Origin of the sequence: Pandoraea fibrosis, from assembly GCF_000807775.2 — a bacterium.
Classification (GTDB): domain Bacteria; phylum Pseudomonadota; class Gammaproteobacteria; order Burkholderiales; family Burkholderiaceae; genus Pandoraea; species Pandoraea fibrosis.
On record NZ_CP047385.1, the window covers coordinates 5,528,242 to 5,585,912 of the forward strand.

A 57,671-nucleotide genomic window follows, 5' to 3' on the forward strand; every position below is an offset into this window, starting at 1 on the left:
TTGGTCAGGGCGTCCGAGCCGGCGCCAACGTTGATGTAGACCTTCTTCTTCTCGGCGGAGACCTTGTTCATCGCCAGACCGGTACCCGAGTTGGTACCGCCGATGAGCATGTCGACACCGCCACGATCGAACCATTCGCGCGCCTTCGACGCGGCGACGTCCGCCTTGTTCTGGTGATCGGCGGTGACCAGTTCGACCGGCTTGCCGAGGACCTTGCCGCCGAAGTCGGCGATGGCCATCTTGATGGCTTCCGCCCCCCCTTGCCCGTCGATGTCGGTGTACAGGCCCGACATATCGGTAATGAAACCGATCTTCACCGAATTGCCATCGGCATGGGCCTGCGAGGCCATTGCCGCAAAACCGAACGCAGCCGCAACGGCCAACGCTTTCATCCGCATCGTCATCTTCGTCTCCTTCGTGGATTGGATCGCCTGGGTCCATCGCCCGGAACATCGACGCTCCGGGTAGCTCACCTCATACGCCTAACAACTCGTGCAGCACCGGCATCTTCGTCTCCAGCTCCTGAGCGCCAAAGCGCTCCACGATCTTGCCGTGCTCCATCACATAGAAGCGATCGGCCAGCGGAGCCGCAAAACGGAAATTCTGTTCCACCATCACGATGGTGTAGCCCCTCGCCTTGAGCGTGGTGATCATGCGCGCCAATGTCTGCACGATCACCGGTGCAAGACCTTCGGAGATCTCGTCGAGCAGCAACAGGTTGGCGCCCGTGCGCAGAATGCGCGCCACGGCCAGCATTTGCTGCTCGCCACCCGACAGACGCGTGCCCTGACTGTGGCGCCGCTCCTTCAGGTTGGGGAACATGTCGTAGATCTCGTCGAGCGACATGCCGCGCCCACCGTCGTCGCGACGATTGCCGCTCATGCCGATATATGGCGGCAGCAGCAGGTTTTCCTCACATGACAGGCTCGCGAAAATACCGCGCTCTTCGGGGCAATAGCCCACGCCGTGATGCGCGACCTTGTACGTCGGCAAGTGAATGGTTTCTTCGCCGCCGATGCGGATCGACCCCTGACGCTGTCCGGTCAGGCCCATGATGGCGCGCAGTGTCGTGGTGCGTCCGGCGCCATTGCGCCCGAGCAGCGTGACGACTTCGCCACGCCCCACCGTCAGGTCCACGCCGTGCAGGATGTGCGATTCGCCGTACCAGGCCTGAAGTCCTTCGACTTCGAGTGCCGGGATGTTCGCGTTGCCCTTGCCGTTACCGTTACCGTTGCCGCCCCCATTCCCGTACATAACCGTCCTCACCCGTGGGCTCCCTGCATTTCACCGTCCGCGGTGCCCATATAGGCTTCCATCACCTGCGGATTCTTCGAGACTTCGTGATATGGCCCCTCGGCGAGCACCTCGCCGCGCTGAAGCACAGTGATGGTGTCGGAGATGCCCGCGATCACGTTCATGTTGTGCTCGACCATCAGGATCGTGCGGCCTGCCGACACCTTCTTGATGAGGGCTGTCACGCGATCGACGTCTTCGTGGCCCATGCCTTGCGTGGGTTCGTCGAGCAGCATTAGTTCGGGCTCCATAGCAAGCGTGGTTGCGATTTCGAGCGCGCGCTTGCGGCCGTATGGCAGCTCCACGGTCAGCGTATGGGCGAATTCGGTGAGACCGACCTCGGCGAGCAATGCCATCGCGCGTTCGTCGAGCTTGCGCAACGTGCGGCTGCTGCTCCAGAAGTGGAACGCGGTGCCCAGGTTGCGCTGCAGACCGATGCGCACGTTCTCGAGCACGGTGAGGTGCGGGAACACGGCCGAGATCTGAAACGAACGGATGATGCCGCGTCGTGCAATTTGCGCAGGCGCTTCGCGGGTGATGTCGTCACCGTTGAAGGTAATCGTTCCCGCGCTGGGGACCAGGAACTTGGTGAGCAGGTTGAAGCAAGTGGTCTTGCCTGCGCCATTCGGTCCGATGAGTGCATGAATGGTGCCGCGCGCAACGCGCAGGTCGACCCCGTTCACGGCGGTGAAGCCACGAAACTCTTTCGTGAGTCCGCGGGTTTCGAGAATGTAATCGTTGTTCGCCATGTCTCCTGCCACATTCCTGGTTGGCGGTGCGAGGCAGGTATGCGCCACGGCACCATCGTCTGTGACAACCGCAAGGCAGGCAGATGACGCTCTGGTTTGCGTCGTCGGCGAGATGCCCCGCGTCCCGCACGTGGCGCCGAATTCTTGGTTCGGTCGCACATAGGGAATCGTTATTGTGTGTGGTTTGCTGCAACGCGATCATTGGGATTTGCACTTAGCTTCGCAGCCCCGGAAACACGCATGCTCACACGTGTTTCAGAACGTTCGGTCACATGCTTCATAGATGCCCGCAGCCCTTATGGCACAAGGCTTTTGCGGCACACGCAAATGCGCGGTCGATAGCTTTTTGCGATGAGCTTTCGTCGTTCGCGCAACCGACATTAGGTATTACTACGTAAGTTTTTGGCGACTTGTCCGGAATTCCGGAAGTCGCCATCGGCATTCCCGTTCGCTTTTTGACTTCGTCTTTTCGGTGCCGGGCCCAAATGCGGCAAGAAATCAGAAATTCTCCAAAGTCCTTTCCCCCATTCTCGTGCCACGATTTTTCAACCGCCATCGGCATGACAAGGTTGGCGTTCGGCTAACGATCCAGGGAGAGAAAAATGAGCCAGGAATTCGTTTACCAGTTCGATATCAATGGCTATATCGTTATTCCCGCAGCGATACCTCAACCTCATCTTCAACGCCTGCAAAAATACTGGTGCAAGAACCTTATCGGGCACCCACTACACGACGTAAATTTCGACTGGGGCGACGATTGGCGCGGCCTTATCGATATTGAATCCGTCTATTCGTTCCTGGATATCGTCTACAGATCGAAATTTCGACTGGACCATATGTTTTGTGCCGATGAGCGCTTCGTCAGCAGCGGCGGCCAACTGCACCATCAGGCAGACATGTTCGACGAAGGCATCTATTACTGGGTGCGAAATCGACGCATTCACAGCGGCCTTGTCGCGGTTCAATACGCAATCTCGGACATCGGGGCAACGACGAACCACTTCTGCTGCATTCCCGGGTCACATCGGGCCAACTTCCCGGTTCCGGACCGGTACCGAAACCTCTCGGAAAACCTGTTGCTACGCCACGTCTATCTCCAAGCCGGGGACGCCGTGGTCTTCTCTGAAGCACTCGTTCACGGAACCTTCAGAGTCGCAAACTCAGGCCCGAGGCGAAGCGTGTTCGCTAGGTACATGAACAATCACTCCTACTTTAGAAGACCTCCTGCACATCGCGATATCGCCTCCCTCCCCCCCACGCCAAACCATTCCGCATCATCTGAAGCACAAATCTTCTCAACCAGCGATTTGACGCCCAGGCAGCGGCAACTGGTCGTTGAACCTGCCTACGCGCGGGGCCACGCACCCGTAAGGAGCTAAACGAATATGGATCCAGTCAGCGTTAAAGCTGTCGTTCGGGGGCCTCAAGGAATCCTCTTCCTCAAAAATCCACGCAACGAACTTGAGTTGCCAGGAGGCAGACCCGACCATGGAGAAACGCTTGAATCCGCCTTGACTCGGGAAATGGAGGAAGAATGCGGCCTCAGCATCACCTCGGCGACTTACATGGGAAGTCAATCCTGCGAAATCGTACCTGGGAGGAGCGTTCTGCTCGTTTTCTTTTACTGCACGCTCCCTGAAGGTCGCCTCGTACTGAGCGACGAGCATACCGCCTACGAATGGGTCGATCTCGATGCCGAGCCGCCCCACAACATGCCGAGCGTCTATTGGGAATTCTGCACTCAGCTGAGAAGTGGCCACAATGCGTCGGAATACGCTGGCGCGGCACGGCCCGAATACCCCCTGCACACCGGAGAAGCAGACAGGCAACGGCTTATGGTCACTGCGCAGGTGTACAACGCCGCCACGACCGAGTTCCTACGAAAGTTCTTGCCGAAAACCGGCCGCATCCTTGAGGTCGGCTGCGGCCACGGACAAATCGCTCAATGGCTTGCCTCCAACGTCCCCGACGCCACTGTCATCGGTCTCGACAACGATGCTGACCAAATCTCCCTCGCCAGATCGGCCGCTACAGCACACGGAATCACCAATCTTTCCTTTCGAGTCGGCGATCTGAATGATCTGGCAAGTCTCTCTCAATTCGAAAAAAAATTCGAACTCATAACCTGCCGGTTTACCCTCCTGCATATCGGGCAACGCCGCCCCGTTATAGAAGCACTACTCGATCTCTTAACGCCGTCCGGCATTTTGGTCGTCGAAGAGCCATCCCTCGGAAGCTTATTCTGCATGCCCCCCGTGGCAGGTTTCGAGCAAGCCAATGCGGCAATCAGCGCATATGGTGAAAGCAGAGGCGTCGACTACGACTGCATCGAAGATATTTGGTCAATCGTCACGAAGATGAACGTCCAAATCAGGGATGCCAGATTCAGTCAACCCACCGTCTGGAAAAAGGAGCACAAGGCGCTCGTCAAACTGTCATTTCAGCAGTTTTCGCCACAGCTCATTGCGCATGGAATACTCGAAAAGAATCAGGCGAGCCGTATCGAGCAGTCACTTGATAACGAGTACATGGACGACCTTGTGATTTCCGGAGGATTGCGAACGTTGCAGGTTGCCCTGTCGGTCAAGGGGCGGCGGTGATGAGATTCAATGTCGAGTCGATTTCGCAAGGCATTTATCAGGATATTCCGTGTGAAGACGTCGTCGGATACCTTCAGCGTGAGCGCTCAATTCTTGCATGGGCCATTGACGGCGCATCCACGCTCACCGAATCGCCATTCGCGACTTTCGATGGCATCTCAGATGCGGGATGGTTTGCACGAAGACTGGCCGACTTGCTGCGACAGCTCGATACCGCCGCCTTCTGCAAATCGACACTGCGTGATGGCCTGAATATGCTTCGACAAGCGTATTGTGCCGCGTCGAAACGCATCCCGCCCCTGGAAGAATGGCCGGTGGCAGCAGCCACCATCGTCGAAATAGATTGCAGCGTTGGCACAACGTTGACGCTCTCCATCTATCGTTATGCGGACTGCTTTGACCTGATTCATCAGGGGGCGCTCCCCCCTTCAAACCGAGACAAACCATCGGCGCCACAATGTCCGTCCTATGACCCATGGAAGCCCTGCTCAGGTTTCCGAGGACAACCCCTCGAGCAATTACGACAACGAAGGCGCCAACAGCAGCGAAACGAATTGAGTACCGCACTCACGTTAAACCCGATAAGTGCCCTGAACGCCACGGAAGCACATCTGACAATCGGCACGCCTGCTCACATTCTCCTTGGCACCGATGGCCTCGCACGTGTATGGGAAACATACCATCTGATGCCCCGGGAGCAAGCCATACCATTGATCGCAAGAACCGGGTTATCCACACTGCTCAAGATCCTGAGAGATCACGAGGCAACGATCCCTGCCGGCCAGACGAGCGACAAAAGAAGAGACGACGCTAGCGGCATCTCCATCTCTCTTCTTTAGAAACCAGCGTCGCCGTCGTCGAGCAACCTACCCTCGCACCTTCATCACCGCCTGGCTTTGCGTGCCGCACGAATCATGTCGCTCGCGCGCTCGGCAATCATGATCGTCGGCGAGTTCGTGTTGCCCGAGGTGATCACCGGCATGACGGACGCATCGACCACTCGCAGGTTCTGCACACCACGCACGCGCAACTGCGCGTCGACAACAGCATCGGGATCGTCGGCGCGACCCATGCGGCAGGTGCCGACCGGATGGAAGATCGTCGTGCCAATCTCGCCCGCCGCCCGCATCAGGTCTTCATCGCTCTGAAACGCGGGGCCCGGCAGATATTCACGCGGCTCGTAACGCGCAAATGCGGGTGCGCCCACGATACGACGCGTCAACTTGATGGCATCCGCCGCCACGCGCAAGTCCGCTTGCGTCGACAGATAGTGCGGTGCGATGTTCGGCGCAACGCGTGCATCCGGCGATGTCAGATGCACATTGCCGCGCGACGTCGGTCGCAGATTGCACACCGACGCCGTGAACGCATTGAATTTGTGCAACGGCTCGCCGAAGCGATCGAGCGATAACGGCTGTACGTGATATTCGAGATCGGGACGCGTCATGTCGTCGCGACTGCGGGCGAACGCTCCCAATTGCGAGGGCGCCATGCTCATCGGCCCGCGCTGCGCGAACGCGTATTGCATGCCGATCTTGAGCTTGCCGAGCCAACTGTTGGCCGTGAGATTCAGTGTCGTGACGCCGCGCAGTTTGTACACCGTGCGCAATTGCAGATGGTCCTGAAGGTTCTCGCCAACCCCCGGCAGATCGGCGACGACATCGATACCGAAACCCCGCAGACGCTCGCCATTGCCGATGCCCGAAACCTCGAGCAAATGCGGCGAATTCACCGCGCCCGCCGCAAGAATCACCTCGGCGAGCGCAAGCGCCGTGAAGTCTTCGTTGCCGCCACGATAGGCCACGCCAGTGCAACGCGTGCCCTCGAACATCAGGCGGCTCACACTCGCGCCCGTGATCACCGTCAGATTCGGTCGCTGCGAAGCCGGGCGCAAGAAGCCTTTCGCCGCACTCCAGCGCACACCGCGTCGCTGGTTCACTTCGAAATAGCCAATGCCGAAGTTGTCACCTCGATTGAAGTCGTCGGTCTTGGGAATGCCGACCTGCTCGGCGGCGTCGGCGAACGAGTCGAGCACTCGCCACGACAGACGCTGTTTCTCGACGCGCCACTCGCCACCGCTTCCGTGAAACTCGGTGCTGCCCTTGTAGTGATCCTCGCTGCGCTTGAACAGCGGCAGCACGTTGTCCCACCGCCAGCCGTCGTCGCCCGTCGCGTCGGCCCACACGTCGTAGTCCTCGCGCTGACCGCGCATATAGATCATGCCGTTGATCGACGAACTCCCGCCCAGCACCCGGCCACGCGGATACGCAAGCGAGCGGCCGCCGAGCCCCGCCTCCGGCTGCGTGCGATACAACCAGTCCGTGCGCGGATTGCCGATGCAATAGAGATAGCCGACGGGGATGTGAATCCAGTGGTAGTCGTCCTTGCCGCCCGCTTCGAGCAACAGCACGTTGACGTCGGGGTCCTGCGTGAGCCGATTGGCCAGCACGCATCCGGCCGAGCCGGCCCCCACGATGATGTAATCGAAGCTTTCCTGCTTCGCTGCCTGCTTGCTCATTCCCGCATGTCTCCGTCGATGGCGCGGCACTCGCCATGGTGCGGTGCCGGCTCTGGTGCGGCACCCGACTGGGGTGGACTGTCGCCCACCGCTCCGGGTTCATTTTGTCCGCGACGCCGCAATATCAGCATCGCTCATGTTGATTCCCCCGACTCACGCCTGCCCGCTATTTGCCCGGCAGCACGTACCCCGGCAACACCAAGCGTACTGCGGGACACCGAGGCAAGCCAATGAGAAATTATCAAAAGCAATATAAGATCGCCTTATGTTGCCCGGCCACCCATCGGGCAGCGCCTGCTCACGGCCGTCTCATGGAACTTGCCCACCTTCGCGCTTTCGTCGCCATCGCCCACGAAGGCAACCTCACCCGCGCTGCGCAGCGACTGCACCTGACGCAACCGGCGGTCAGTCTGCAGGTCAGGGCGCTTCAGGAAGCGTTGCGCCTGACGCTCTTCACGCGCACCGCCCAGGGATTGGCGCTCACGCGTGACGCTCAGGCGCTCTTGCCGCTGGCCGAACGCATGCTCACGGCGCTTGCCGACCTTCAGCAGGCCGCCGGCGCGCTACGCGACACCGTGCGAGGACGACTGCGCATAGGCACGATACTCGATCCCGAGTTCACCCGGCTGGGGGCGTTTCTCAAGCGCCTCGTCGAGTCCTACCCGCAGATCGAGACGGCATTGCGCCACGGCATGTCCGGCTCCGTGCTGCAACAGTTGGGACGTGGCGAACTCGACGTCGGCTTCTATCTCGGCCGCCCCGATCCGGAACGCTTCCACGCCATAACTCTCACGCCGTTCTCGTATCAGGTGCTGGCGCCCGCCGGCTGGCGGGAGCGGGTGGCCAGACGCGGCTGGCGCGAACTCGCCGCGCTGCCCTGGATCTGGACACCGCCCGAGTCGGCCCACCATCGTCTACTCTCGGAATTGTTCGGCGCGCTGGGCGTGTCGCCCATCAAGGTCGCGGAAGTGGATCAGGAACCGTCGATGCTCGATCTGGTGAAGTCCGGTATCGGGCTGTCGCTCGTGCGCGACTCGATTGCCCTGCGCGAGGCCCGTGCCCACGGTCTGGTCATCGCCGACGGCGTGGCGGTGCCGACCGAACTCACGTTCGTCACGCTGGCCGCGCGGCGCGACGAGCCCGCCATCGCGGCGGCCCTGCAATTGGTCGCGGCCGTATGGGCCTGAGCCACGTGTGCGCTTGCGACTCCCCCGGATCACCATTCCGGCGCATAATCCATGCCTGCTCAGGCCGTCAGTTCACGACATTCGAAATGGCCGCTCTCCTCGCAATACATGCCTACGTCATGGCGCGCCCCCGCTGCCCTGCCATGCCGGAACTCGTCTAACGCTCTAGAATTTAATACTCTCTTCGAGGAGTCGATCATGTCTGTGAGAATGGAACGCGATACTTTCGGCGAAATTGCCGTGCCCGCCGATCGTCTGTGGGGTGCCCAAACGCAGCGCTCGCTGCAGAACTTCAAGATCTCCACCGAGAAGATGCCGCGCGAACTCGTGCGTGCGCTCGCTCGCGTGAAGCGCGCCGCAGCCGAGGTCAACAAGGACCTGGGCGTGCTCGACGCCAAGAAGGCCGACGCCATCATCAAGGCCGCCGACGAAGTCATCGAAGGCAAGCATGACGACGAATTCCCGCTGGCCGTGTGGCAGACCGGCTCGGGCACGCAGTCGAACATGAACATGAACGAAGTGCTCGCGAATCGCGCCAGCGAACTGCTCGGCGGTGTGCGTGGCGAAGAGCGCAGCGTGCATCCCAACGACGACGTGAACAAGGGCCAGTCGTCGAACGACGTGTTCCCGACAGCCATGAGCGTCGCCGCACTCGACGCCCTCGTCAACCACCTCAAGCCCAGCGTCGGCCAGTTGCGCGATACGCTTGCCGCCAAGGCTCACGCCTACGACGACATCGTCAAGATCGGCCGCACCCACCTTCAGGACGCCACGCCGCTCACGCTCGGTCAGGAGATCTCGGGCTGGGTCGCGCAGATCGACCACAGCCTGAAGCACGTGGCCGACGCCCTGCCCCACGTGGCGGAACTCGCGCTCGGCGGCACGGCCGTTGGCACAGGCCTGAATGCCCATCCGGAGTTCGCAAAGAAGGTGGCCGACACGCTCGCGCGCGACACCGGCCTGCCGTTCGTTACCGCGCCCAACAAGTTTGAAGCCCTCGCGGCCAACGACGCCATCGTCAACGCACACGGCACGCTCAAGACGCTCGCCGCCAGCCTGATGAAGATTGCCAACGACGTTCGCTGGCTGGCCAGCGGCCCGCGTTGCGGCATTGGCGAACTGACGATTCCGGAAAACGAACCGGGCAGCTCGATCATGCCGGGCAAGGTCAACCCGACTCAGTGCGAGGCGATGACGATGCTGTGCTGCCAGGTGCTGGGGAACGACGTGGCAATCAACGTCGGCGGCTCGATGGGCAACTTCGAGCTGAACGTGTTCAAGCCGATGCTCATCCACAACTTCCTGCAAAGCGTGCGCGTGCTCGCCGACGGGGCCGTGAGCTTCAACGACAACTGCGCCATCGGTATCGAACCGAACCGCGCCCGCATCGGCTCGCTGCTCGAAGAATCGCTCATGCTCGTGACGGCGCTCAACCCGCACATCGGCTACGACAAGGCCGCGCAGATCGCGAAAAAGGCGCACAAGGAAGGCACCACGCTCAAGGCAGCCGCCCTCGCGCTCGGCCACGTGACGAGCGAACAGTTCGACGCGTGGGTGCGCCCCGAGCAAATGGTCGGCAAACGCTGATCGCCCGCTAACGCATGCCTATTTCGCCGTTACCTCCGCTGCATTGCCTGATCGCTTTCGACGCCGCCGTGCGGCACGCGAGCTTCACCCGGGCCGCAGCGGAGCTGAACCTCACGCAAAGCGCCGTGAGCCGGCAGATCGCGCAGCTCGAAGAGTTCCTCGGGCGCGCGCTCTTCACGCGCGAACATCGCACGCTGCGGCTGACCGTGGCCGGGCAACGCTACGCCGAGCAGATCCAGCGGCTGCTCGGCGAGTGCGCCGAAGCCACCGCCGATCTGATGAAGCGGCGCGGCGATCTCGAACTCACCGTGGCCTGTTCGTCGGGCGTGGCCGTGTTGTGGATGACGCCGCAACTCATGCGCTTTCGCGCGGCCCATCCCGACGTGAAGATTCGCGTGATCGTGAAAGACGGCATCACATCGCTGTCCGCGTCGGAGTTCGATCTCGGCGTGTATTACGTGCGTAACGACCTGCCGCCGGACTTCGCCGGCCGGCGTCTCTTCGACGAGGATGTCTTCCCCGTCTGCTCCCCCGCGTATCTCAACGGACGCAAGCTCAAGCCCGCCGATCTCGTCAACGAGACGCTGCTGCTCATCGAAGACGGCCAGCGAAAGTGGATGTCGTGGCCCGACTGGTTCGAGTTGCAAGGCGTGAGCGCCCCGAAATTCCCGCGCATGGTGAGCGCCAATTACTATCCGCTGCTGGTGCAGATGGCCATCGAAGGGGGTGGCATGGTGATGGGATGGCGTCACATGATCGATCCCTGTCTCGACGCCGGCCTGCTCGTTCGCGCCTGCGACGCGACCGCGAGTCTGGGCGGCGGCTACTATCTCGTGTGGCCTGCCGAGCGCCACGAGCATGCCGCAGCGCGAATTTTCCGCAATTGGATTTATTCGGAAACCCGTTTCCCATCATAGGGGTTACGTGATATTTCGAAAGTTGCCATGCGCTGCACGCATGGCAACATGCGGAATTATCGTTTGGCCTGTCATTTTGTCTGCACTATTTTGTGTTCCATCCGCACACGTGAATCGAGGCCGCCGGCGTGCTTTGCCCGGCTTCGGCGAACGTGATCCGACAAAAGCAGGCGTATTACCGGCATGACGTGAATGCAAAGCACGCGACGGACGCCACCCATCCTCCGGGAGACCCAGATGCAGGCGACCTACGCAGTGCCTCAAGACAAAATGGCTCGTCAACGCCGTCACGCGATCGTGGCGACGGTGATCGGCAACGGTCTTGAATGGTTCGACTTCACCGTTTATAGCTTCTTCGCAGCCATCATCGCGAAGCAGTTCTTCCCCACCGGCGACGACCTGTCGTCGTTCCTGCTCGCTGTTGCAACCTTCGGCGTGGGCTTCTTCATGCGCCCGGTCGGCGGCATCGTGCTCGGAATCTATTCCGACCGCGTGGGCCGCAAGGCAGCGCTCTCGCTCACCATTCTGCTCATGGCCGCCGGCACCGCGATGATCGGTCTGGCCCCGACCTACGATCAGATCGGTCTGGCCGCCCCCCTCATCATCGTGCTCGCGCGTTTGCTGCAAGGCTTTTCGGCCGGCGGCGAAATGGGCGGCGCCACGGCGTTCCTGACCGAATATGCACCCGCCAATCAGCGCGCGTACTACTCCGCATGGATTCAATCGAGCATTGGCTTCGCGGTGTTGCTCGGCGCGGCCGTGGGCACGTTCGTCACGACCGAGCTGGACAAGGCATCGCTCGAATCGTGGGGCTGGCGTGTGCCGTTCATCGTCGGCATGCTGATCGGTCCGGTGGGGTTCTACATCCGTAACAAGATCGACGAAACGCCGACGTTCCAACATGCCGAGAAGTCGGATACGCCATTGCGCGACGTGTTCTCGCAGTATCCGCGTGAGACGCTCGCCAGCTTCTCCATGGTCGTGCTGTGGACGATCTGCACCTACGTGTTGCTGTTCTACATGCCGACGTATGCCCAGCGCGTGCTCAAGCTGCCGGCGTCCAACGGCTTCACGGCAGGCATGGTCGGCGGTGCGATGATTCTCGTGTTCGCACCGGTGGTGGGACGTCTCGCCGATCGCTACGGCCGCCGCCCGTTCCTGTCGGGTTCGGCGCTGCTGATCCTGCTGCTCGCATGGCCGATGTTCACCTACCTGAACGTGGCTCCGGGTCTGCCATCGCTGCTCACGTTCCAGATCGTCTTCGGTCTGCTCATCGCCTGCTATACCGGCCCGATCCTCGCGGCGTTCGCCGAGTTGTTCCCGGCGAAAGTGCTCTCGACGGGTCTGTCGGTGGCGTACAACTTCGCCGTGACGATCTTCGGCGGCTTCGCTGCCCTCATCATCACGTGGCTGATTGCCCGCACGGGCAGCAACATGGCCCCGGCGATCTACGTGATCATCGCCGCGACCATCAGCCTGATCGGTACGCGCTTCGTGAAGCCGCTGCCCAAGGCCTGAGTTTTCTCTCATCAAGGCGCGCCCTCACCGGCGCGCCTTATGTCTTTTTGCAAGGAACTCCCCCATGTCCGTTACCCTGCTTCGCGGCGGCAATGTGCTCGATGCGGCCGCCGGCCGTCTGCTCGAGCGTCACGACGTCGCTATCGAGGACAATCGCATCGCCGCAGTCAGCGCCACACCGCTCGATATCGAGGGCGCCACGGTGATCGACGTCACCGGCAAGACCGTCATGCCCGGCATGATCGACTGCCACGTGCACGTGCTCGCCTCGCATCCCAACCTCGGCACCAACGCCAGTCAGCCGAACGTGCTCACCGTGCTCAAGTCGCTGCCGATCATGCAAGGCATGCTGAACCGCGGCTTCACGACCGTGCGCGACGCTGGCGGCGCCGACTGGGCGCTGCAACAGGCCATCGAACAAGGCGTGATTCCCGGCCCGCGCATCTTCCCGTCGGGCAAGGCGCTCTCGCAAACGGGCGGTCATGGCGACTTCCGTCCGCGCAGCGATACGCTCGAACCGTGCTCGTGTGCGTTTCGCGCCGGGGCGATCGGCCGCGTGGTCGATGGCGTCGACCCGATCCGCCTCGCCGTGCGTGAAGAGATTCAGAAGGGGGCGACGCAGATCAAGCTGATGGCGTCGGGTGGCGTGGCCTCGCCGGTCGATCCCATCGCCAATACGCAGTACTCGGAAGACGAAATCCGCGCTGCGGTGGCCGAAGCCGAAGCGGCGCAAACCTACGTGATGGCGCACGCCTACACGCCGCGCGCGATTGCGCGTGCCGTGCGTTGCGGTGTTCGCACCATCGAGCACGGCAATCTGTGCGACGCCGAAACGGCGAAGCTCATGGCCGAGAAAGGCGCATACGTGGTGCCCACGCTGGTCACCTACGACGCACTGGCCAAGGACGGCGCATCGCTGGGTCTGCCGCCGGAATCGGTGGCGAAGGTGGAGAGCGTGCAGCGCGCAGGGCGCGAATCGCTGTCGATCTACCGCGATGCGGGCGTGAAGATGGGCTTCGGCTCCGATCTGCTCGGCGACATGCACAAGTATCAGTCCGACGAACTGACGATTCGTGCCGACGTGCTGGGCACGGCCGACACGCTGCGCTCGGCGACGGTCATCGGCGCGGAAATTCTGAACCGTGTGGGTGAGCTGGGTGTGATCGCCCCGGGCGCCCTGGCCGACGTGCTCGTCGTCGACGGGAACCCGCTCGAATCGATCGAAGTGCTCACCGGTCAGGGCGAAGGCATCTGCTGGGTCTTCAAGGACGGCAAGATTGCCAAGCAACCGTAATCTGCGGGAATCTGCGCGGCGGTAACGGGCACAGTCACGGACAAAGTCCCTTTACTTGCGCACCGCAGCCGGATGCGATCCGCAAACGCCGCGATGCCTCGCACATCGCGGCGTTTCTTTATTTGCCGGGGATTTCACCACCGTTCAGGGCGCAACGGCACCTCGTTTACGACAATCCGTAAAACGAATGAAAAGCGCACGGGGGTGACGCTGCCTAGACTCCAGAGAATGTTGTCGACGGAGGGTCCCCCCAATGAAGCTCGTTCCGCAAAACTACATGCCGCTTGGCTTTGACGCCGTTGCTCCGCAATGGCCATCGGACAAGTCCACCTCATCAGCCGACTGGCGGCATGTCGTCGTTCGGCAACCTCCACCGATCCCTGGAGAATCATCGCCCCCCACCGATACCTCGCCCACCATCGAGTCCCTCCGCGAGGGCATTCTCGATAGCTTCGCGACGATCAAGCGCGATTGGAACGTCGCCGCCAAGGCGATTGCCCCCGACGCGGTACGCGGGAAACTCTCGGACGAATACGGCGTCATTTTTCGACTGTCCGAAACGGTCGCCACACATCAGGCCTCCGATATTCTCGGCATCGACGGACTGATCGAACTGTTCGACAGCGCCGTCGAAAGGCTGTGCAACGCGCGCGATATTTCCTTCTCGAAGTTCACGATCAAGAGTGTCGACTCGCAACGCTCGATCTCCGACCCGGAGCAATTGATGCCGAAAGCGCGGGCGGCACTCGATGCGCTGGGCAACCTGAAAGCAGCGCTCGACACCATGGTCTGCGCGTCTTCGGCACGGCAGTTGCTGGAAGACAAGCGACAGGCGCTGGACGGCGCAAAAATGACGCCGCAGGCGCTCAAACAGGCCAAGGCGGAGTTGCATGCGGCCTTCGAAGTCACGGGCAACCTGCTCAGCAAGACCGAGCCGCTGGTTCATCACTATCTGACGCAGGCGCAGCTCGCCATTCCGGCAGAGAAGCGACGATGGAAAACGAAAATCGCGATCCTCGTCACGTTCCTCGTCATCACGGTATCGCTGGGGGTCGCATCGATCGTGGCGCCGCCACTGCTTCCTGCCCTCACGGGCCTCGCCCTAGGGCTGAAGATCGCCACGACGGGGATGAGCATCGTGACGGCAACCAACGGCATCTTCAACGTCTTCGCCTACGCACGCAATCGCGGCTGGAGTCAGTTATCGACAGAAATCACGGCGGTGAAAAATTTGAATGACGCCGTCAATCGCGGCATCGAAGCCAGGCACGGGATTCACCAATCCGGCGCGACGACGCAGATGCAAGAGCGCCTCGACGGGATCAATCACGACGTCACTCACGCCACGCGCAATCAAGACACGCTCAATCGGAAACTCAGGAATTTCGACCACGTTCCCATGAAAACCCGACTTTGACTGCGGGCCGAGGGTTCGAACGCGGAACATTCACCAAGAGGAGATAAACCCAGCATGCTGCCTACCAACAATCCACCTTTCGCGCCAGTGTCGAATCCGGGGCAAAGCTATTTCGCGATGGCCGCCCAGGGACGGATGAGCGACGCCATCACCGAGGTCGAAACCGGACTGGCCGAACTTCTGAGAATGCAAAATGCCGCGCTCGCGCGCATCGATCATCTCATCGCCCGATCGGAAACACGCACAGTGACGCGCGCGGCCTCGGCCGACAACGCTCAATCGCTGGCGAGTATTGAATCGATGAGAAGCGACATCACACGATGCCGGTCGTGCGGCAATATCGAAACGATCACCACGCAACTCTGAGACACCCACCACGCGACAACAAAAAAGCAGCCCTGATGGGCTGCTTTTTCTTTACCGCCGACGTCCGATACGTCCGATACGTCGATCCGTCCGCCTTTCGGCGCGACCTTACTTCTTCCAGCCCGGCGTGACGAAGACCGAGCGCACATCGTCGAGCGTTTGCGAGACCGTCTCGCGCGCGCGTTCGGTGCCCGCACGCAGCATGTCCCAGACGAAGTCCGGCTGCTTGGCATACGCTTCGCGACGCTCGCGCATCGGGCGCAGCATCTCCTGCAAACGCTCTTCCAGACGCGCCTTCACCTTCGAGTCGGCCAGACCGCCGCGCACATAGTGATCCTTGAGCGCCTGCAAGCCTTCCTTGTCTTCGTCGAAAGCATCGAGATAGGCGAACGCGACATTGCCTTCAAGGTGCCCCGGGTCCTCCACTTTCAGATGCAGCGGGTCGGTGTAGCACTTCTTCACCGCCGCTCGGATCTCGTCAGGCGTCGACGAAATGTTGATCACGTTGCCCAGCGACTTGCTCATCTTGGCCTTGCCGTCGATGCCCGGCAGACGTCCGATCGGCGGCACGAGCGCCTTCGTTTCGACGAGAATCTCGCGATCGGCCAGCCGATTCAGGCGACGCACGATTTCGTTGGTCTGCTCGATCATCGGCAACTGATCTTCGCCGACCGGCACGAGCGTGGCGCGAAACGCCGTGATGTCTGCCGCCTGGCTCACCGGATACGTGAGGAAGCCGGCCGGAATGTCGCGCTCGAAATTACGCAGACCGATCTCCTGCTTGACCGTCGGATTGCGCTCCAGACGCGCCACCGTCACCAGATTCAGATAGTAGAACGTGAGTTCGGTCAGCTCGGGCAGCCACGTCTGCACGCAGATGGTCGTCACCGTCGGATCGATGCCGACGGCCAGATAGTCGAGCGCCACTTCCGAAACGTTGCGATGCACCTTGCCGCGATCGTCCGTGTTATCGGTCAATGCCTGGGCATCGGCGACCAGAATGAACTGCTTGTACTCGTGCTGATACGCCACGCGGTTTTTCAGACTGCCGACGTAGTGACCCAGATGCAGCGGACCCGTCGGGCGGTCACCCGTGAGGATCACCTTGCGATCCGCAGGTGCCTTCGAAACACTCATTTTCCTCTCCGTAATCAAGCGCTTATGGCAATCCCCGACGCCGTCCGGGCGGTGGACGGCTTCCCGTCGTCGCGCCATCGTCGGCCTCCGGTTCACCCAGTTGCGTCAACCGTAACCCCCGAATGGTAGCGCGTCGGCCCGATGACGGTATGAAAAACGCGAGCGTCGCGTACCGGCAAGTCCTGCCGGGCGAGAGACTGGCGCCCATGAAAAACGGGGGCCGTAGCCCCCGCTTTCGCATGCTTCAACGATTCTACGCAGCCCGACTCTCAGCGCGTCGTCACCACCGGAATCCCCTTGAGCGACTTGCCGCTGCTGCGCGCATGCGCCAGCGCTTGCTCGACAGCGTCGCCGGTTGCGGGCGTCACATCGAGTCGCGCGGCAATCGTCGCCTCGACACGTTTGGCCATCGCCAGATTCGCGAGCTTCACATGACCGTAGCCGCGAATCTTCGCCGGGGCTTCCGCCAGGGCGATCACGTCGGCCAGCGTGTCGGCCGTCAGGACAGCCAGCGCGCGTTCGATCGTTGTGCGGTAGTCCACGATCAACTGACGCTCCATACGGCGCTCCAGCGTGTAGCCGAAAACATCGAGCGCACCGCCGCGCAACCCACGCAGCTTCGCCATGCCACGCAGCACCGGCCACAGCCACGGCCCGATCGTCACCTTCTTCGGCACGCCACCGTCCTTGCCGCGCGCGATGAGCGGGGGCGCCATGTGGAACTCGAGTCGGAAGTCGCGGCCCGGCTTGCCTTCGAACGTCTCGCCCAGTGAATCGGCGAACGCCGTCTGCGCATACAGACGCGCCACTTCGTACTCGTCCTTGTACGCCATCAGACGCGACAGTTGCTGGGCGACGGCACGCGACAGTCGGCCCGGTGCGCCCGACACACGCGTCTCGGCATCGGCGACCTGCTTCACGAAGCGCGCGAACTGCGCGGCATACCCGGCGCTCTGGTACTGTGTGAGCAGATCCACGCGATGGGCGACGAGGGCGTCGAACGTCATGTCGTCGGCGACCGGGGCATGTACCGGCGCATGCGCCGACTTCGCCGTCGTCTCGGTCAACGCAGCCGGATCGCCCGCGGCCAACCGTCCGATGGCCAACGCCAACTGGTTCATCGGCACCGCCACGTTGTTCAGTTCGATGGCACGTTGCAGCGCGTGCAGCGACACCGGCACCAGTCCCAGTTGCCATGCGAAGCCGAGCATGATGATGTTCGCACCCATCGTGTCGCCGAGGAAACGCTGCGCGAGCGCTTGCGCGTCGCAGGCGTCGAGCTTGGCGTTGCCAGCAGCGTGATGCATCTTCGCCAGCAGTGCGTCGGCATGGAGATTCGCGTCGGGGTTCTGCACGAACGTCGCGTTCGGGATCGCGTGCGTGTTGACAACCACGCGCGTGCGGTCGCGGCGCACGGTTTGCAGCGCGTCGGCGCTGGCGCCCACGACCATGTCGCAGGCGAGCAGCACATCGGCCTGTTGCGTGTCGATACGCACCTGATTGAGCGCTTGCGGCGTGTTGGCGAAGCGCACGAACGACAGCACGGCGCCGCCCTTCTGTGCAAAGCCCATGAAGTCGAGCACCGAAGCGCTCTTGCCTTCGAGATGCGCGGCCATCGTGATAAGGGCGCCGATCGTCACCACACCGGTGCCGCCCACGCCCGTGACCATGATGTCGAATGGTGCGTCGCCGGCGAGTGCGGTCGGTTGCGGCAGCGCGTTCAGACGCCCTTCGAATGCCGCCTGATCGAATGCGGCGGCCAGCGCCTTCTTCAACTGCGCGCCCTTGACCGACACGAAGCTCGGACAGAAGCCGTTCACGCAGGAGAAGTCCTTGTTGCACGACGATTGGTCGATGCGGCGCTTGCGCCCCATCGCCGTTTCCACCGGCTCGACCGACAGGCAGTTCGACGCCACGCCGCAGTCACCACAACCTTCACACACGGCTTCGTTGATGAACAGACGGCGATCCGGATTCGGGAATTCGTTTTTCTTCCGACGGCGACGCTTCTCGGCCGCACACGTCTGATCGTAGATGAGCACGGTCGCGCCGGGAATCTCGCGCAATTCGCGCTGCACGGCGTCGAGTTCGCTACGGTGATGGAACGTCGTGCCCTTCGGGAACTGCCCTTCGTGACCGATGTACTTCTCGGGTTCGTCGCTCACCACCACGAGTTTCGCGATGCCTTCGGCCTCGACCTGACGCGCAATCTGGGGCACCGAAATCGAGCCGTCCACCGGCTGGCCGCCGGTCATCGCCACGGCGTCGTTGTAGAGAATCTTGTAGGTGATGTTCGCCTTCGACGCCACCGCCTGACGAATTGCCAGCAGACCGGAGTGGAAGTACGTGCCGTCACCCAGATTCTGGAAGACGTGCGCACGTTTGGTGAAATGCGAATGCGCGGCCCAATCCACCCCTTCGCCGCCCATCTGAATCAGCCCCGTGGTGTCGCGGTCCATCCACGACGCCATGAAGTGGCAGCCGATGCCCGCTTGCGCGATGGAGCCTTCCGGCACCTTCGTCGACGTGTTGTGCGGACAGCCCGAACAGAAATACGGCACACGACGCACGCCGTCTGCCGCATTCGACAGGATCTCGTGCGCCACGAGATCGACCACGCGTTCGCGACGATCCAGCGCCGGACGATGCTTCGCCAGCCACTCGGCGAATACCGGCAATACGCGCGACGGACGCAGCTCGCCCAATGCGGAGAGCAGCGCACGGCCGTCGGCGTCGGTCTTGCCCAGCACGATCGGACGCGTGCCCGTGGTGCGGTTGTAGAGGTACTGCTTGACCTGCTGCTCGACGACCGGGCCCTTCTCCTCGATCACGAGAATTTCCTTCAGACCGGCGACGAAGGTGTCCAGACGCGACATGTCGAGCGGGAACGACAACCCCACCTTGTAGATGCGCACACCGGCCGCGGCGAGATCGTCGACGGTGATATCCAGACGGCGCAGCGTCTCCATCAGGTCGAGATGCGCCTTGCCGCACGTCACGATACCGATGTCGGCGTCCGGCGCCGGGGCGATCCACTTGTCGATGCTGTTCACGCGGGAGAAGGCACGCACGGCTTCGAGCTTGTCGGCCAGACGCGCCTCCAGTGCGAGGCTCGGCAGATCGGGCCAGCGGTTGTGCAAGCCGCCTGCGGGCGCAACGTAATCGAGCGGCTCGACCCAGTCCGTGCGAATCTTGTCGAGATCGACGGTACCGCGCGACTCGACCGTCTCGGAGATCGCCTTGAGGCCCGCCCAGGCGCCCGAGAAACGCGACAGCGCATAGCCGTAGAGCCCGAATTCGACGAGTTCGCCAATGTCGGCCGGATTGAGCACGGGCATGCTCCACGACATCATCGTGAAGTCGCTCTGATGGGGCATCGACGACGACACGCAGCCGTGATCGTCACCCGCCACCACCAGCACCCCGCCGTGACGGGAGGCACCGTAGGCGTTGCCATGCTTGAGTGCATCGCCTGCACGGTCTACGCCCGGGCCTTTGCCGTACCACATGCCGAATACGCCCTCGACAGTGCGCTCAGGGTCGGCTTCCACGCGTTGCGTGCCCATCACGGCCGTGCCGCCCAACTCTTCGTTGATCGCCGGCAGGAACTTGACGTTGGCCGCATCGAGCAGCTTCTTCGCCTTCCACAACTGCTGATCGACACCCCCGAGCGGCGAGCCGCGATACCCGCTGATGAAACCCGCCGTGTTCATGCCGCGCGCAGCATCGAGCTGGTGCTGCATCAGCAGAATGCGCACGAGCGCCTGCGTGCCGGTGAGGAAAATCTGACCTCGACTGGCCGTGAGCGCGTCGGAGAGCTGGTAGTCGGGATGGGCCAGCGGGTTGGCCGTCGGCGTCGCAAGCGCGGCGCGCATGGGGGCATTCATTGGGTATCTCCTGATCCCCGTGACCGGTACGTCACCCATGGCGATCGTGCGTCGGCCGTGCTTCGGGGGCATTTGTTCTGTTCGTCTCAACGCACTTGCCGCATAGCGCGGGCACGCATTGGTATGCAAGCAGTGTATGGGGAGGCAGGAGAAAGATTTTTACTATTTCACTCCGTTTGGCGCACAATAAGAAACGTTCATTTCGCAAAAGGCGATTTTAAGAAATGGAATTACTCGATAACTTTGCCCGGCAGATCTTGCGTCTGTTACAGATCGACTCGCGCCGCTCGGCGCAGGAACTCTCCGAAAACGTGGGCCTATCGGCCACCCCCTGCTGGCGGCGCATCAAGGACATGGAACAAAGCGGCGTGATCCAGCGCTACACGGTACTGCTCGACCGGGAAAAGCTGGGCCTGCACGTGTGCGCGTTGGCGCATGTGCAACTCACGCGCCACACCGAAGGCGGCACGGAACAGTTCGAGCGGGAAATCCGCACCTGCCCGGAAGTGACCGAGTGCTACAGCACCACGGGCGAAGCCGACTACATCCTCAAGATCGTGGCGCCGGACATCAAAGCCTACGACGCGTTTCTGCACGAACACATCTTCCGCTTGCCCGCCGTCGCCAACGTGAAAACGAGCGTCGTGCTGCGCGAAATCAAGTTCGATACCAGCCTGCCGATCTGATGCGATCCTTTCCCCACATTCCCAATTGTTGACATTGCACGACGACCCACTTGACGTGCCGGTCTTTCTCCCGTAAAAATGCAAATGATTCTCATTTAAGTTCTTCGTCCCAAGGCCGAATATCCGCGGCCGGGTGGCACGAGATTTTTCGCCAGCCGCGCCTGCCAGCGTGTTCGTCAGCGTCGATCACGACGCTGCCTACACGCCGATTGCTACGAGCGCTCGCCAGCCAGAAACGGGGTTTTCTAGTACTGGGAGCCAGCAGTGAAGCAGTCGTCGAGCGGCGGGGGCCGCGCCTTTGTCATGTCCACGCGCCGGGAATACGGCGCCAACGGTTCGATCCGCGCCATGCGTGGCAACGGAAATCGGGCCGAAGACTCGCAACGCCAATCGGCGCGCGAGCCACGTCGGCGTCTGCACCCGCTTGCAGGCGCGGTGCTTGCCGCGTTCTGGTTGCCTGCCGCGTTTGCTCAGCAGGCGCCGGTCGAGGGCTCTACGCCACCGGTCCAACCGGTCAAACAGACCCAGACGCTCCAACTCGCGCAGCTATCGCCCGGCGCACCGTTGCAGCTCGCCGAAGCCAATCTTCGTGAGGTGAACGTGACGGCGACGCGCACGCCCACCGAGGCGGAACGCACACCGGCGTCCATTTCGGTCATTACCGATCAGGATCTCGAGGAGCAGCAGGCGCAAGACATCAAGGAAGCGCTGCGCTACGAGCCGGGCGTCACGGTGCGTCGCGCGCCGTATCGCCCCGCGTCGGCCGCCGCCGGTGGCGGTCGCGACGGCAATTCGAGCATCAATATCCGTGGCCTCGAAGGCAACCGCGTGGCGCTGTTCGAAGACGGCATCCGGATGCCCTCCTCGTACTCGTTCGGCCCGCTCGAAGCCGGCCGTGGCGACTACATGAGCATGGACCTGCTGCGCCGCATCGAAATCCTGCGCGGCCCGGCATCGTCGCTGTACGGCAGCGACGGCCTCACCGGTGTCGTCAACTTCCTCACCAAAGACCCGCAAGACCTGCTCGACGTGTTCGGCAAGTCGACCTACTTCTCGCTGCGCCCGTACTACAACTCCATGGACCGGAGCTTCGGCACCACCGCGCAGGCAGCGTGGGGGGGCGAGCAGTGGCAGGGCATGGTGATCATCGACGGCAACAAGGGACACGAACTCGACGGCAAGGGCACCAACAACTCGGCCAGCACGTCGCGCACGACCGCCAACCCTCAGGACAGCAACGGCGACTCGGTGCTCGGCAAACTGGTCTTCAAGGCCACGCCAAGCTCGACGTTCAAACTCACGGGCGAGACCGTGCGCCGCCGCGTGGACTCCAACGTGCTGTCGGCCGTCAACCCGCCAACGACGCTGGGTCTGAACACGAGCGACCGTCTCGAGCGTAATCGCGTCAGCCTCGATTACGACTTCAACGACGCCACGCAGACCTACGTCCAGAACGCGCACGCCCTGCTGTACTTCCAGGACGCGAAGAACAGCCAGTACGCCTACGAGAAACGCACCGCAGGGGACCGCACGCGCGACAACACGTACAAGGAGCGCACGGTCGGCGGCTCGCTGCAAGCGCAAAGCAACTTCGCGACCGGCCCGCTCACGCACAAGCTCGTGTACGGCACCGACGCGAGCCTCGCGTACATCACCAGCTATCGCAACGGCACCGTGCCGGGGGTGGGCGAATCGTTCCCGAACAAGGCGTTCCCCGACACCGACTACACCCTGTTCGGCGCGTATTTGCAGGACGAGATTCGCTACGGCGCGCTCACGGTGACGCCGGGCATTCGCTACGACGCCTACTGGCTCTCGCCGAAGCAGAACGATCCGCTGTACGTTTCCCAAACCAGCTCGGGCGCCCGTGTTCAACCGACGTCGTCGAACGACTCGGCGTTCTCGCCGCGTCTGGCGATCATGTACGAGATCGCGCCGTCGCTGATTCCGTATGTGCAATACGCACGCGGCTTCCGCACGCCGACGCCGGATCAGGTCAACAACGGCTTCTCGAATCCGATCTTCGGCTACATGTCGATCGCGAATCCGAACCTCAAGCCCGAGACGAGCGACACGTTCGAACTGGGGCTGCGCGGACGCCTGGCCACCACGCTCGGCCCGGTCACGTACAGCACGGCAGTCTTCGCGGGTAACTACCGCAACTTCATCTCGCAGCAGAACATCAGCGGCTCGGGCCGTCCGAACGATCCGCTCATCTATCAGTACGTGAACTTCAGCCGTGCCCGGATTCAGGGCTGGGAAGGCCGCGCCACGTGGGCCCTCAAGGGCGGCGTGACGTTGCGCACCGCCATGGCCTACACGCATGGCACCACGCAGGACAACGGCGGCGCCGATCAGCCGCTCAATACCGTCAACCCGTTCTCGATGGTGCTCGGCGTGCGTTACGAGCCGAACAGCACGTGGTTCGCGCAAGCCGATCTGCTCTTCCAGGCCGCCAAGTCGCAAGGTCAGATCGCGAAGACCTGCACGTCGGGCACGCAGCAGAACCAGAACTGCTGGGCCCCCCCGTCGTCGATCGTGCTCGATCTGTCGGGCGGCTATCACATCAACAAGAACGCCACGCTTTACGCGGGCGTCTACAACGTGTTCGACCGCAAGTACTGGAACTGGTCGGATGTGCGCAACATCGCCGATAACTCGACCGTCAAGGACGCGTATTCGGCACCGGGCCGCAGCGTGGCTGTGAGCCTGAAGCTCCAGTACTGATGCCACGCATCGATTGTCAGAACCGCGCCGGCGCGCCCGTACTTCGTCAGTTCGACGCCCGCCGGCGCATGCCAGCCACTGCCAGCAAACCCGCAACAAAGGACTCGCCATGATGAACGCTCAAAACGCCACCTCCGCCGCCCGTCCGGCATTCCCCGCGCTCGCCGATGTCACCCGTCTGCGCAGCGAATTCCAACGTGTCAAGACCGAACAGAACCTGCGCGACCGTGATGCCGCCGCCGCGCTGGGGGTGTCCGAAGGCGAGACGGTTGCCGCTTTCGTCGGCGAGCACGTTGTGCGTCTGCGCCCGGAATTCACCGAGATCGTCGAAGCACTGCCCGCACTCGGCCGCGTCATGGCGCTCACGCGCAACAACGCTGCGGTTCACGAAAAGGATGGTCAGTACGAGAAGCTCTCGCACACCGGCACGATCGGCCTCGGTCTGGGCAAGGACCTCGACCTGCGCATCTTCTATCACCAGTGGGCCTTCGGTTACGCCGTCGAGACGCCTGCGGAAAACGGCCCGCGCCGCTCGTTGCAATTCTTCGACAAGGCCGGCACGGCGGTGCACAAGATGTTCCTGCGCGAGCACAGCGATGTCGCGGCGTTCGAGGCACTCGTGGCGCGTTTTCGTGCCGATGATCAGACTCCCGGTGAGCACGTTGTCGCGGCCGGTGCGCCCAAGGCGGAAACGCCCGACGCCGACATCGATGTCGCCGGGTTCCAGCGCGACTGGCTCGCCATGACTGACACGCATCAGTTCTTCGACATGCTCAAGCGTTACGGCGTGTCGCGTGCGCAGGCCTTGCGTCTGGCGCCCGGAGGTCATGCCCGCAAGGTGCCTGCCGCTTCCGTGCGCACGTTGCTTGACGACGCTGCAGGCACCGGTCTGCCGATCATGGTGTTCGTAGGTAACGCCGGCATGATTCAGATCCACACCGGCCCCGTCAAAAACATTCGCGTGATGGGGCCGTGGGTCAATGTGCTCGATCCGGGCTTCAACCTGCATCTGCGCGAAGACCTCGTCGACACGGCGTGGGTCGTGCGCAAGCCGACGTCTGACGGCATCGTCTCGTCGCTCGAACTGCTCGACACCTCGGGCATGGTCATCGCCATGTTCTTCGGTGAGCGCAAGCCGGGTCAGGCCGAACGCGAAGACTGGCGCGAGACGCTGGTGCGCGTGGAGGGTGCCGCAGGTTCGGATGACGTAGCGGAGGCAACGGCGTGAACGAGCCATACAAGCCACTCGAGACATTCGGCATGCGCGGCACTTCGCGTCGCGCGCTGCTGAGCGGGGGCGCTGCGCTGGCCGCTGGCGCGTGGCTGGGCACGCTCGTGCCGGCGACGCTGGCCAACGCGGCCAATGCTGACACCTCGGGCAAGACGGCCAAGTCCGATCAGAACGGCCCCAGACGCGTGGTCGTCGCCGGCGGCGCGCTCACCGAGATCGTGTATGCGCTCGGTGCACAGGACCGTGTGATCGCCAACGATCTGACCAGCCTGTATCCGGAGGCCGCCACCAAGCTGCCGAAGATCGGCTATCTGCGCACGCTCTCGGCGGAGGGCGTGTTGTCGCTGCATCCCGATCTGCTGCTGGCGGGCGCGGAAGCCGGCCCACCCAACGTGCTGTCGCAGATCGCGGCGGCCGGGGTTCCGGTCAAGCGCTTCACACACGGCTACACCGCCGAACTGGTGCGCGACAACATTCGCGACGTGGCCGCAGCGCTGCGTATCAGCGACGCCGGTGTTCGCGTCACGAACCGCTTTACGTCGGACTGGCTGCGGATTCGCGACCAGATCGAACAACGCTACGGCATCCAGCGACGTCCGCGCGTGCTGTTCATCCTCGGCCATACGGGCAATCAGGTGATGGTCGCGGGGCAGGACACCGCGGCCGACGCCATGCTCGCGTATGCCGGTGCCGAAAACGCGTTGCGCGGCTTCAACGGCTACCGCCCGCTCACGGCGGAAGCCGCCGTCGCGGCGCAGCCCGACGTGCTGCTCACGACCACGACCGGCCCGTCGTCCGCCGACCCTACGGCAGCCCTGCTCGCGCAGCCGGGCCTGGCGAACACGCCCGCAGGACGCGCCAAACGCGTGGTGAGCTTCGACGCGCTGTATCTGCTCGGCTTCGGTCCGCGCCTGCCGCAGGCGGTGGCCGATCTCGCGCAGCGCGTGCACACCGCGTAAATGCACCCGGGCCGTCCAGAAACCCGCCTTTCGCCAGTGAACGAAGACATGTCAGCCGCTCCTCCGATTCCGAAGTCGTTGCCGTCCAGCCGCACCGAGACGGCGAACGCCTCGGCCACCGCCGCCGCATCGGCACACTCCGGCGCGGCGCGCCGCCGCCCTGCGCGATGGATCGTCATGACGGCGCTGGTCGGATTACTCGCTGTTGCCGTGCTTGCCGCGTTGTGCGGCGGGGCATATCGCATTGCGCCGGGCGACGCCATCGTCGCGTTGTTCCGTGGCGCCACGGGAGACTTCGCGCAGGATCAGGCACGCAACGTCATGTTGCAGATCCGGCTGCCGCGCATTGTCCTCGGCATTCTGGTGGGTGCCGGATTCGGTGCCGCCGGTGCGGCGTTGCAAGCCCTCTTTCGCAATCCGCTCGCCGACCCCGGCCTGATCGGCGTGGCCAGCGGCGCGGCACTCGGTGCGGCGGGCGTCATTGTGCTGGGCGGGGTCATGCTGCCCGCGGCGCTCGCTGCGTCGCTCGGGATATGGATGCTGCCCATCGCCGCGTTCGTGGGCGCGCTTGGCGTCACTGCGCTCGTCTATCGGCTGGCGGCAGGACGCGGACGTCTCGCGTTGCCCCTCCTGTTACTCGCAGGCATCGCCATCAATGCGGTTTCGGGGGCCGCGATCGGCCTGCTCACCTACCTCGCCAACGATACGCAGTTGCGCACGCTCACGTTCTGGACGCTCGGCAGCCTCGGCGGCGCGCAATGGTCGATGCTGGCCATCATCGTGTGGCCGGTCGTGCTGGGGGTGATCGCACTCGCCACGCAGTGCCGCTCTCTCAACGCGTTGTTGCTGGGCGAAGCGGAAGCGTTGCATCTCGGCGTTGCCGTGCAATCGGTCAAGCGGCGCGTGATGGTGGCGTGTGCGCTGTGTGTCGGCGCCCTCATCGCGTCGAGCGGCATGATCGGTTTCATCGGTCTCATCGCGCCCCATATCGTGCGTCTGGTGGTCGGTCCCGACCCGCGCGCGGTGCTGCCGGCCGCGGCGCTCTTCGGCGCGATCCTGACACTACTCGCCGACCTCGTCGCGCGCACCTGGGTGGCGCCGGCCGAGCTGCCGCTGGGCATTCTCACGGCACTGCTCGGTGCCCCGTTCTTCCTCATGCTGCTGTGGCGACGCCGCGGACAGTTCGGGCTGTGATCACACCGGACCGACGATTCAGGACATCGCTATGCTCAGTGCACACGACCTCACGATTGCTCACACCGATTCGCCCGTGCTCGACGGCTTGTCGCTCGATATTCGTCCCGGTGAATTGCTGGTGCTGCTCGGGCGAAACGGCGCAGGCAAAAGCACCTTGCTCAAGGCGCTCGCCGGGGAGCCGCTGCCACCGCGCGCCCATCTGAGCGGCCCCATCACGCTCAACGGTGCGCTGCTCTCGCAATACAGCACGGCGGCGCTGGCGCGTCTGCGCGCCGTGCTGCCGCAAACCGCGCAGTTGTCGTTTCCGTTCAGCGCACTCGAAATCGTGTCGATGGGGCGGTTGCCCTTCCCGAGATCGCGCAGACGTGGCGATACGGGCAAACCGCAGAAAAGCGACACGGAGATCGCAACACTTGCGCTGGAACGGGCAGGCGCACTGCCGTTGCTGCATCGCGACGTGATGACGCTCTCGGGAGGCGAATGGGCGCGGGTGCAATTCGCGCGCGTGCTGGCGCAGTTGTGGCCTGACGATGCCCAGGCCCCTTCGGTGCCGCGCTATCTGCTGCTCGACGAACCGACGGCGGCGCTCGACCTCGCGCATCAGCATCACCTGCTCTCGCTCACGCGCGAACTTGCCAGAACGTGGGGGTTGGGGGCGATGGCGATCGTGCACGACGTGAATCTCGCGGCACGCCACGCAGACCGCATGGCATTGCTCGCCAACGGACGCATTCTCGCTACCGGCACACCGCGCGACGTGATGCGCGCCGACCTCATCGAGACAACGCTGGGCTTGCCGGTCCATGTGATCACACCCGAGACATCGGGCCTGCCCAGGCTTGCCGGCGCTTCGGCAGGCGTACCCTTCGCGCTACCCGCCTGAGCAGACAACGCGGTTCACGCGTCTGCGTGATCCGCGTTGCGTCAGAGGGTCATTGGCGTCGTGTGCAACGCAAGTGTTGTCTTACGACGCCGGCACGCCATCCTTCGCGAGATTGGCGCGTGCGCACAGCACGGCGGCCAGATCCCACAGCGCATATCCCACGCTCTTGAAAAGCACGGGGCCGCTCGACCGGAAACGATCGGGCGTGATGATCGCATCGAGAAGGGGTGCGGCGCGGCCCCAGTCGATGGCTGCGTGCAGCAGATCGCCGGCTTCGTGCTTGACCTCCCACGTATCGACGACGAGCGTGCCGCGCACAGCGGCGTCGCGGCATAACTGCGGCGGCAACTCGCGCATGTCGGGGCGGAACGCGCCCACGCCCGCCACGAAGATGTCGTCGCGCCAGCGATGCACATCGCTATCGGGTAACACTGGCTCGCTGCTGGTCGTCGCGGTAATCACGATGCTCACCGTGCTCAACACCGGTTCGATGGCATCGATCACGGTGGCCTCGACGCCAAGGGTGGCAGCGTGATCGGCGAGCGCATGCGCGCGCTCCGGACTACGCGAGAAGATCATGAAGTGACGTGTCCCCATCCCGGCGGCAAAGGCTTCGAGATGCGCGCGCGCCTGCACCCCCGCGCCAACGATCAGCACGGGGCCTTTGGGACGCGGTGCAAATTTGCGTGCGGCGAACAGCGTGACGGCGGCGGTGCGACGCCCCGTAATGGTCGGTCCATCGAGCAGCATCAGACGCTCGCCCGTGTGCGGATCGAACACCATCACCTCGCCGATGATGGACGGTTTGCCGGCGCGGCAATTCTCGGGATGCACGGTGATGTGCTTGGTCATCGCGACGTCGCGATTGGCCGCGGGCATCACAAGCAACACGCCGCCCCGGCGGCCACGTTCATGTTCGGTCAGGGAAAAATGCAGGCGCTCAGGCGCGCGCGCGGTGCCCGAGCGCATCTCCATGAGCATGGCTTCGATACCGTCGGCCAACTGAGGATAAGGCAGCAACTGCGCGGTTTGGCGCGCGTCCAGCGTGATCATCGATATGTCTCCGCTCCGGGGCGTGCGCTATCGACGGCAGGGTTTTGCACTCGTCGCCGTCACATCGCGTCACGCATTGCCAAGTCTGATTTCAGTGTAGCGCGCATCGCGTGGACGCGTCTGCCACATCAAAAATTATTCCTGACAAAATCGCCTCGCGCGCACATGCGCTCAGCGACTCGCATTGCGCATGCGCTTGCCGTCGGCCAGCGTCGCACCGCGTACCTCGAAGCGAATGCTGTCGCGAACGGCACCGGCCGCGTCGACGAGTTCAAGCGTATGCCGCCCCGGCCAAGGCAACCATCCCACGCGCGCGCCACCGGCGAGCGGTTTGCCGTCGAGCCGCCACGCGGCCCCCTTGGGCCATGCGGCCGCCACCTGGAACCACAGGCGCTGATTGGCGGGCGGGATGTCGGGATCCAGGGCCACGATGGTGCCGTCGGCCGGACCGGCAATCCGCCAGAGGGGGCCGCCCGGCGCTTTGGTCGCGAGCGCAGACAGCGCAATCGTACGCTGCGATGTACCGGGGAGAAACCACTCTTCGCGTGTGGGTTCCACATGCTCGGCATACTGCACTGCGACATGTTCGAGACCCGGCGGCGGAGCCGGTGGCAGACTCGCCGTGCGGCGATGGAGGTAGTCCATCACGCGATGCCAGATGGGCGCTGCGCCCGACACGCCGGAGACGTCCCACATCGGCGCACCGTCGGCGTTGCCGACCCACACCCCCACCGTGTATCGCCGCGAGAATCCGACGGCCCAGTTGTCGCGCATGTCCTTGCTGGTGCCGGTCTTGACTGCCGTCCAGTAACGGGTGGAGAGCGGACTGTCGAGACCGAACGTGCGCGTGCGGGCCTGCCGGTCGGCGATCATGTCCGACACGATGAAACTTACCTGCGGCGAAAAGACGGTCGTGGGCGCATTGGCCTGCGCACTTCCCTTTGCCTTATCGCCACTGCGCGGCGGCATCGTTTCCGGCATGCGCTCGTTCACCTTGCTGGCGGCGCCACCGTTGGCCAGCGCGCGATATGCGTTCGTCAGCGAAAGCAGTGTGACGTCCGCGCTGCCCAGCGCGAGGCTGTATCCGTAGTAGTCGCCGCTCTGCGTGAGCGGCAAGCCAAGGGCGACGAGCGTTTGCGCGAAGCGGCGCGGCGTGACCATTACGAGCGTGCGCACGGCGGGCACGTTCAATGAAGAGCCGAGCGCCGTGCGCGCGCTCACCCATCCCTTGAAATGGCGATCGTAGTTCTGCGGAATGTACAGACCGCCGCCCGTGGGCAGATCGATGGGCGAATCGTCGAGAAGTGACGCTGCCGTTAAACGCTGCTCCGCGATCGCCTGTGCGTAGAGAAATGGCTTGAGTGTCGAACCCGCCTGCCGCAACGATGTCACGCCGTCCACCTGTGCGGCGGACGACAAGGCCCCCGACGATCCCACCCAGGCGAGAATGTCGCCGCTGGCGTTATCGATGACGACGATGGCGCCATCCTGCACATTGCGCGAACGTCCCGGCGTGCCGAGTTCACGCAGCGTTTGCTGCAACGTGGCGACGGCCACGCGCTGCAAATTCACGTCCAGCGTACTGGTGATGCGCGTGCCCGCAGGCGGTCGGCTCGCGCTGAAGACGCGACGCGCAAAGTGTGGCGCGAGGTTCACCGCGTCGCGCGTTGTCATCACGTTGGCCGGCCGGGAAAACACGAGTTGCGCGTAGCCGTCGAGCCCGGTGCATTCTGCCCCCTGCCCCATGTCGCGCAGAATGCCGCAAGCGCGTTGCGCCACTCGATTGGCAGCGGCATTCGGGGCCCGCAACAGCGCAACGGCCAGTGCCGATTCGCGTGCGTCCAGCCCGATGGGCAGCTTGCCGAAGAGCGTCTGCGCGACAGCCGAGATACCGACGAGTTCGCCGCGAAACGGCACGAGGTTCAGGTACGCCTCGAGAATCTGATCCTTGCGCCAGCGCTGCTCCAGCCATACTGCCGTGGCGGCCTGACCGATTTTCTGTGTGACGGAACGATTGCGCGCACTGGGGCGAAGATCGTCGTCGAGCAGTCCCGCCAACTGCATCGTCAGTGTGGACGCCCCACGTGTGCGCGAGTGCCAGAGATTCCCCCATGCGGCAGCGGCTACACCTCGCCAGTCGACGCCGCTGTGCTCATAGAAGCGTTTGTCTTCCGAGACGATCAACGCCTGACGAAACGCTGGCGACACCTCCGCAAGCGTCACCCAGTCGCCGCGCTGCGCCTGCATATCGGCGCGCAGCCGCTGCAACGGTTCGCCATGCCGGTCCAGAAGCATCCAGTCCGACGCCCGCCAGTCCTGCCGCACTTCGTCGAACGACGGCACCGCGCGCGCGGGTGCCGACGCCAGAAGCCACCCGAGCGCCAACCCGACGCTCAGCAGAACATGACGCGCTCTCCTCCACCGACGAACCTCAGGCACTACGCACATGCGCCTCGTCCTCTTGCGCCAGGCGCGGCCCACGCACTGCCATGATGCCGGCCGTCAGCAACAATTGCGCGAGCGCGTAGAGAATCCAGATCGCGTACTCCTGCGCCGGAATTGTGCCAACGAAGCGCGTGGTGCCGATCAGGGCGTCCGAGATCGTGAAGAGCAGCGCACCGACGGCGACCCACTCTCCGCGAACGTCGGCAAGCAGCGCCGCCGACGCCATCATGGCCAGCACAATCACGTAGCACGCCACAGGCGCCTTGAGTTCCCCCATGCCGGGCCAATACATCGCATACGCAAGCGCCGCCGTGACCCACACGAGCACGATCGCAACGCGATGCCAGCCGGGCACCTGCGCCCATGGCCGACGCACCCGCCAGAAGAGCACGAAGTAAGCGAGGTGGGCGAGCAGAAAGGCCCCCAGTCCCAGCACAAAGCCTTGCGTCAATGCCGGCAAGGCCAGCAAGACATCGCCCGCTCCCGAAAAGATCAGCGCGGCGTGCAACCACACGCGCTCGCGCTGCACGCGGTGATATAAAGACGCGAACAGCAGTAGCGCGCACAACAAAGCCTTCGCGACAGCCTGGTCGGCATACGGCGCCCCGCGCAACGCGAGCGCATAGGCCGCGCCCGCGATGGCGGCGAGCCACCAGAAACGCCGCGCCTCGCGGGGCAGCGCCGCCGCCGGTGCAAAGAAGTTCGACGTCATGTCAGTGCGACTCTCCTTCGTCATGGCTTCGCAGGTACCACTTGCACGGGCGCGTTCGGCGTCTCGCCATACATCGCCGGCTCATACATCGCTTCGACGCGCGTGGGCGGCGTTGCGAACTTGCCCACGTTGTTCAGACGCACCGTGTACTCGATCCGATGCTGCCCCTTTGGCAGGTAGTCGTAATACGCACGATAGGCGTCTTGCGCTCTTTCCTCAAAGGCTGGCATGGCGCCTTCGCTCTTTTCGCCTTGCGTGGCAATAACGGAGTCACGTCCCAGCCCGCCCCCCAGCACCGTCGCCCCGCCGGGCAGCGGATCGCTCACCACGACCCAGCGCATATCGGCTTGCGCGTCGATATCCAGACGCACACGCAATACGGCACCACGCACGAAACTGTCACCCGAGCGCTCCGCGGCGTCTTGCACCTGCACGCTGCGCGTCACCCGATAACCGGCCGCGAACGGTGCCTTGAGCGGAACGGCGGCCAGACTCTGGATCGTCGCCCACGGTTTGCCCGCCCCGGTTTGCTCGAGACGCAAGACATCGCGCGCACTGTCCGTTCCGGCAGCGGCATGGCTCAGCCACGGCAGCGAGACGGCCGGCGGTACGGTGCCAGCCTTGAGCTTGTCCCAGTCGACCGTTTGCACACCGCCGTTCGTCTGGTTGTCACGCTGCCACTGGATGGCGGTCTGCCCCGTCGGCGTGTCACGCTCGAATCGCGCAGAGAACCGATCCACCGCCAATCCACCCCACACATTGGCCGTGGTCGTCGACCACGCCCCGCGCGATTGCAGCCCCAACAACCCGATCACCAGACGCGGCATCTCGTCCTTCCAGGCCGGATTCGCGTTCATCAGCAATGCCAGACGCGCGGCGTTCGTCTCGGGGCCGACCATCAGCCACCAGAGTCCGTCGCTCCCCTGCGTTGAGAAGCCCACCCGCGTGCCCTGATACGACAATCGCGCACGCAGGATCTGCTCGGCTTGCGCCAACCGCTCGGCGCGTTGTGGCGCGTCGGGCAAACGTTGCAGGATCGCGTACCAGTCGATGACTGCCGATGTTGGCCAATCGTTCGGGGCGATAGTGAGCGCACTGAGCATGCGCGCGTTTGCCCGACCATAACGCGACAACGCTTCGATCGCGGTGAGCTTGCGCAACGTCAGGTCGTCGCGCGGCGCCCAGAAGCGACGCGTGAGACGCCCTTCCACGAACGCCGTCAGGCCGTCCTCCATGCGCGCCAGCGCGTCGTCCGGCAGCACGTATGCCGGATCGAGCGCCTTCGCTTCATTGCTGACGGCCAACAGATAAGCGGTGAGCGTGTCGCTGCCCTGATTCGCGAAGCCTTCTTGCGGCGGGAAGTAGCTCGCCAGGCCGTCTTCGTCGAGATACGACGGCAGCATGCCCGTCACCCGCTTCCACTGTGCGACATCGCGCAAGCCAAGTGCTTTCGACGCTTGCTGCTCCAGACAGGCATACGGATACAGCTCGAACCAGCGCTTCACGCCCGGCAATCCCTGCGACAAACGCGGTTGCATGCTGATGCGTACCCCGCCTCTGAGCTTGCCGGTGCTGTCGGCCACAGCGCCCGCCGGGGGTGCCATCGGCAAGGTGAGACTGCCTTCGACCTGCGTCAGCACCGATTGCTGAACACTCGCCGGCAACGACGGCTGGATGTCCTGCCCCACCTTGATCGCGTCGCTCGCCGCAGGTGCGCCACCGGCCGCCGGGGCCTGCGCACTGACCTCCCACAACAATCGTTGAGCGCGCGTGTCGGCCAGCCCGGCAGGCGCCGTAACCTCCCACGCCACTTCACGCGACTCGCCTGCCGGCACATCGACGCGTTGCGGTGCCAAGGTCAGTTGGGTTACCCGGGCGGTCAACTGCACCTGCATGGCGTGTTGGGTGGTATTACGCACGGTGAACTGGGCACGATAGTTGTCGCCCTCGCGCACCAGGGGCGGCAATCCCGAGATCAGTTGCAGATCCTGCGTGGTGCGAATGGTCGCCGTGCCCGTGCCGAACCAACCCAGCGCTTGCGCACCCGGTCTGCCGTCATCGGCCACCGCCACGATGCGGAAGCTGGACAGCGAGTCGTTGAGCGGCACATCGACACTCGCCTCCCCCTTATCGTCGAGCACAACGCGCGGCTGCCAGAGCAATAGCGTGTCGAACAGCTCGCGCGTCGGACTCTTGCCCCCGCCGCCGCCCGCTGGCACCGCCTTGCGGCCGTAATGCCGGCGCCCGATGATTTCCATCTGCGCAGTTGCGGTGGTCACGCTGTAGCTACGGCGTTGCCACATGGCATCGAGCAAGGCCCAACTCGTGTTCGGCGCCAGTTCGAGCAGTGCCTCGTCAACCGCGGCAACGGCCACTTCCGAACCTGCCGCGACGGGCTTGCCATCCGGTTGTGTCACTTTGATGCGCACCTTCGCATGACCTCGTACCGGGTACGTCGGGGCATCGGGTTTCACTTCCACCCCCAGACGCTGCCCGGCCGTGCCCACGCGTAATTCGGTCAATCCGAAGCGATAGGCCGGCTTGCCCAGATCCACCAGTCCCGTCGGCGCCTGATACTCCCGGCCCTCGTACCAGAAGGCCCGGAACCACTCCATCGGCTGCTTCCAGCCCCACTGGAAGAACGAATACCAGGGCACTTCATGGATACGGCCTCGCACCGCCAGCACCGACACATAGACGTTCGGTCCCCACGACGAATCGACCTTCAGGGAAATGTTCGGGTCCTTGCCCGAGATCTCCATCGTGCGCGTCTCCATCACGCCTTCGCGCTCGATCGCCACCAGCGCGGTCGCCGAGCGGAACGGCATGCGCACCTGCAACTTGGCCGTCTCGCCCGGCTCATACGCGCGGCGCTCCGGCAACACGTCCATGCGGTCAGTGTTGTCACCGCCGAACCAGACCTCACCGCGTCCGGTCACCCACACACTCGTGGTCGAGGTGCTGAGATTGCCCTTGTCGTCTTTGGCCTGAGCCACGAGCGTGATCTCGCCCGGCTGTGAAAGCGAGACGTCGCACGAGAGCAGACCATGCTCGTCCGTCTTGCCGCTGCACACGTTTCCGAGATCCTTCACCTCGGTACGATTGTCGTAGGCGTAGAAGCCCCCCACCATGCGCTTGCGGCTACTGGTGGTAATGCGCGCCTCGGCACGCACATCCATGGCGACGCCGGCCTTCGGCTTTCCCTGCAAATCGAGCGCAAGCGCCTTCACGGGCAGCTTGTTCGTGACCGATACCCAGCTCTCGCTGCGAACGCCCGTTATCAAATTCGCAGGCCAAAGGGTGGCGTTACCGCGTAGCGTCTGAATCTCGCCATTCGGGTCTGCGAAGCTCGCTTCAAGCACCAGGTCGCTCGGTCGCTCGACCTTCGGCAAATCCTTGAGCGTCAGACTGCCCGCCCCGTTCCGATCCAGTACCAGTCGTTGCTTGTCGGCCACCAGTTTCTGGTCGCTCGACCCCGAACTCTCGTCATTGCCCTGATCGTCGTCATCGGCCCCCGCCTGTGCCGACGGCGGACGATAGGGGGTAAAGCTGAAGTCGTCGTATCCGTCGAACGTCATATCGCGCACACGCAACAGCGCAGAGACGCGTACTGGCAAATTCCCGGCAGGGCCCCCTGCCACATAGTTCACCTGCACGTTGACCGGCGCTTCCGTCTTGTTGATAAGCGGCGCCTTCACCGCATCGCGCACGCCGATCGATCCGGCCAACACCGGCAGGCGGAATGCCTCCACACGGAAGTGCCCGGCGTCCAGAGACGACGGATAGGTCTTCGGCCTCGAATCGGTATCGGTGTAGTCGAGCGTTACCGCATACTCGCCGAGCTTCGCGCCCGGCGGAATCTGGAAGCTGTTCTCGGCCAACCGTCCGTTGCGCCACTTGATCGGCTGTGTGTAGGTTTGCCCAGAGCCCTGATGCGTGATCGTCAGTTGAGACGGCAGGCTCGCCGGCAGTGCCAGCCCTTGCATCGTCTCCTGACGAATGAAGTGCTTCATCGACACCGTTTCTCCCACGCGGAACAGCATGCGATCAAAGACTGTCTGTGCACGCACGGTCGGGCTGCTACCCCCATCGGTCGGTACATGGAAGCGCCACGGCTCGATGCCGCGATCCCAGTCGGACGACACGAACGCCATGTCGGGATCACTCCCTTGGGTGCGGGCGACAACGAAATAGCCCGAGCGCATGGTCTTCTCGCAATACCGGTATCGCTCGAGCGCCTTGTCGATCTTCGCCACGCCCGTCTTGTCCGTCACCGCGCTGGCAACCTCGGTACCGTCGCAATCGAGCACCCGCACCTTCGCATTGGCGACCGGCTGGCCTTTGTCGAGCGTCGTCACCCATGCCACGGCATTCTCACGGCCCATCTTGAAATGCACGCCGAGATTCGTGACCAGCACCGTGGTACGCACGTACATTGGCAGCGACTTGCCGAGCAGCGCCGCCCCGAGCGACGGCGAAGCCAGTTCCACGACATAGAAGCCCGGCTTCTGGAATGGAATACCGACCACCTCGAAGGGACGCGGGTCCTTCTCCTTGGGCACAGGCAAAGTCAACGCCTGAACGCCCTGCAATCCCGACAGCAACGACAGGCTGCGCGTGTCGTAACGCGTAACCTTGTCCTCGACGATGACCGCCGCATTCGGCCCGAAGGTGTCTTTCGCCGCCGGCGCACTCAGAATCGACGGCATCTCCTGCGCAATCTGCTTGCGCGTCATCGTCGTTTCATCGAAGCGACGCACGCGCGACATCCAGTTCATGACCTCGGCATCGTCATCCACACGCAACTGCAACGTGCGGCCGCTCTCGCCCGCCTTGGCCGCCTCGCCAGCGACACCCAATCCATTGATCTGCAATGCGGGCTCGACCTTGCGCAACGTGACCGGCAACATGGGCGGCATGCCGGGCTCGGCAAAACGCTCCACGATCCCGAACGGTGCGGCCGCAAACTTGGCCAGCGGCGGCATGGTCGCGGTCTTCGTCTTCAAAGGGAATTCGCTGGCGTTGTCGAGCGCACGGCCGCTGTCGTCCGCGAATCCCTTCGGCAGGGCAATCGTCAACTCGGCTTTTTCGGGAAACGGCGCGTCGAAGGTGACCTCGCTCACGCTTGAGGTGCGGTCCGAATCGCTGAACTTGGGCGAGCGCTCCGCCCCGGCGCCCTGCACACGAATCTTGGCCGCCATGTCTCGGGCGACCGGCGAGTTGAACGTCAGACGCAGCGGACGCAGCGGCGTGCACGGCGCGTTGGCGTTTTCACGCTCGCAACTGAAGCTTGCGGTAAACAGCTCGCGCACGTCGTACTCGAAGCGTCGCGCCTGCTTGGTCGGCACGCCCGACGGCGTGCTGATGCCCGCGCCCCACACCAGGTGCATCTTCGTCCCCGCAGCCAGTGTGCGGTTGCATTGCAGCATGACCACACGGGCGGCCTGCTTGTCGAGATTGAATCGCTTGATGAGCGCGGTGCGCGTATCGCCTTCGATCCATTTCACGCCGATACGCTCGCCCACCCCTTCCGTTTCGCACCAAGCATTCTGACGCACGCTGGCGGGGGTGGCCGCGCCGTTCAGCGTGAGGATGAAGATCTGGTTTTCGTCGATGGCACCATACGACGGACGGATAGACGTGACGGCCGGGCCGCCCGTGTTGAACGCATAGCGAGTGGTGCCCGACAGCGCCGTGCCGGAGACGGCAGACAAACCGCTGCGCATCTCGACCGAACACTTCGCGCCCGGTGGCAGCGATTGCTTGAAGTCATAGACCCAGATCTTCGGTTCGAGCCAGTGACCATCGCCGGTGAGCGCGGTATCGGAGCACCTCACGGTGGCCGGTGCCTGCGCGCGCGGATCGCCCGCCGGGACGATGGCTTCGTCGAATTTGACGACCACCTGATCTACGCTGGCGACCTCCCCCTGCGGACTCACGCTCACAACACGCGCCGCTTGAGCAGGCGATGTCACGAGCATTCCAAGACACAGCGCCGCCCACGCCATCGGCGCGGTCAGCCAGACGTGTTGTGTTCGGCTATGCATGCCGGACTCCTCCCGAATTCTGGTGAGGCGATTCTAACCCGCGATCTTTGGCAATTCGAACCGTTTCTCTTCAGACCGGCATCCGTTGTGTGGTTCGGCACGATATTTCGGATTGACGATGCGGGCGTGTCGGAATCGTCTGCGTTGGGTTTGCGAAGCCGCCTATGTCACACTGGCATCTTCCTGCGTTCGCACCGTACATGCCTCATGTCCATCGCCTTTCTCCATCCGAAAAAGAACGCGCTGGTCTATCTGATCAAGATTCTCAGCGGTTCGCTGATCGTCTGGTTCGGCCTGCGTGCCGCGGGCTTCCCCGAGCCGTACTGGGCGATGATCTCGCTGATCATCGTGACGGAACCCGACCCGTTGCAGGCGCGCAGCAATTTCCGGGCGCGCTCGATCAACACGATCACCGGCGCCATCGTGGCCTGTATCGTCTTGCTGCTCATAGGACCGGGATTGCTTGCGATGCTCGTGGGCATCACCATCGCCACACTGGCCGCCATGCTGGTGCAGAACTACCCGGCCAACTGGCGTCTGGGGCCGGCAACGGTGGTGATTCTGATGTCGGCGGCGCTAAGCGGACAGGGGCAAGGGCTGCACGAAGAACTGAGCCTCGCCATGCTGCGCGTGATTGAAGTGCTGGTCGGCTCCACCGTCGCGCTGATCCAGTCGTTGATCTACGGACGTTTCGTGAAGCCCTGGCTGATGCCCGCCGACTGACTCGAACGGATCGGAACGGGCTAATGCCCCCTTGGCCCACCGTGCATTGCATCGGTCAGGCGTATGGGCGGTGGCCGACAAGCCGGGTCGGTCCGGAATGCCAGGCAAAATAAGCGAAATAGCGAGGTGGCGCAGCAAAGCGGCGCGCCGCCGCCGCCTCAACGTTGCGTTTGCTTAGGTACCACGTAGTGCAGCGGCAGGGCATTGCTGCGCTTGAACGCGCTCAACACAATGTTCGAGCGCACATTCTCCACGCCGGGCACCTGCATCAGCCGTTTCATCACGAACGTCGACAAGGCGTTCAGATCCGGCACCACGATGCGCAACAGGTAATCGGCCTCGCCAACCACCGCGTGACATTCGAGCACTTCAGGCAGCAGATCGATCTGCTCCTGAAATTTCTCGATGGCCTGATCGCCGTGATGTTTCAGACGCAGCGAGGTGAATGCCGTCACCGCCAGGCCCAATGCCTCGGGCTTCAGAACCACGCGATACCCCTCGATGATCCCGTCCGACTCAAGTCTTTGCAGGCGGCGACCGATCTGCGACGGTGAGAGCGCCACGCGCTCCGCCAACTGGTGATGCGTTTCCCGACCGTTCCTCTGCAACTCGTGCAGCAGAGCCAAATCGAACTGATCCAGATCAACCATGACGATTCTCCGCAACAAAGTATATTTTTATGCGAAATTCACGCAAACGTCTTTCACCACAGGCGCATTATGCGCCCATTTCGCATGCGATGCGCACTACACTTTTCATCATTACCACTGCTTGAATGAGTCGTTCGTATCATGTCCACTACCGCCATGCTCAAGGAGCAATTCGACGCCGGTCTCACGACCCGGCCCGACTTCACCATCGATCAGCCCGTAGCGCAATACGGCGCGATCGATCATGCGGTGTGGCAACAACTCTACGCGCGACAAACGGCCATGCTTCCGGGCCGCGTGTGCGATGCCTTCATGGACGGCATTCGCGCTCTCGACATGGACGCGCATCGCGTGCCCGAGTTCGCCCGTCTGAATGAAAAACTGATGGCGGCAACCGGCTGGCAAGTGGTGGCAGTGCCCGGTCTCGTGCCGGACGAGGTCTTCTTCGACCATCTCGCCAATCGCCGCTTCCCGGCCACCTGGTGGATGCGCCGTCCCGATCAACTCGACTACCTGCAAGAACCCGATTGCTTCCACGATGTCTTCGGTCACGTGCCGTTGCTCGTCAATCCGGTGTTCGCCGACTTCATGCAAGCCTACGGCAAGGCCGGCAAGGTCGCTCAGTCGCTGGGGGCATTGCCGCTACTCGCACGTCTGTACTGGTACACGGTCGAATTCGGTCTGATGCGTGACGGCGACGGCCTGCGCATCTACGGCGCCGGCATCGTCTCAAGCCGCGGCGAGACCGAGTTCTCGCTGACGTCGCGCGAGCCGAATCGCATCGGCTTTTCGCTCGAACGCGTCCTTCGCACGCAATACCGCATCGACACTTTTCAGCAGACCTACTTCGTGATCGACGACTTCGCCCAATTGTTCGACGCCATGCGCGCCGACCTGCCCACGCTGTTCAAGACGTTCGCCGAGCAGCAGGCATTCGAGGCCAATGCCCGTCGTCCCGAAGACACGCAAATTCTGTTGACGGCATGATGGCATGGCCCGGTTCGCGCCGGGCTATGCCGTCCCTTTCGCCCGTCCCCCATCTGATTTCGCGCAATTCGTCGTTTGCGCATCGCGCTTTCAGATAGGGCTCACGCACACACGACGCCCGCCTGTGGAACAATAGCCCGAATGAACCGGCAACCCTGCCGATTCATGGGCACTGTGCCCGGCTCAGCCGATCATCCTCCTGACGCCGCGCACAGTCATCGCTGACGCCAGTCCGGCGCCAGCGGACTCGAATCTGCCCGATTTGCACTGAACGCTTTGAAAGGAATGCCATGACAACACGACTCTCATCCGAGGCACGCGCCAGCCTGACCGAAGTGCTGCCCGAGTGGCACCAGGTGGTCGGACGCGACGCCATCCAACGCAGCTTCACGTTTCACGACTTCAACGAGGCCTTTGGCTTCATGGCACAGGTCGCGCTCAAGGCCGAGAAGATGAACCATCATCCGGAGTGGTTCAACGTCTACAACCGTGTGGACATCACCCTCTCGACGCACGACGCCGACGGATTGACGCAACGCGACGTCGACCTGGCACTGGCCATCGATCAGTTCGCGGGCGATCGCGCCTCAAGCTGACCCCCGCCTGACGTCTTGCTGCCCCCAAGTCACCGAATTCGGGGCATATCCCTCAGCATCGGACGGCATCGCGGCCAGCCATCACGCGACGGCCCGATCCGCACCGATGCCGACATTCCGCGCCCGGTCATCCCTGTTCCCTATGCCGCCGATCCTGCCCGACGCGCTTAGCGCTTCGGCGCGAGCAGCGTGCCGCGGCACGCCTTGCTACCACAGTGGCAGGCGTATTCGCGTTTGAGTTTCTTTGTGTAACGAGCGTCGATCACCAGACCGTAATCGTAGAACAGCTCTTCGCCCGGCTCGATCTCGCGCGTGGCGTAGATATAGACACGCTCGCCTTCCTCGCGCGCTTCGCAGTTCGGCGAGCAGGCATGATTGATCCAGCGGGCATTGTTGCCGTCGACCTTGCCGTCGATGCAACGACCGTCTTCCAGACTGAAATAGAAGGTGTGTGTCGGGTGCGCCGGATCATGAGGATGGCGGCGCAGGGCCTCGCGCCACGAAATGATCTCGCCCTTGTATTCGATCACGCGATCCCCTTTCTTGAGACGCTTGACCGCATACACTCCCTTACCGTGGACGCCGGACTTCCTGACTTCGATTCTGCGCTTGGCTGCCATCTCTATGCGACGAGGTTTCGTGGATACAAAAAAGCGCAGTGTACAGGCACGCGACGTTCATGTGCATGACAACGCGCGACGAAAAAAAACGTCACCCGGTACCGGATGACGTTCTCCCCCCTCGTTCGCGCCGATTGTGCGTGACGAATGCCGGTCGGTTGCTCAGACTTTGCTGTACAGCTTCCAGACCTTGCGTTGTGTAGCGATGTCGGCTTCCTCGTGCGCGTTGCAGTCGAGCGGAAGACGCGAATCGTCATACGTCGCGTTGAAGTGATTGCAGTGATATTGACCTTTGCCGCGCGCCGACACCTCGAAGTGGCTGCACGTCAGGCACATGCGCTGCGGCGGCATGTCGCCCCGCTCCTGCATCGTGAAGATCAGTTTGACGAGTGTGCGATAGAGCGAAGCACATTCCTTCTCACCGAGCGAGTCCGACGCCGAGGTCAGGAAATTCGGCCATTGCGACGCCTTCTTGGCGGCCGTCTTGCCGCGTGCCGTCAAACGCAGCGCCAGGGCGCGACCGTCGTTGGCATCGCGCCGTTTCTCGACAAGCCCTTTACTTTCCAATGTGCTCACGGCCTCGCTGACCGTGGCCGATGTGAGTGCGGCATCCTCCGCAATCTCGCCCAATCGCATCGGCACGCCGCGCATGAGCAGGAGCGTCAGAATCTCGCCCTGCGTCGGCGTCAATCCAGCCATTGCCGCGCCCTCCCAGGCGTGGCTCCGTAACGCGGTTCCCATGCGCAACAAACCTGCTGTTACGCGCTTGGACAGCGCTTCATCTAGTGGGGTCGGAGTAGCCATGATTTTCGTTAGGATTTCTAAAAACTATACGTCAGTAAAACAGCTTGTCAAATAAACTCACGGGCGGTGCATCACACGTCTGCATATTGCTTTCCCTTCATTTCGGCGCCCCGCCCGGGGGAAACCCTAAGCCACTTCCGTGTTGATACGCGACGGCGAGTCGCTGTTGAACCCGCCGTCCCACCTTGATTCCATTGTGTGTTCTGAGTTGAATTTTGGCGTATCAGTTCTTGTACTGATCTCCCAAATCCTACTCACGATGTTTACAAAATATTGGTGTCCTGCGCACTCGTGGTGCGAAGCGTTATCTCTCGAAAAATATTTCGCATCCCATGCGAATTACACCGGGCGCTGAACAGGTGTAACGCTCAGCCGCCTCTCGAACCGCGTCGCACCCCACATCATTTCGCTCGACGCCCGCAAAGCCCCGCAGGCGCTCGCTCGCAGACCGTCACACCGCGTTGCATCCATCTCGGGCTCGCTTTCCGCCTTCCGGAAATTCCCTCGATCTTCGAGATATTCCTTCGCGTTGCACGCTCACCCTACCCGCGCCATCGCCTTTCCGCGTTTCGGATAGAACGCAAATGATTTGAAACACAACCGCCAGTCGTCATCGGCCGGTGGCAGAGTTGCGCAAAAAAGTTGGGGGAAAACGCTTCGGCACGTCCGCAGGTGACACCTTCGGGACACGCGAATTGAAGAATTTGACGGTATCGGCGATTTCGCTCGTTACGGCCAACAAAACCGGCATCAGTCACTTCTTGCACCACATGCGGTAAGTCACACATCAGGGTGGGCGAGATTGTAGCCGCGAACCCATCGCCCCACGCAAGAACATCAAAATTATCCACAAAACCCCGTTTTCGGGGGTGTCTTGCACAAAATTTAGGCGCCTGTGGATAACTTTCTGGATAACTTATCGGACTACATGTGCATGGGTTCGGGATAACTTGCGAATCTTTCCACAGGGGGTCAAAACTGTTCAGAGTTGTTCCTGGGATACCCGCTGTTTTTCCATCCAGTTTTCATTCGGGCAACTTTCTGTTTACACGGCGTTAACTGTGGTTATCCACAGGAATGGGCTGCCTTTGTTAACTACTACTATGTATACATACAGTAAACCTATTAAAACCTTAAAACCTGGCTACGAGCGACGCGAAAACCGGAAAACCTGCTTCGCCTGAACAGTGGAAAACGCAGCGCTCGCGATGCGTAATCCGGGCCTTGCCAAGGGGTTCTGGCCGGTTTGCGGCATTCACCGCGAAGGTTGTCGGCCAAATGCCTCAAAACCCGGTGCTACAAACCGTGCAGGCAATAAAAAACCCCGCCAAGGCGGGGTTTCCAAACACCGATCGCATAACAACGGGCATTGCCAAAAGCAAACGGCCCGAATATGGCGCCGTTTGCCGTGGCCTCAGGTCATGCGGCCCATCGCAAGCATTGCTGCCGAACCATTTCGTTGAGAGACTTCGCGTCGGCGTTTACCTCGCGCAGCCACACGGCGTCGTTCTTCCCGGAAGCCACGAGCTGACGAATCTCTTCGCAGGCCACTTCGGCCTCCAGCACGGCAGCATGCGGCTTGATAGTCTCAAGCGTTTGCGCCACGTGCTGCCCCAATGTGGTGCGTTCACCCGTCTGCGGGTCCACGTAAGCACCGTCCAGACCGAAACGGCAGGCCTCAAAGCGATTGAACGTGTAGACGAGGTAATCGTCTTCGCTCAGCACAAACGGACGCTCCTCGAGCAGATAACGGGCCAAGGATTGGATGTAGCAGGCGATGGCGGCCGCGCGGTCGACCGACAAGGGGGTATCCATGACTCGCACTTCGATCGTCCCAAAACCCGGTTTAGGACGGATATCCCAGTAGAAGTCCTTCATGCTTTCGACAACGCCGGTTTTCACCATCTTGTCGAAGTACGTCTCGAAGTCTTCCCACTTCAGCACGAACGGCGCACGGCCCGAGAGCGGGAACGCGAACACAGAGTTGAGCCGCGCCGAGTGAAAGCCCGTGTCAACGCCCTGCACATACGGCGAAGACGCCGATAGCGCAATAAAGTGCGGGATATAGCGAGACATTGCATGAAGCAGATACAACGCGCTGTCCGGGTCCGGGCAACCAATGTGGACGTGCTGACCAAACACCGTGAACTGCTTGGCGAGGTAGCCGTAAAGCTCGGACAGGAAGTGGAAACGCGGCGAGTCGTAGATCGTGCGTTCGCTCCAGCGCTGGAAGGCGTGTGTGCCGCCACCGCACAGGCCGACGTTGAGTTGCTCGCTCGCTGCCACCAGCACATCGCGAACCCGCCGTAGCTGGGTGACGGCATCGCTGTGATGGTGGCAGATGTCCGTCGACAACTCGATCATGCTTTCGGTCATTTCCGGCTTGATCTCGCCCGGATGTGTCTCCTTGGCCACGAGCCGCATCAGATCGGCCGCCGCTTTCGTCAGATCGTAATCGTGACGATTGACGAGTTGCATCTCCAGCTCAACGCCGAAAGTACACGGCTTCGAGGGAATGAATTCTTCTAATGACATGGCTTAATCCTTCCGTTCACCGACAAGGGCCAATGCCCAATAGACCACCAGCGGCCCAACCAGTTGCAGTACGGCAATGGCACACATCACCACGGCCTTGAGCATCGGGTCGAACTGCGGATAGATGTCGTAAGTGTCGGCAACGAGTACGAACGCGAGACTGGCCATCGGGCACAACGACAACCCGAGCGCGATGGCCTGCTTGTAACTGATACCTGCCTGATGGGCGACGGCAACCGTGCCCACCACCTTGGCAAGCGAGCGCACGACGATGATCGCCAGCGCCGCCAACCCGCCGATCACGAGGTATTCCCACTGGAACGCCAACGAGGTCAGCACGAACAGCACGACCGCAAGCAACCAGCCTGCCGTGCCGAAGTACGCGGGCCAAAGCTGCGGACGTTCCTCGACATTGCGGAAAATGATCCCGGCGAGGAGCAGCGTGAGCGAATTCGGCAGCTTGAGCATATGGACGAGCGCGACCATCAGCATGATCAGGCCGATGAGCACCACGAAAGCGTGATGGTCCTGGCTGCCGAACTTGCGAAACACCAGATTGCATGCCTTCGCCAGAACGAACGCCAGCACGATCGAGCCGATCAGCAGATACAACGGGTGGAACAGCACGACCCAGAAGCTCGAGTGATAGGCCTGGTGCATCCAGCCGTAGACCAGCTTCACCGCCACGACCGCGTACACACTGTTGAGTGCGGCGAGCGCCAGCAAACGCTCCGTCACCTGCCCTTCGGCACGCAATTCGTTTTTAAGCTGGATCACCACGGCGGGCGATGTCGCCATACTGATCGAGGCGATCAGCACCGCCGTCAGGGGCGAGACGCTGAAGACTCGTAGCACGGCATACACCGCCACGAACGTGAGCAAGGCTTCAAGCGCACTGGTGACGATGATCCACGGGTTCGCCCGCATCCATTTCAGATTGAGGCGACTACCCAATTCGAACAACAGCAGGCCCAGCGCCAGGTCGATCAACAGCCGAATGGCCGCGCTCGTTTGCGCGTCCAACATCGAGGAAAGACCCAGGGTGCCACCGACCAGCCCGACCACGGCGTAACCGGTAATGCGCGGCAGGCGCAATTTCCGGAAACAGATTTCCCCGGCGAGTCCGGCAAATACCAATGCCAGCCCGGCGAAGAAAACGGGATCGGGCGCCGGCGGCCAGCCCGGGAAAAGGGACAGTTCCGACGTCATTAATGCTCGCTTTGCGCCGCTTGACGGCGCATCAAGTGGTGAAAAGGAAAGAATGTCGCGCGCGGGGTTGCAGATGAAGGACAAATGCGCGACGAACCCGAAGGGTTGGGTTCATTTTGCCACACTCGGTTTCTGACGATTTCAAACGGCCGTCCCGTTCGCTTCAAGCCCGCCGCACGGGCATGCTCGCGCAAGGAGGGTTTCGCTGCCTGCTGAACAAGGAGACCCCGGGTTTTGGTGGCTGGGTATCCGGAAGGGGGCGGAAAGTACGGGGGCAAGCGCCAGAGGCGCGTCGCCCCCGCATGGGGCGGGCCTTTGACCCATATAGGGTCAGATTCGAATTGTTAAGCCGTCCCCACTTTTCGGAGTTGGACGGCATCTGCCCTTTCGGGCACAGGCAAGCGGGAACGTGGATTACGGTGACGGGGGTTTTGACTGCCAATCCGGGGCCAGGCAGTCGCAGCGCGGCAAGGGATGAAACGCGCCAGCACGCTGGCTGTCGGCCCAGTCAGCCTTTACGTAGTGAGTGCATCAGGTAACGCGCGGGATCGATGGCATCGGCCAGATCGGCGCCAATAGGCCACGGCTCGCCCTCGATCTGGCTGGCAACGAGTTCCGCACACAGCGATGCGAATACCAGTCCCCGAGAACCGAACGCAAAGCTCGCGTACAGGCCTTCCAGACGCGGCAGGTCCCGCAGGTGCCCCCCGGTCAACCGGCGCCGTAGCGGCTCGATGGCGGCCATATCGGGCAATGGCCCCGCCATCGGCAGACGGTCGGGCATCAACGAACGGAATGCCGTGCGCCCGCCAAGCTCGGCGGCGGCGCTCGCGCTCGCCAGTCCGGCGTCGCCGAACACATCGGTATGGGCCGGCAGCAGCGAGGCGAGACGTCGCAGATTGGCCTGATGGTCGGTCACGCGCACTTCCTCCGCTGGATCGTCGAAGCCATAGGTGGCTCCCGTGATCGGCCCGGCCCCGCCCAGCAGCGACGGCGCGACATAGCCATCGCCGCAAACCGGTACGCGCAGATTGGGCAACGTGTCCGGCGGCAAAAAGGTCAATTGCCCGCGCACTCGCTTGACGGGGAGGAACTCGGGCGCGAGATATGGTGCGAGCAGCGTCTGCGAGACGTCGGCTGCCGTCACGACGGCGACATCGGCCTCGGCAAGCACGCGGCCCGTCTCATCGATCGCCGCCCAGCGGCCGTCGCGACGTTCGAGCCGTTCCACACTCACGCCGTAGCGTGCGTCGAGCGACGGGCCCGCCGCGACCAGTTCCGTGCGGCACAGCATGGCCGGCGCGAGCCAGCCGCCCTCGGGGAACCAGATACCGCCGTGGGCGAGCGTCTCGCCGGAAAGCGCCGATGCCTGCGCCTCGTCGACCCACTTCGCATACGTCTCGGGATATTCGTGCGCGGCGACGAGTTGCCGCATGGCCTGGGCTTCTGCATCGGTCATGGCGACTTGCAGCAAACCGTCGGCGTGTCCGGGCAGTCCGCCCGGTAGCGTTCGCCACTGAGAGAGGGCGAACAGAAAGCCCGCGCGGGTCAGGCGCGACAACACGTTGTCATCGGCCGAGAGTTGCGGATGAAAGACGCCTGCCGGATTGCCCGACGCGGCAGTTCCTGGCGCCTGCGCCCGTTCGAACAGACGCACGCGCCAGCCGCGAGCGATGAGTCGTCGCGCCATCGCCGCACCCGCCATGCCGGCGCCGACGACAATCGCCTCGCGGGCACGTGGCGCGGGCGCCGGCGGCGGATCGTAGCGTCGCATCCGGTACTGCGGTGCGTATTGGCCCGCGAGCATGTGGCGCTTGTAGCCATAGCCCGGCCGGCGTGCCGTGGCGAAGCCGGCCGCGACGAGATCGCGCCGCACCTGTCCGGCAGACGTATAGGTGGAGAGCGTCGCACCGTCGCGCGCGAGGCGGCCGAGGGCCTTGAAGACGTTCGGCGTCCACATGTCGGGATTCTTGGCCGGGGAGAAGCCGTCGAGATAGAAGGCGTCTGCGCCGGCGCGCAACGACGGCATCAGGTCGAAAAAGTCGCCGAAACCGACGCTCAAGACCATGCCCGGCGCTACCTCCAGCCGGTGCCAGCCTGCCACCGGTAACGGCCAGACATCGCACAGGCGCTGCACGAGCGGCGCCAGTTCTGTCATGCCGGGCAACACGAGCATCGACTCGAGCACGCGCCGCAGATCCTGCGCGCGGAACGGATACTTCTCCACCGAGACGAAATGCAGCCGCGCGGGACGCTGTGGATCGTCTCGCCATGCCGCCCACGTGGCGAGGAAATTCAGGCCCAGACCGAAGCCGGTCTCGACGATCACAAATTGCTCGCGGCCACGCCAGCGCTCGGGAAGATCGTTGCCGCCGAGAAAGACGTGACGCGCCTGCCCTAACGCCCCGTTGACGCTGTGATACACGTCGTCGTACACCGTCGAGTAAGGCGTGCCGTCCGTGGCGGTGGCCGGTTCTGCCGGCTGGATGGGATTCGGGCCCGGTCGATGACTCATTCGCCGCCCCGCTCTTCGGTCACGATCTCGATGAGCCCCGGCAGTGAGACGACCCCCAGCCACTTCCCTTGCGCACCGGCCACGGGCACCCAGTCCGCATGCATCGTGCCGACGGCGCGCAGGGCGCTGACCAGCGCCATCTCGCCATCGAGCGCCTTGCACGGCGTGACCACCTCAGTCCATTGTTCCGGCTTGCCGGTGGCCTGGCGCTGCCACCAGTGCGCAGCGTCCAGCGTGCCGATGAGACGTCCGTCCGGCGCACGCACCACGAGGTTGCGGTAGCCGGTGGCGATGAACCGTTCCCCGATCGCCTCCAAGGTATCGGCGGCGCTCACCACGGCGTCGTTGTCCACCGCCAGCGACGACAGACGCATTTCGCTGCCTCCGCTCGTCATCGACAACCAGCGGCCGGCGACCTGATTGCGCCGCAGCGACTTCGCGTACACCGAGTCGGCACGCAGCGTCTGAGCGGTGAGATACGCCGTCACGCAAGCCAGCATCAGGGGCAGCACCACCTGATAGCTCAGCGTCATCTCGAAGATCATCAGAATCGACATCAATGGCGCATACGTCGTGGCGGCCAGAAACGCGCCCATGCCGACCACGGCGTAGCTGCTGGCGACCGAGGCGGTCGCCGGCGCGAGCGCGTTCATCGCCAGACCGTAGAGGCTGCCCAGGGCTGCGCCGACGAAAAGCGTTGGCGTGAACACGCCGCCCACCGCGCCGGAGCCCGCCGACGACGCGGTCGCCAGCACCTTGAACACCAGCACCATCGCCAGCGCCTGCCAGGCCCAGTGCGTGTGCAGGATCGAGTTGACCACGCTGTATCCGTTGCCCCAGACCTGCGGCACTTGCAACGACAGCACGCCCACCACGAGCCCGCCCAGCGCCAGACGCAGGAACAGCGGCACGGGCAAGGCACTGAAGCGCTGCTTGGCGGTGTCGAGCAGGCGCAGGAACAGCGGCGCGAGCACCCCGGCGAGGATGCCGAGGCCCACGTAGAAGAAGACTTCCCAACCGGACACGAAGTCGAAGCGCGGCATTTGGTAGACCGCCTCGTAGCCGAGGAACTGGCGGATGACGATGTTCGCGATGACCGAGGCCACGACGAGGGGCCCCAGCGTTGCCGTCGATATCGAGCCGTAGACGATCTCGGAGATGAACAGCGCGCCGGCGATCGGGGCGTTGTAGGCCGACGTGATGCCGGCCGTCGCGCCACACGCGACAAGCAGGCGCAGGCGCTCAGGCGGAAACGCGAGAATGCGGCCGACGAGCGACGCGAACATCGCGGCGAGCTGCACCATCGGCCCTTCCCGGCCGATCGATGCCCCCGAAGCCACCGAGCACAGCGACGAGAGGCTCTTGACCAGCGTCTGACGCAGGCTGAGCACGCCGGTGCCGATCGCAATGGCTTCCATATAGTCGTCGGCGCCCTTTTTCGGCACCCACAACGTGGCGTATTGAAGGATCAGTCCGGCGATCAGGCCGCCGGCGGTGGGCAGCAACAGGCGCTGCCACCAGTTGAGGTTCTGCGCCAGTTCGACCATGCCGCTGCGGTGTCCGGCGAGCAGGAATTGCAGCCCCGACAGCGCTTCGCGAAACGCCACGGTCGCCAACGCCCCCAGCAGACCGACGATGCCGGCCAGCAGCAACGTGATTTGCAGGGTGTTCGGTGCGAACTGACGCCGCACCCACACAACGACGGGCAATTTTGCCCAGGCGGATACTGCTGACACGGATAGGAGACGGTCGTGATCGAAATTGGGTCTCATGGTATCGACCGACGCCTTTTTTTGAAAGCGCGTGAGCCGGTGGACGATGGACGCCCAAAAAACTGAGTTTTGCTCAGGTAACGCCTTTTTGCCGGCGTTTTTCGGTCGATGGCAGTTCGCACCGTCGAGGGCCGGGGTATCGGTTGTGACTCGCCATCAAATGACGGCGATTTCGCAGCCGAGCTTTTCACTATTCCGAATTCGGCGCCCGACTCAGCGTTTCGCCGTCAATGCCTCCGACATCGATCTTGTTGTCGAAGAAACTGAGAGGTGCTCAGATAAGGTGTTTTTGTGCGGTGTCGACAGTGCGCCGCCCCTCGTTTCGGGCGATTGCGACGCAGCGCGTGCTTTCCCTCGCTCCTGCCTCTTTTCGAGTTTTCTACGCCATAGGTTCGGGATATGGTTTTCGCCGTGGGCAGTTTCTGAACGTCATTCAGATAAAGGTAAATTTGCACGGCTACGCGCCACATTGAAGTGGTGCTGCCAGCCGTTTTTCGGGAGCGCATCGCCCGCAATGAGGATGTCGCCCGATACCATCGATCTTGCGAGCGCAATTTTTATAGCCCCTTGCTACGGGTCGCCGAGGCACCATTGCGCTCAACGGGACGACCCCGTGTGGAGAGACCCGCCCGCTGTGGCCGTCCGACTCGCATCTCATGCACGTCCTCACAAAAATGCTGATGCCGAGCGTCTCAAGGATCGACTTTCGAACTGGTCACATTCCATGCGGTGAAATAGAATGGCGCGCAATTGAATAGGAACTGAAAAGTAATACCCGAATGGCAGTCAGAAAAAAAGTCGCACAAAAAACACCCATGCCTCTGGAAGAGCAGTTGGGTTTCGCGTTGTACTCGGCATCGCTTGCCATGACAAAAGCGCATAAGCCGATGCTCGACAGACTCGGCCTGACGTACTCGCAATATCTTGCGATGGTCGTGCTTTGGGAGCAGGACGATATCGCCGTCAATCAGTTGGGGGCACGTCTCGGACTCGATTCCGGCACACTCACGCCGTTGCTGAAAAGACTGGAAACCATGGGGCTTTTGACGCGTCGGCGTGGCGAAGCCGACGAGCGTCAGGTGTTCATCGATCTGACGTCGCGGGGGATGAGTCTGCGTCGTGAGGCGCGTCAGGTGCCAGCGCAGGTACAGGCCGCGACCGGCCAATCCGATGCGGCACAAAAGACGTTGCGCACGCTGCTTCTGCAATTGCGCGAAGCCCTCAACGAGGCATGATCCACAGCAAGACGCGCGCTTCCTTACGGATCAGCGCGCGTCATTCAGTGGTGCGCAATGCATCGCGCTAATCACGGAAACTCAAGACGCCGGGACAAGCATGTCGAAGCCGTCGATTTTCTGTACGGTGTAGCCCGCATCTCGCCAGGCGTCGAGTCCGCCGAGCAGCGGACGCACTTCGGCAAAACCCTGCGCACGCAGTTGCTGCGCCAGACGCGCGGCCGTCACCTCGTTCGGACACGCACAAAACACCACGATCCGGCGATCGCGGGGAATATCCCGCAGTTTCTCCGCGATGTCTTCCGGCTCGATGGCAAGCGAGCCGGGGATCGTGAACGGATCGATCGCCCGGCGGGCGGCGGAACGCACGTCGATCACCACTGGCGTGATCTCGTCCTTCATCCAGGTTTCGAGCGTTTGAACGCCGATACGCGCCATGCGCAGCGAGCGCAGCAGGCGGTAACGGTTGAGCCAGCGATTGAGCAGATACAGCACGAAGACGAGCGCAACCAGCCACAGCACGCCACGGCCGAGCGTATCGAAGGCGTCGAGCACCGCCACGATGTGCGACGCGAAGCCGAACCCGAGGGCGACAGCCACGCCCGACCAGAGGACGGCGCCGATGGCGTCGTACATCAGGAACTTGCGCCAGGGCACGCCGAGCGCCCCCGCCATTGGCACCGACAGCGCGGATAGACCCGGCACGAAGCGGGCAAACATCAGCACGCGCACGCCGTGACGCCCCATCGCGCCTTCCGTGCGGCTCACACAGGTATCCGGCGAGATCGACAGGCGGCACATCAGCCGCAGGATATGGTGGCCATAGCGGCGTCCGGCGAGAAACCAGAGGGCGTCACCGAGCAGCGCGGCGAATACCGCAAGCGCGACGATCAGCGCCGGCGGGAAGAGCGACGTCGATGCCGTGACAATGAGTGTGGGATACGCCGGCAACGGCAGCCCCAACGCCTGTCCGAAGATATTCAGAAAGACCAGCCAGAGCCCGTAGCGGGCGATCAGATCGAACAGCATGCCGGGTACCTGTTGGCAAATGAACGCAATACGGCATGTTAGCCCCGGCGCATGACGACCAGAAGCCAGAATGTCGGGAAGTCATGTTGCTTTTCTGGAACAATCGCCCCCGCCGCGAGAACGCGGATGTCAGTGGCCGACGGCCGCTTTCACGCCCCGCTTGGGTCGGGTCAGCCAGACGAGTGCCGCCATGGCGAGAAAGACATATCCCGACAGGTGAAAGATGTCATTCGTGGCCAGCATGAAGGACTGACGGGTGACGAGATCGTTGAGCATGCCGAAGTCGGCCCCGTTCGCCAGCCCCAGTCCCTGTCGCAACTGGTCGAGATAGCTTGTCGTGGCGTCGGAATAAGGGGTGATGTTCTCCGCGAGCCGGGCGTGGTGATAAATCGCCCGGTCTTCCCACATCGTCGTGCTCACTGCGGTGCCGATGGCGCCGGAGAGTGTCCGGAAAAAGTTCGACAGCCCCGAGGCTGCGGCGAGCCGGTCGTCTGAAATGCTCGAGAGCGTGATGGTCGTGACAGGCACGAAGAAGCATGCAATGCCGATGCCCTGAACCAGCCGGGGTTCGATGACCTTCGCGAATGACAGATTCAGCGCGAAGTGGGAATTCCAGAACGATACCCCGGCGAACACGAAGAACGCGAACGAGGCCACGGCGCGCAGATTCAGCCGGTTCATGTTCTGCCCGATGAGTGGCGAGAGCACGAGCGCGAGCAGGCCGACCGGCGCCGTTGCCAGTCCGGCTTTGCCCGCCGTGTAATCCATCACCGTTTGCAGCCACAGCGGGAAGATGACCACCGAGGCGAAGAACGTCATGAAGCCGAACGAAATCACCACAACGCCCAGGGCGAAGTTGCGGTCCTTGAACAGCGTCAGGTCGACGATGGGCTTATCGGACGTGAGCTCCCACAGGATCAGGAACGACAGGCAGATCGCGGCGGTCAGCGCGAGCGTCACGATCATGCTGTTGTTGAACCAGTCGCGATCCTTGCCGAGGTCGAGCATCATCTGCAACGACCCCACGCCAATGGCGAGCAGCGCCAGACCGACCAGATCGATGGGCAGCTTTTGCGTCTTGGTTTCGTGCCCGCGCAACAGGACGAAACAGGACGCGGCGGAGAAGATCCCGACGGGCACATTGATGTAGAAGATCCACGGCCATGTGTAGTTGTCCGTAATCCACCCGCCCACGACGGGGCCGAAGATCGGCGCGACGATCACGGTCATTGCCCACAGTCCGAGGGCAAGGCCGCGTTTTTTCTCGGGGAAACTGCGCAGCAGAATGGTTTGCGAAAGCGGCACCATCGGGCCGGACACGAGACCCTGCAACAACCGGAAGAAAACGAGGGCTTCCATATTGGGCGCCAGACCGCACAGCATGGAAGCTACCGTGAATGCCGTGACCGACGCCACGAACAACTTCGCCTCGCCAACGCGCCGCGCCAGCCAGCCGGTAAGCGGCACGGCGATGGCGGCGGCCACCGCATAGGAGCTGATGACCCACGTGCCCTGACTGTTCGACACCCCTACGCTCCCCGCGATGGTCGGCACGGCCACGTTGGCGATGGACGTGTCGAGTACCTCCATGAAGGTGCCGAGCGCAAGGCCCACCGTGAGGATCGCCAGTCGCGCGCCGGTCAGCGGCGCCCCTTGGGGCGCGGCGGTGGCGTTTGCCGTGGCGGCGTCTGCCATGTGGATCGTCTCCCTGAATGATGGCCGGCGGATGAACCGGGGCCGAAGTCATTTTCCGGATGGTGCCGCAGAACGGCAATCGTGTGCGACGCGGGTTTGGAATTTCCTTTCTAAATCGTCAGGAAAGACTTTGATGGGCGTTGTGTATCGGTGGTCACTGCGCGAATCACGCGTCCTGCAAGGGTTTCCGACGACACCATGTCGTTGCGTGCAATTCACATGCGGCAAATCAACTTCGTCTTGCGAACGTCAGACGCTTTTCCCCCTTGACGCGAGTGGGCGGGCGAGATTGAATCGCCGCTGACGCCCGACGTGTGCGATGCCACGTCGAAGTCCCCTGGGGGTCGTCGTGCAGGCTCAATAACGTTATCTCGTCGGCGCTCCCGGCGCCTCGGCGACAGCAAAAACACAGGATAAGCCCATGCAGCCAGGTAGCGTCGTTCCCCTTCAATACAGTGAGTTTCTGGTTCTGCTTTCCTTCGTGATATCGGCACTGGGGGCCTATGTCGCGTTGGTGGCCGCGTCGCGGATTCGTGACGACGACGGACGCATCAGTCCGGGGTATCTCGTGGTGTCGGCGCTAGCCTTGGGGGGGCATCGGCATCTGGGGCATGCACTTCATCGGTATGGCTGCGCAACGTCTGCCCTTCCCCGTGTCCTATTCGCTTTGGCCGACGCTTGGCAGTCTGGCGCTGGCGGTCGTGGTTTCGGGGGTGGCGCTCTGGTATGTCGCCCGTGCGCCGTATCGCAACGCGCTGCAATGTGTGGTTGCAGGTATTGCCGGCGGGCTGGGTGTGGCAGGCATGCACTACCTCGGCATGAGTGCGGTGCGCACGCAGGCCTATTTCGAATGGGACACGACGATCGTTGCGCTGTCGATCCTCATTGCCATCGTGGCGGCGAGTGTGGCGCTGTGGTTGGCGTTCCATTTGCAGACCGCGTTGCAACGCGCGCTGGCGTCGCTGGTCATGGCGGTAGCGGTGTGCGGCATGCATTACACGGGCATGCGTGCCGGCACGATTATTTGCACGGCGGAGACGCGTGCGCAGATCAGCATTCGCGTGCACGGCGATACGCTGCCATATGGCGTTTTCCTTATCGCGTGCGTGGTGTTGCTTGCCATGGGCGTGCTGCTGTATCGCACATCGCGCAGACGTCGCGAGCGCATGGCGGCGCGGCTCGACGCACTCATGCGTCAGCGCGCGGGACACGTCTGAGATTTCCAGGGCCGACGCCGTTCGGCCTGTCCAAAAAGCAATACGCCGGTCCGTCGAAAGACGGGCCGGCGTTTTCATATGGGCATATCTGAGCGCCTGGCGGCGCCGCACACTATTCAGTGCAGGATGGGGCTTCCCCCGACAGGCATCACATCCCCTGTTTCGATCAGGTCGACAATGAAGAACGGTTCGGTGTTGAGTTGTTTCGATGCACCGGGCTGGCCGGAATACCAGCACACCATCGCCATGTCTCCCAGCATCCGGGTGACGATTCCCATGGCACCGTGGGGTACTGCGATGTGATTGGATTTGACGATCGATCCGACTTGCACTTGAGCCTCCCGCGAATGACGAAAAACCGATGCACCAACCGGTCGGCGCATCGTCATCCGACTATACCGTATTGCGTTGTGACGATCGCCGAATTCTCCGTCGGCGTTGAGAAAAATCCATCGGATTGGCCACTGCGATGCTCTGCGAGCACACGGTAATGCGGGCCGCGTGGCGTGCGTACCGAGTGCACGAGAACGTAGCCGTCGCATTGCCAGACGAGCGGGCGAGGATAGGGGTCTGACGGTGCCCGGCGCGCATGGCGCAGCAGCGTGACGTGCGGGCGAAACGATTGCGTGAGCACGCGCGCGCCCGTTGCGCGCCATTGAGACAGCAAGGTGTCGCGCGTGGCGACGAGGCTCTCGGGAACGCCCGGCGCACCCGCCCAGACGATCTTGCGATCGGACCAGTAGCCGAGATGATCGAACGTCAGCGTGCAGGGTGCGAGCGGTGTGCGCTGCATGAGCGCGAGCAACGTCGGGAGACGGGCGGGATCGACCTCGTCGAGAAAGGCGAGCGTCAGATGGAGGGTCTGGGCGCGCAGCACACGTCCACCGCATTCCGCGTGAGCCGAGACGGCCCACGTGTGAAGCAGCTCGCGCACACCCGGCCCGGGCCACAGGGCAAGGAAAAGTCGCATGAGAACACCAGGGGTTGGGTCCTGCTGATGATTCTCATAGTAGACGGGCGATTGCGCGAATGCCAGCCGGTGCGAGGGGAATATGCGCTCTGCCGAAGGCGTGCCCGCGCGAGCCAACGCTGCCCGGCGGTGGACGACTGAGTGCGTCAGTTCGTCGAGATACCGGGGGTGATGCCGCGACGATTGCGGCGCGGCGTCTCGGCCGGCTTGTCTTCCGATTTGGCCTGCACGGGCGCTCGCATGATGCTGTTCCAGTTGTTCTGGATGGCGGCGTCGGTGGTGTCGCGCGATACGGCGCGCGAAATGTCGGCGCTCGGATTGAAAGCGCCCGAACCCGTAGCACCCGCTGCGCCTGCTGCACCGGCGGCATTGCCCGAGGTGGCCGGTGCGGGAGTATTTTGCGCGTGCGCCTGCGGCGTGAGTACGAGCACGGCGGCGAGGGTGCCGGGTAGCATCACCCACAGCCATTTGCGCAGGGAAGCGGTGTTGCGGGCGGAGCGGACAATCGAATGGTGGGTCATGGGTGTCTCGGGCGATACGACGCCAGTCGCCGACATCGTTCTCCCCACGGGGCAATGTCGGCGTGACGTCTTATGTGGGATCAGTAGCTGCCGGGAGGCGGCTTCCAGCCCGGGGGCGGAGGCGGCGGCGGAGCATAGCGGGGCGCCGGCTGCGACGACACCATGTCGCCACGAACGGGCACG

General features: G+C 62.9%; 43 protein-coding genes and 1 pseudogene (2 of these 44 only partly in view). 21 read left to right on the forward strand and 23 right to left on the reverse strand.

Translation table 11 applies throughout. The features are described 5' to 3' along the window. The 3 genes from PI93_RS24420 to PI93_RS24430 all read right to left on the reverse strand — a co-directional run. A protein-coding gene (locus PI93_RS24420) for an ABC transporter substrate-binding protein (protein ID WP_039366574.1) crosses the window boundary here: on the reverse strand, window positions 1-398 show its 5' portion. The gene continues 799 nt to the left of window position 1, outside the view; the window shows 398 of its 1,197 coding nt (coding positions 1-398); the start codon lies at window positions 396-398; its stop codon lies off the left edge, out of view. 76 nt (window positions 399-474) lie between these two features. After that, window positions 475-1,254, reverse strand: a complete 780-nt coding sequence (locus PI93_RS24425) for an ABC transporter ATP-binding protein (RefSeq protein WP_039366297.1) — start codon at window positions 1,252-1,254, stop codon at window positions 475-477. Window positions 1,255-1,262: 8 nt separating this feature from the next. Continuing rightward, on the reverse strand, window positions 1,263-2,042 hold the full coding sequence (locus tag PI93_RS24430) for an ABC transporter ATP-binding protein (protein WP_039366294.1): 780 nt from the start codon (window positions 2,040-2,042) through the stop codon (window positions 1,263-1,265). 602 nt (window positions 2,043-2,644) lie between these two features. On the opposite strand from PI93_RS24430, the gene PI93_RS24435 reads away from it, so the two are divergent. Genes PI93_RS24435 through PI93_RS24445 form a run of 3 tightly spaced genes read left to right on the forward strand, consistent with a single transcriptional unit; the run spans window position 2,645 to window position 5,481 of the window. Next, entirely contained in the window at window positions 2,645-3,421 is a 777-nt protein-coding gene (locus PI93_RS24435) for a phytanoyl-CoA dioxygenase family protein (RefSeq protein WP_039366291.1), read from the forward strand. A 6-nt stretch (window positions 3,422-3,427) separates the two neighbouring features. Beyond that, on the forward strand, window positions 3,428-4,642 hold the full coding sequence (locus PI93_RS24440) for a methyltransferase domain-containing protein (protein ID WP_080759032.1): 1,215 nt from the start codon (window positions 3,428-3,430) through the stop codon (window positions 4,640-4,642). Further along, window positions 4,642-5,481: a hypothetical protein gene (locus PI93_RS24445; protein ID WP_236105679.1), complete on the forward strand. Its 840-nt coding sequence runs from the start codon at window positions 4,642-4,644 to the stop codon at window positions 5,479-5,481. Before PI93_RS24440 ends, PI93_RS24445 begins: the two co-directional genes overlap by 1 nt. A 44-nt stretch (window positions 5,482-5,525) precedes the next feature. Here the strand turns inward: PI93_RS24445 and PI93_RS24450 are convergent, their stop codons facing one another. Next, on the reverse strand, window positions 5,526-7,160 hold the full coding sequence (locus tag PI93_RS24450) for a GMC family oxidoreductase (protein WP_039366288.1): 1,635 nt from the start codon (window positions 7,158-7,160) through the stop codon (window positions 5,526-5,528). A gap of 311 nt (window positions 7,161-7,471) precedes the next feature. On the opposite strand from PI93_RS24450, the gene PI93_RS24455 reads away from it, so the two are divergent. The 7 genes from PI93_RS24455 (at window position 7,472) to PI93_RS24485 (ending at window position 15,446) form a co-directional block, all read left to right on the forward strand. Next, entirely contained in the window at window positions 7,472-8,347 is an 876-nt protein-coding gene (locus tag PI93_RS24455; protein ID WP_039366285.1) for a LysR family transcriptional regulator, read from the forward strand. 198 nt (window positions 8,348-8,545) lie between these two features. After that, window positions 8,546-9,934, forward strand: coding sequence for a class II fumarate hydratase (gene fumC, locus PI93_RS24460; RefSeq protein ID WP_080759030.1), 1,389 nt, complete (start codon window positions 8,546-8,548; stop codon window positions 9,932-9,934). 14 nt (window positions 9,935-9,948) lie between these two features. Then, complete coding sequence (locus PI93_RS24465; RefSeq protein ID WP_039366280.1) at window positions 9,949-10,851, forward strand: LysR substrate-binding domain-containing protein; 903 nt, start codon at window positions 9,949-9,951, stop codon at window positions 10,849-10,851. Window positions 10,852-11,088: 237 nt separating this feature from the next. Continuing rightward, the gene (locus tag PI93_RS24470) at window positions 11,089-12,369 is read left to right on the forward strand and encodes an MFS transporter (RefSeq protein WP_039366277.1); all 1,281 of its coding nucleotides are present in this window, start codon (window positions 11,089-11,091) and stop codon (window positions 12,367-12,369) included. Between the two features lie 64 nt (window positions 12,370-12,433). Beyond that, window positions 12,434-13,663: a metal-dependent hydrolase family protein gene (locus PI93_RS24475; protein WP_039366275.1), complete on the forward strand. Its 1,230-nt coding sequence runs from the start codon at window positions 12,434-12,436 to the stop codon at window positions 13,661-13,663. A 253-nt stretch (window positions 13,664-13,916) separates the two neighbouring features. Beyond that, entirely contained in the window at window positions 13,917-15,080 is a 1,164-nt protein-coding gene (locus PI93_RS24480; RefSeq protein WP_039366273.1) for a hypothetical protein, read from the forward strand. 54 nt (window positions 15,081-15,134) lie between these two features. Continuing rightward, window positions 15,135-15,446 (forward strand): hypothetical protein, encoded by a 312-nt coding sequence (locus PI93_RS24485; protein WP_039366270.1) that lies wholly within the window; start codon window positions 15,135-15,137, stop codon window positions 15,444-15,446. Window positions 15,447-15,554: 108 nt separating this feature from the next. Here PI93_RS24485 and trpS read toward each other — a convergent pair whose 3' ends face one another. Both trpS and PI93_RS24495 read right to left on the reverse strand, forming a co-directional pair. Continuing rightward, window positions 15,555-16,583: a tryptophan--tRNA ligase gene (trpS, locus tag PI93_RS24490; RefSeq protein ID WP_039366267.1), complete on the reverse strand. Its 1,029-nt coding sequence runs from the start codon at window positions 16,581-16,583 to the stop codon at window positions 15,555-15,557. A 269-nt stretch (window positions 16,584-16,852) separates the two neighbouring features. Further along, complete coding sequence (locus tag PI93_RS24495) at window positions 16,853-20,458, reverse strand: indolepyruvate ferredoxin oxidoreductase family protein (protein ID WP_167525584.1); 3,606 nt, start codon at window positions 20,456-20,458, stop codon at window positions 16,853-16,855. A gap of 236 nt (window positions 20,459-20,694) precedes the next feature. On the opposite strand from PI93_RS24495, the gene PI93_RS24500 reads away from it, so the two are divergent. From PI93_RS24500 to PI93_RS24525, 6 genes are all read left to right on the forward strand, one after another. Further along, window positions 20,695-21,156 carry an Lrp/AsnC family transcriptional regulator gene (locus tag PI93_RS24500; protein WP_010806630.1) on the forward strand — a complete coding sequence of 154 codons (462 nt, stop codon included), beginning with the start codon at window positions 20,695-20,697 and terminating at the stop codon, window positions 21,154-21,156. 348 nt (window positions 21,157-21,504) lie between these two features. Further along, window positions 21,505-23,883: a TonB-dependent hemoglobin/transferrin/lactoferrin family receptor gene (locus tag PI93_RS24505; protein ID WP_407945375.1), complete on the forward strand. Its 2,379-nt coding sequence runs from the start codon at window positions 21,505-21,507 to the stop codon at window positions 23,881-23,883. 109 nt (window positions 23,884-23,992) lie between these two features. Next, window positions 23,993-25,111, forward strand: coding sequence for a hemin-degrading factor (locus PI93_RS24510; protein ID WP_039366958.1), 1,119 nt, complete (start codon window positions 23,993-23,995; stop codon window positions 25,109-25,111). Window positions 25,112-25,143: 32 nt separating this feature from the next. Beyond that, window positions 25,144-26,073: a heme/hemin ABC transporter substrate-binding protein gene (locus PI93_RS24515; RefSeq protein ID WP_039366978.1), complete on the forward strand. Its 930-nt coding sequence runs from the start codon at window positions 25,144-25,146 to the stop codon at window positions 26,071-26,073. Window positions 26,074-26,121: 48 nt separating this feature from the next. Beyond that, a complete protein-coding gene (locus PI93_RS24520; protein ID WP_052240459.1) occupies window positions 26,122-27,267 on the forward strand; it encodes a FecCD family ABC transporter permease in 1,146 nt (381 codons plus the stop codon). A 31-nt stretch (window positions 27,268-27,298) separates the two neighbouring features. Continuing rightward, entirely contained in the window at window positions 27,299-28,153 is an 855-nt protein-coding gene (locus PI93_RS24525) for a heme ABC transporter ATP-binding protein (protein WP_039366961.1), read from the forward strand. Window positions 28,154-28,234: 81 nt separating this feature from the next. Here the strand turns inward: PI93_RS24525 and PI93_RS24530 are convergent, their stop codons facing one another. The 4 genes from PI93_RS24530 to PI93_RS24545 form a co-directional block, all read right to left on the reverse strand. After that, a complete protein-coding gene (locus tag PI93_RS24530; RefSeq protein WP_039366964.1) occupies window positions 28,235-29,206 on the reverse strand; it encodes a delta(1)-pyrroline-2-carboxylate reductase family protein in 972 nt (323 codons plus the stop codon). A gap of 171 nt (window positions 29,207-29,377) precedes the next feature. After that, window positions 29,378-31,654 carry a penicillin-binding protein 1C gene (gene pbpC, locus PI93_RS24535; RefSeq protein WP_039366968.1) on the reverse strand — a complete coding sequence of 759 codons (2,277 nt, stop codon included), beginning with the start codon at window positions 31,652-31,654 and terminating at the stop codon, window positions 29,378-29,380. Next, on the reverse strand, window positions 31,638-32,363 hold the full coding sequence (locus PI93_RS24540; protein ID WP_080759053.1) for a lysoplasmalogenase: 726 nt from the start codon (window positions 32,361-32,363) through the stop codon (window positions 31,638-31,640). The genes pbpC and PI93_RS24540 overlap by 17 nt, the downstream gene beginning before the upstream one ends. A gap of 20 nt (window positions 32,364-32,383) precedes the next feature. Then, window positions 32,384-38,410 (reverse strand): alpha-2-macroglobulin family protein, encoded by a 6,027-nt coding sequence (locus PI93_RS24545; RefSeq protein ID WP_052240460.1) that lies wholly within the window; start codon window positions 38,408-38,410, stop codon window positions 32,384-32,386. Between the two features lie 207 nt (window positions 38,411-38,617). Here PI93_RS24545 and PI93_RS24550 point away from each other — a divergent pair, with 207 nt between their 5' ends. Next, the gene (locus PI93_RS24550) at window positions 38,618-39,133 is read left to right on the forward strand and encodes an FUSC family protein (RefSeq protein ID WP_039373189.1); all 516 of its coding nucleotides are present in this window, start codon (window positions 38,618-38,620) and stop codon (window positions 39,131-39,133) included. 158 nt (window positions 39,134-39,291) lie between these two features. Here PI93_RS24550 and PI93_RS24555 read toward each other — a convergent pair whose 3' ends face one another. Continuing rightward, window positions 39,292-39,783, reverse strand: coding sequence for an Lrp/AsnC family transcriptional regulator (locus PI93_RS24555; RefSeq protein ID WP_039373193.1), 492 nt, complete (start codon window positions 39,781-39,783; stop codon window positions 39,292-39,294). Between the two features lie 141 nt (window positions 39,784-39,924). Here PI93_RS24555 and phhA point away from each other — a divergent pair, with 141 nt between their 5' ends. Together phhA and PI93_RS24565 are read left to right on the forward strand one after the other, a co-directional pair. Beyond that, window positions 39,925-40,770, forward strand: a complete 846-nt coding sequence (gene phhA / locus PI93_RS24560) for a phenylalanine 4-monooxygenase (RefSeq protein WP_167525558.1) — start codon at window positions 39,925-39,927, stop codon at window positions 40,768-40,770. Window positions 40,771-41,060: 290 nt separating this feature from the next. After that, window positions 41,061-41,366, forward strand: a complete 306-nt coding sequence (locus PI93_RS24565) for a 4a-hydroxytetrahydrobiopterin dehydratase (protein ID WP_010806643.1) — start codon at window positions 41,061-41,063, stop codon at window positions 41,364-41,366. Window positions 41,367-41,533: 167 nt separating this feature from the next. Here PI93_RS24565 and PI93_RS24570 read toward each other — a convergent pair whose 3' ends face one another. The 6 genes from PI93_RS24570 to PI93_RS24595 form a co-directional block, all read right to left on the reverse strand. Continuing rightward, window positions 41,534-41,986, reverse strand: a complete 453-nt coding sequence (locus tag PI93_RS24570) for an SET domain-containing protein (RefSeq protein WP_039373199.1) — start codon at window positions 41,984-41,986, stop codon at window positions 41,534-41,536. A gap of 162 nt (window positions 41,987-42,148) precedes the next feature. Further along, entirely contained in the window at window positions 42,149-42,790 is a 642-nt protein-coding gene (locus PI93_RS24575) for a MarR family winged helix-turn-helix transcriptional regulator (protein ID WP_039373201.1), read from the reverse strand. A 1,419-nt stretch (window positions 42,791-44,209) separates the two neighbouring features. Further along, the gene (locus PI93_RS24580) at window positions 44,210-45,325 is read right to left on the reverse strand and encodes a YbdK family carboxylate-amine ligase (RefSeq protein WP_039373202.1); all 1,116 of its coding nucleotides are present in this window, start codon (window positions 45,323-45,325) and stop codon (window positions 44,210-44,212) included. Between the two features lie 3 nt (window positions 45,326-45,328). After that, window positions 45,329-46,534: a cation:proton antiporter gene (locus PI93_RS24585; RefSeq protein ID WP_039373203.1), complete on the reverse strand. Its 1,206-nt coding sequence runs from the start codon at window positions 46,532-46,534 to the stop codon at window positions 45,329-45,331. 508 nt (window positions 46,535-47,042) lie between these two features. Next, the gene (gene mnmC / locus PI93_RS24590; RefSeq protein ID WP_039373206.1) at window positions 47,043-49,049 is read right to left on the reverse strand and encodes a bifunctional tRNA (5-methylaminomethyl-2-thiouridine)(34)-methyltransferase MnmD/FAD-dependent 5-carboxymethylaminomethyl-2-thiouridine(34) oxidoreductase MnmC; all 2,007 of its coding nucleotides are present in this window, start codon (window positions 49,047-49,049) and stop codon (window positions 47,043-47,045) included. Continuing rightward, entirely contained in the window at window positions 49,046-50,821 is a 1,776-nt protein-coding gene (locus PI93_RS24595) for a ClcB-like voltage-gated chloride channel protein (protein WP_370834579.1), read from the reverse strand. Before PI93_RS24595 ends, mnmC begins: the two co-directional genes overlap by 4 nt. An 815-nt stretch (window positions 50,822-51,636) precedes the next feature. Between PI93_RS24595 and PI93_RS24600 the strand changes: the two genes are divergently transcribed. Beyond that, window positions 51,637-52,056 carry a MarR family winged helix-turn-helix transcriptional regulator gene (locus PI93_RS24600; protein WP_224786214.1) on the forward strand — a complete coding sequence of 140 codons (420 nt, stop codon included), beginning with the start codon at window positions 51,637-51,639 and terminating at the stop codon, window positions 52,054-52,056. 81 nt (window positions 52,057-52,137) lie between these two features. Here the strand turns inward: PI93_RS24600 and PI93_RS24605 are convergent, their stop codons facing one another. Further along, window positions 52,138-53,085, reverse strand: coding sequence for a DedA family protein/thiosulfate sulfurtransferase GlpE (locus PI93_RS24605; RefSeq protein WP_039373211.1), 948 nt, complete (start codon window positions 53,083-53,085; stop codon window positions 52,138-52,140). A 129-nt stretch (window positions 53,086-53,214) separates the two neighbouring features. Beyond that, window positions 53,215-54,780 (reverse strand): DHA2 family efflux MFS transporter permease subunit, encoded by a 1,566-nt coding sequence (locus PI93_RS24610; protein ID WP_039373213.1) that lies wholly within the window; start codon window positions 54,778-54,780, stop codon window positions 53,215-53,217. Window positions 54,781-55,201: 421 nt separating this feature from the next. Between PI93_RS24610 and PI93_RS24615 the strand changes: the two are divergent. Next, window positions 55,202-55,997: pseudogene (locus PI93_RS24615) on the forward strand (MHYT domain-containing protein). Between the two features lie 116 nt (window positions 55,998-56,113). On the opposite strand, the gene PI93_RS24620 reads toward PI93_RS24615, so the two are convergent. From PI93_RS24620 to PI93_RS24635, 4 genes are all read right to left on the reverse strand, one after another. Next, complete coding sequence (locus PI93_RS24620; protein ID WP_039373396.1) at window positions 56,114-56,329, reverse strand: hypothetical protein; 216 nt, start codon at window positions 56,327-56,329, stop codon at window positions 56,114-56,116. 53 nt (window positions 56,330-56,382) lie between these two features. Beyond that, a complete protein-coding gene (gene thpR / locus PI93_RS24625) occupies window positions 56,383-56,967 on the reverse strand; it encodes an RNA 2',3'-cyclic phosphodiesterase (RefSeq protein ID WP_052240861.1) in 585 nt (194 codons plus the stop codon). 146 nt (window positions 56,968-57,113) lie between these two features. Beyond that, the gene (locus PI93_RS24630) at window positions 57,114-57,488 is read right to left on the reverse strand and encodes a hypothetical protein (RefSeq protein WP_039373216.1); all 375 of its coding nucleotides are present in this window, start codon (window positions 57,486-57,488) and stop codon (window positions 57,114-57,116) included. Between the two features lie 80 nt (window positions 57,489-57,568). Then, window positions 57,569-57,671: the 3' portion of a YMGG-like glycine zipper-containing protein gene (locus PI93_RS24635; RefSeq protein ID WP_224786215.1), read on the reverse strand. Its footprint extends 488 nt past the window's final position; only the last 103 of its 591 coding nucleotides appear in the window; its start codon lies off the right edge, out of view; the stop codon is at window positions 57,569-57,571.

What these genes read in the sequence shown, in the direction of transcription:
- PI93_RS24425 (WP_039366297.1), bottom strand. Translation starts at nt 1,254, where the DNA reads ATGTACGGGAATGGGGGCGGCAACGGTAACGGTAACGGCAAGGGCAAC.
- PI93_RS24430 (WP_039366294.1), bottom strand. Translation starts at nt 2,042, where the DNA reads ATGGCGAACAACGATTACATTCTCGAAACCCGCGGACTCACGAAAGAG.
- PI93_RS24435 (WP_039366291.1), top strand. Translation starts at nt 2,645, where the DNA reads ATGAGCCAGGAATTCGTTTACCAGTTCGATATCAATGGCTATATCGTT.
- PI93_RS24440 (WP_080759032.1), top strand. Translation starts at nt 3,428, where the DNA reads ATGGATCCAGTCAGCGTTAAAGCTGTCGTTCGGGGGCCTCAAGGAATC.
- PI93_RS24445 (WP_236105679.1), top strand. Translation starts at nt 4,642, where the DNA reads ATGAGATTCAATGTCGAGTCGATTTCGCAAGGCATTTATCAGGATATT.
- PI93_RS24450 (WP_039366288.1), bottom strand. Translation starts at nt 7,160, where the DNA reads ATGAGCAAGCAGGCAGCGAAGCAGGAAAGCTTCGATTACATCATCGTG.
- PI93_RS24455 (WP_039366285.1), top strand. Translation starts at nt 7,472, where the DNA reads ATGGAACTTGCCCACCTTCGCGCTTTCGTCGCCATCGCCCACGAAGGC.
- fumC (WP_080759030.1), top strand. Translation starts at nt 8,546, where the DNA reads ATGTCTGTGAGAATGGAACGCGATACTTTCGGCGAAATTGCCGTGCCC.
- PI93_RS24465 (WP_039366280.1), top strand. Translation starts at nt 9,949, where the DNA reads ATGCCTATTTCGCCGTTACCTCCGCTGCATTGCCTGATCGCTTTCGAC.
- PI93_RS24470 (WP_039366277.1), top strand. Translation starts at nt 11,089, where the DNA reads ATGCAGGCGACCTACGCAGTGCCTCAAGACAAAATGGCTCGTCAACGC.
- PI93_RS24475 (WP_039366275.1), top strand. Translation starts at nt 12,434, where the DNA reads ATGTCCGTTACCCTGCTTCGCGGCGGCAATGTGCTCGATGCGGCCGCC.
- PI93_RS24480 (WP_039366273.1), top strand. Translation starts at nt 13,917, where the DNA reads ATGAAGCTCGTTCCGCAAAACTACATGCCGCTTGGCTTTGACGCCGTT.
- PI93_RS24485 (WP_039366270.1), top strand. Translation starts at nt 15,135, where the DNA reads ATGCTGCCTACCAACAATCCACCTTTCGCGCCAGTGTCGAATCCGGGG.
- trpS (WP_039366267.1), bottom strand. Translation starts at nt 16,583, where the DNA reads ATGAGTGTTTCGAAGGCACCTGCGGATCGCAAGGTGATCCTCACGGGT.
- PI93_RS24495 (WP_167525584.1), bottom strand. Translation starts at nt 20,458, where the DNA reads ATGCGCGCCGCGCTTGCGACGCCGACGGCCAACCCGCTGGCCCATCCC.
- PI93_RS24500 (WP_010806630.1), top strand. Translation starts at nt 20,695, where the DNA reads ATGGAATTACTCGATAACTTTGCCCGGCAGATCTTGCGTCTGTTACAG.
- PI93_RS24505 (WP_407945375.1), top strand. Translation starts at nt 21,505, where the DNA reads ATGCGTGGCAACGGAAATCGGGCCGAAGACTCGCAACGCCAATCGGCG.
- PI93_RS24510 (WP_039366958.1), top strand. Translation starts at nt 23,993, where the DNA reads ATGATGAACGCTCAAAACGCCACCTCCGCCGCCCGTCCGGCATTCCCC.
- PI93_RS24515 (WP_039366978.1), top strand. Translation starts at nt 25,144, where the DNA reads ATGCGCGGCACTTCGCGTCGCGCGCTGCTGAGCGGGGGCGCTGCGCTG.
- PI93_RS24520 (WP_052240459.1), top strand. Translation starts at nt 26,122, where the DNA reads ATGTCAGCCGCTCCTCCGATTCCGAAGTCGTTGCCGTCCAGCCGCACC.
- PI93_RS24525 (WP_039366961.1), top strand. Translation starts at nt 27,299, where the DNA reads ATGCTCAGTGCACACGACCTCACGATTGCTCACACCGATTCGCCCGTG.
- PI93_RS24530 (WP_039366964.1), bottom strand. Translation starts at nt 29,206, where the DNA reads ATGATCACGCTGGACGCGCGCCAAACCGCGCAGTTGCTGCCTTATCCT.
- pbpC (WP_039366968.1), bottom strand. Translation starts at nt 31,654, where the DNA reads ATGTGCGTAGTGCCTGAGGTTCGTCGGTGGAGGAGAGCGCGTCATGTT.
- PI93_RS24540 (WP_080759053.1), bottom strand. Translation starts at nt 32,363, where the DNA reads ATGACGTCGAACTTCTTTGCACCGGCGGCGGCGCTGCCCCGCGAGGCG.
- PI93_RS24545 (WP_052240460.1), bottom strand. Translation starts at nt 38,410, where the DNA reads ATGCATAGCCGAACACAACACGTCTGGCTGACCGCGCCGATGGCGTGG.
- PI93_RS24550 (WP_039373189.1), top strand. Translation starts at nt 38,618, where the DNA reads ATGTCCATCGCCTTTCTCCATCCGAAAAAGAACGCGCTGGTCTATCTG.
- PI93_RS24555 (WP_039373193.1), bottom strand. Translation starts at nt 39,783, where the DNA reads ATGGTTGATCTGGATCAGTTCGATTTGGCTCTGCTGCACGAGTTGCAG.
- phhA (WP_167525558.1), top strand. Translation starts at nt 39,925, where the DNA reads ATGTCCACTACCGCCATGCTCAAGGAGCAATTCGACGCCGGTCTCACG.
- PI93_RS24565 (WP_010806643.1), top strand. Translation starts at nt 41,061, where the DNA reads ATGACAACACGACTCTCATCCGAGGCACGCGCCAGCCTGACCGAAGTG.
- PI93_RS24570 (WP_039373199.1), bottom strand. Translation starts at nt 41,986, where the DNA reads ATGGCAGCCAAGCGCAGAATCGAAGTCAGGAAGTCCGGCGTCCACGGT.
- PI93_RS24575 (WP_039373201.1), bottom strand. Translation starts at nt 42,790, where the DNA reads ATGGCTACTCCGACCCCACTAGATGAAGCGCTGTCCAAGCGCGTAACA.
- PI93_RS24580 (WP_039373202.1), bottom strand. Translation starts at nt 45,325, where the DNA reads ATGTCATTAGAAGAATTCATTCCCTCGAAGCCGTGTACTTTCGGCGTT.
- PI93_RS24585 (WP_039373203.1), bottom strand. Translation starts at nt 46,534, where the DNA reads ATGACGTCGGAACTGTCCCTTTTCCCGGGCTGGCCGCCGGCGCCCGAT.
- mnmC (WP_039373206.1), bottom strand. Translation starts at nt 49,049, where the DNA reads ATGAGTCATCGACCGGGCCCGAATCCCATCCAGCCGGCAGAACCGGCC.
- PI93_RS24595 (WP_370834579.1), bottom strand. Translation starts at nt 50,821, where the DNA reads ATGAGACCCAATTTCGATCACGACCGTCTCCTATCCGTGTCAGCAGTA.
- PI93_RS24600 (WP_224786214.1), top strand. Translation starts at nt 51,637, where the DNA reads ATGCCTCTGGAAGAGCAGTTGGGTTTCGCGTTGTACTCGGCATCGCTT.
- PI93_RS24605 (WP_039373211.1), bottom strand. Translation starts at nt 53,085, where the DNA reads ATGCTGTTCGATCTGATCGCCCGCTACGGGCTCTGGCTGGTCTTTCTG.
- PI93_RS24610 (WP_039373213.1), bottom strand. Translation starts at nt 54,780, where the DNA reads ATGGCAGACGCCGCCACGGCAAACGCCACCGCCGCGCCCCAAGGGGCG.
- thpR (WP_052240861.1), bottom strand. Translation starts at nt 56,967, where the DNA reads ATGCGACTTTTCCTTGCCCTGTGGCCCGGGCCGGGTGTGCGCGAGCTG.
- PI93_RS24630 (WP_039373216.1), bottom strand. Translation starts at nt 57,488, where the DNA reads ATGACCCACCATTCGATTGTCCGCTCCGCCCGCAACACCGCTTCCCTG.